At 63.9% G+C, this 57,671-nt stretch carries 50 protein-coding genes (2 of these 50 only partly in view); 30 read left to right on the forward strand and 20 right to left on the reverse strand.

Annotated features, from left to right (window positions below; genetic code table 11):
• The 4 genes from AACG97_RS19495 to AACG97_RS19510 all read right to left on the reverse strand — a co-directional run.
• On the reverse strand, positions 1-194 hold the 5' portion of the coding sequence (locus tag AACG97_RS19495; RefSeq protein ID WP_009683997.1) for a hypothetical protein. It extends 115 nt beyond the left edge of the window; only the first 194 of its 309 coding nucleotides appear in the window; its start codon is at positions 192-194; its stop codon lies off the left edge, out of view.
• Positions 195-259: 65 nt separating this feature from the next.
• The gene (locus AACG97_RS19500; RefSeq protein WP_009683998.1) at positions 260-691 is read right to left on the reverse strand and encodes a D-Ala-D-Ala carboxypeptidase family metallohydrolase; all 432 of its coding nucleotides are present in this window, start codon (positions 689-691) and stop codon (positions 260-262) included.
• A 108-nt stretch (positions 692-799) separates the two neighbouring features.
• Positions 800-1,039 carry a glutaredoxin family protein gene (locus tag AACG97_RS19505; protein ID WP_009683999.1) on the reverse strand — a complete coding sequence of 80 codons (240 nt, stop codon included), beginning with the start codon at positions 1,037-1,039 and terminating at the stop codon, positions 800-802.
• A gap of 65 nt (positions 1,040-1,104) precedes the next feature.
• On the reverse strand, positions 1,105-2,313 hold the full coding sequence (locus AACG97_RS19510) for an ammonium transporter (protein WP_009684000.1): 1,209 nt from the start codon (positions 2,311-2,313) through the stop codon (positions 1,105-1,107).
• 324 nt (positions 2,314-2,637) lie between these two features.
• Here AACG97_RS19510 and AACG97_RS19515 point away from each other — a divergent pair, with 324 nt between their 5' ends.
• From AACG97_RS19515 to dacB, 8 genes are all read left to right on the forward strand, one after another.
• The gene (locus AACG97_RS19515) at positions 2,638-2,952 is read left to right on the forward strand and encodes a DUF883 family protein (RefSeq protein WP_009684001.1); all 315 of its coding nucleotides are present in this window, start codon (positions 2,638-2,640) and stop codon (positions 2,950-2,952) included.
• Between the two features lie 9 nt (positions 2,953-2,961).
• Positions 2,962-3,336 (forward strand): phage holin family protein, encoded by a 375-nt coding sequence (locus tag AACG97_RS19520; protein ID WP_009684002.1) that lies wholly within the window; start codon positions 2,962-2,964, stop codon positions 3,334-3,336.
• On the forward strand, positions 3,333-3,662 hold the full coding sequence (locus AACG97_RS19525; RefSeq protein WP_197885340.1) for a hypothetical protein: 330 nt from the start codon (positions 3,333-3,335) through the stop codon (positions 3,660-3,662). The genes AACG97_RS19520 and AACG97_RS19525 overlap by 4 nt, the downstream gene beginning before the upstream one ends.
• Before the next feature lie 156 nt (positions 3,663-3,818).
• Positions 3,819-5,150: a deoxyguanosinetriphosphate triphosphohydrolase gene (locus AACG97_RS19530; protein ID WP_115294484.1), complete on the forward strand. Its 1,332-nt coding sequence runs from the start codon at positions 3,819-3,821 to the stop codon at positions 5,148-5,150.
• A 284-nt stretch (positions 5,151-5,434) separates the two neighbouring features.
• On the forward strand, positions 5,435-6,052 hold the full coding sequence (locus AACG97_RS19535) for a response regulator transcription factor (RefSeq protein WP_009684005.1): 618 nt from the start codon (positions 5,435-5,437) through the stop codon (positions 6,050-6,052).
• Positions 6,053-6,060: 8 nt separating this feature from the next.
• The gene (locus AACG97_RS19540) at positions 6,061-9,693 is read left to right on the forward strand and encodes an ATP-binding protein (protein WP_197885342.1); all 3,633 of its coding nucleotides are present in this window, start codon (positions 6,061-6,063) and stop codon (positions 9,691-9,693) included.
• 41 nt (positions 9,694-9,734) lie between these two features.
• Entirely contained in the window at positions 9,735-10,079 is a 345-nt protein-coding gene (locus AACG97_RS19545; protein ID WP_009684007.1) for a YggL family protein, read from the forward strand.
• Positions 10,080-10,265: 186 nt separating this feature from the next.
• Positions 10,266-11,723, forward strand: a complete 1,458-nt coding sequence (gene dacB, locus AACG97_RS19550; protein WP_029887788.1) for a D-alanyl-D-alanine carboxypeptidase/D-alanyl-D-alanine endopeptidase — start codon at positions 10,266-10,268, stop codon at positions 11,721-11,723.
• Positions 11,724-11,798: 75 nt separating this feature from the next.
• On the opposite strand, the gene AACG97_RS19555 is transcribed toward dacB, so the two are convergent.
• Together AACG97_RS19555 and rlmKL are read right to left on the reverse strand one after the other, a co-directional pair.
• Positions 11,799-14,189 (reverse strand): sensor domain-containing diguanylate cyclase, encoded by a 2,391-nt coding sequence (locus AACG97_RS19555; protein WP_232554986.1) that lies wholly within the window; start codon positions 14,187-14,189, stop codon positions 11,799-11,801.
• A 94-nt stretch (positions 14,190-14,283) separates the two neighbouring features.
• Positions 14,284-16,476, reverse strand: coding sequence for a bifunctional 23S rRNA (guanine(2069)-N(7))-methyltransferase RlmK/23S rRNA (guanine(2445)-N(2))-methyltransferase RlmL (rlmKL, locus tag AACG97_RS19560; protein ID WP_182389134.1), 2,193 nt, complete (start codon positions 16,474-16,476; stop codon positions 14,284-14,286).
• A gap of 558 nt (positions 16,477-17,034) precedes the next feature.
• Here rlmKL and rmf point away from each other — a divergent pair.
• Positions 17,035-17,250, forward strand: coding sequence for a ribosome modulation factor (gene rmf / locus AACG97_RS19565; RefSeq protein WP_003248687.1), 216 nt, complete (start codon positions 17,035-17,037; stop codon positions 17,248-17,250).
• Between the two features lie 106 nt (positions 17,251-17,356).
• On the opposite strand, the gene AACG97_RS19570 is transcribed toward rmf, so the two are convergent.
• Complete coding sequence (locus AACG97_RS19570; RefSeq protein WP_009684011.1) at positions 17,357-18,379, reverse strand: quinone-dependent dihydroorotate dehydrogenase; 1,023 nt, start codon at positions 18,377-18,379, stop codon at positions 17,357-17,359.
• A 158-nt stretch (positions 18,380-18,537) separates the two neighbouring features.
• On the opposite strand from AACG97_RS19570, the gene AACG97_RS19575 reads away from it, so the two are divergent.
• From AACG97_RS19575 to cobA, 5 genes are all read left to right on the forward strand, one after another.
• On the forward strand, positions 18,538-19,752 hold the full coding sequence (locus AACG97_RS19575; protein ID WP_009684012.1) for a CmpA/NrtA family ABC transporter substrate-binding protein: 1,215 nt from the start codon (positions 18,538-18,540) through the stop codon (positions 19,750-19,752).
• A gap of 11 nt (positions 19,753-19,763) precedes the next feature.
• A complete protein-coding gene (locus AACG97_RS19580) occupies positions 19,764-20,339 on the forward strand; it encodes an ANTAR domain-containing response regulator (protein ID WP_009684013.1) in 576 nt (191 codons plus the stop codon).
• A 190-nt stretch (positions 20,340-20,529) separates the two neighbouring features.
• Positions 20,530-21,741, forward strand: a complete 1,212-nt coding sequence (locus AACG97_RS19585; protein ID WP_115294487.1) for a nitrate/nitrite transporter — start codon at positions 20,530-20,532, stop codon at positions 21,739-21,741.
• Between the two features lie 9 nt (positions 21,742-21,750).
• Complete coding sequence (locus AACG97_RS19590) at positions 21,751-23,421, forward strand: bifunctional protein-serine/threonine kinase/phosphatase (protein WP_009684016.1); 1,671 nt, start codon at positions 21,751-21,753, stop codon at positions 23,419-23,421.
• A 27-nt stretch (positions 23,422-23,448) separates the two neighbouring features.
• Positions 23,449-24,189 carry a uroporphyrinogen-III C-methyltransferase gene (cobA, locus tag AACG97_RS19595; RefSeq protein ID WP_115294488.1) on the forward strand — a complete coding sequence of 247 codons (741 nt, stop codon included), beginning with the start codon at positions 23,449-23,451 and terminating at the stop codon, positions 24,187-24,189.
• An 81-nt stretch (positions 24,190-24,270) separates the two neighbouring features.
• Here cobA and AACG97_RS19600 read toward each other — a convergent pair whose 3' ends face one another.
• From AACG97_RS19600 to ppsA, 8 genes are all read right to left on the reverse strand, one after another.
• Entirely contained in the window at positions 24,271-25,308 is a 1,038-nt protein-coding gene (locus AACG97_RS19600; protein ID WP_009684019.1) for an OmpA family protein, read from the reverse strand.
• 111 nt (positions 25,309-25,419) lie between these two features.
• Positions 25,420-25,986, reverse strand: coding sequence for an RNA polymerase sigma factor SigX (gene sigX / locus AACG97_RS19605; protein ID WP_003248665.1), 567 nt, complete (start codon positions 25,984-25,986; stop codon positions 25,420-25,422).
• A gap of 113 nt (positions 25,987-26,099) precedes the next feature.
• A complete protein-coding gene (locus AACG97_RS19610) occupies positions 26,100-26,924 on the reverse strand; it encodes a mechanosensitive ion channel family protein (RefSeq protein ID WP_009684020.1) in 825 nt (274 codons plus the stop codon).
• Between the two features lie 2 nt (positions 26,925-26,926).
• A complete protein-coding gene (locus AACG97_RS19615) occupies positions 26,927-27,199 on the reverse strand; it encodes a hypothetical protein (protein ID WP_009684021.1) in 273 nt (90 codons plus the stop codon).
• 112 nt (positions 27,200-27,311) lie between these two features.
• A complete protein-coding gene (locus tag AACG97_RS19620) occupies positions 27,312-28,307 on the reverse strand; it encodes a zinc transporter ZntB (RefSeq protein WP_054905094.1) in 996 nt (331 codons plus the stop codon).
• 27 nt (positions 28,308-28,334) lie between these two features.
• Positions 28,335-28,826, reverse strand: coding sequence for a ribonuclease E activity regulator RraA (rraA, locus tag AACG97_RS19625; RefSeq protein ID WP_009684023.1), 492 nt, complete (start codon positions 28,824-28,826; stop codon positions 28,335-28,337).
• A 219-nt stretch (positions 28,827-29,045) separates the two neighbouring features.
• Positions 29,046-30,038 carry an alpha/beta fold hydrolase gene (locus AACG97_RS19630; protein WP_225786018.1) on the reverse strand — a complete coding sequence of 331 codons (993 nt, stop codon included), beginning with the start codon at positions 30,036-30,038 and terminating at the stop codon, positions 29,046-29,048.
• Positions 30,039-30,139: 101 nt separating this feature from the next.
• On the reverse strand, positions 30,140-32,515 hold the full coding sequence (gene ppsA / locus AACG97_RS19635; protein WP_029887870.1) for a phosphoenolpyruvate synthase: 2,376 nt from the start codon (positions 32,513-32,515) through the stop codon (positions 30,140-30,142).
• A 191-nt stretch (positions 32,516-32,706) separates the two neighbouring features.
• Between ppsA and ppsR the strand changes: the two genes are divergently transcribed.
• Positions 32,707-33,525, forward strand: coding sequence for a posphoenolpyruvate synthetase regulatory kinase/phosphorylase PpsR (gene ppsR, locus AACG97_RS19640; protein WP_009684026.1), 819 nt, complete (start codon positions 32,707-32,709; stop codon positions 33,523-33,525).
• Between the two features lie 128 nt (positions 33,526-33,653).
• Here the strand turns inward: ppsR and AACG97_RS19645 are convergent, their stop codons facing one another.
• Complete coding sequence (locus AACG97_RS19645; RefSeq protein ID WP_232555139.1) at positions 33,654-38,519, reverse strand: NAD-glutamate dehydrogenase; 4,866 nt, start codon at positions 38,517-38,519, stop codon at positions 33,654-33,656.
• A gap of 273 nt (positions 38,520-38,792) precedes the next feature.
• Here AACG97_RS19645 and AACG97_RS19650 point away from each other — a divergent pair, with 273 nt between their 5' ends.
• Positions 38,793-39,146 carry a hypothetical protein gene (locus tag AACG97_RS19650; protein WP_009684028.1) on the forward strand — a complete coding sequence of 118 codons (354 nt, stop codon included), beginning with the start codon at positions 38,793-38,795 and terminating at the stop codon, positions 39,144-39,146.
• Positions 39,147-39,174: 28 nt separating this feature from the next.
• On the opposite strand, the gene AACG97_RS19655 is transcribed toward AACG97_RS19650, so the two are convergent.
• The gene (locus AACG97_RS19655; RefSeq protein ID WP_125855035.1) at positions 39,175-40,080 is read right to left on the reverse strand and encodes a LysR family transcriptional regulator; all 906 of its coding nucleotides are present in this window, start codon (positions 40,078-40,080) and stop codon (positions 39,175-39,177) included.
• 132 nt (positions 40,081-40,212) lie between these two features.
• Here AACG97_RS19655 and lysA point away from each other — a divergent pair, with 132 nt between their 5' ends.
• Complete coding sequence (lysA, locus tag AACG97_RS19660; protein WP_125855034.1) at positions 40,213-41,445, forward strand: diaminopimelate decarboxylase; 1,233 nt, start codon at positions 40,213-40,215, stop codon at positions 41,443-41,445.
• Between the two features lie 15 nt (positions 41,446-41,460).
• On the opposite strand, the gene AACG97_RS19665 is transcribed toward lysA, so the two are convergent.
• A complete protein-coding gene (locus tag AACG97_RS19665) occupies positions 41,461-42,369 on the reverse strand; it encodes a LysR substrate-binding domain-containing protein (RefSeq protein ID WP_009684031.1) in 909 nt (302 codons plus the stop codon).
• 199 nt (positions 42,370-42,568) lie between these two features.
• Between AACG97_RS19665 and AACG97_RS19670 the strand changes: the two genes are divergently transcribed.
• The 9 genes from AACG97_RS19670 (at position 42,569) to AACG97_RS19710 (ending at position 51,149) form a co-directional block, all read left to right on the forward strand.
• Positions 42,569-43,390, forward strand: a complete 822-nt coding sequence (locus tag AACG97_RS19670) for an AraC family transcriptional regulator (protein ID WP_125855033.1) — start codon at positions 42,569-42,571, stop codon at positions 43,388-43,390.
• 71 nt (positions 43,391-43,461) lie between these two features.
• Complete coding sequence (locus AACG97_RS19675; RefSeq protein WP_232555138.1) at positions 43,462-43,842, forward strand: cupin domain-containing protein; 381 nt, start codon at positions 43,462-43,464, stop codon at positions 43,840-43,842.
• Between the two features lie 171 nt (positions 43,843-44,013).
• Positions 44,014-44,724, forward strand: coding sequence for an AraC family transcriptional regulator (locus AACG97_RS19680; RefSeq protein WP_125855032.1), 711 nt, complete (start codon positions 44,014-44,016; stop codon positions 44,722-44,724).
• A gap of 103 nt (positions 44,725-44,827) precedes the next feature.
• Positions 44,828-46,246, forward strand: a complete 1,419-nt coding sequence (locus AACG97_RS19685) for an efflux transporter outer membrane subunit (protein WP_225786016.1) — start codon at positions 44,828-44,830, stop codon at positions 46,244-46,246.
• A gap of 494 nt (positions 46,247-46,740) precedes the next feature.
• Entirely contained in the window at positions 46,741-47,886 is a 1,146-nt protein-coding gene (locus AACG97_RS19690; RefSeq protein ID WP_125854863.1) for an HlyD family secretion protein, read from the forward strand.
• A complete protein-coding gene (locus tag AACG97_RS19695; RefSeq protein ID WP_197886044.1) occupies positions 47,876-49,390 on the forward strand; it encodes a DHA2 family efflux MFS transporter permease subunit in 1,515 nt (504 codons plus the stop codon). The genes AACG97_RS19690 and AACG97_RS19695 overlap by 11 nt, the downstream gene beginning before the upstream one ends.
• A gap of 122 nt (positions 49,391-49,512) precedes the next feature.
• Positions 49,513-50,244: a GntR family transcriptional regulator gene (locus AACG97_RS19700; protein ID WP_110679937.1), complete on the forward strand. Its 732-nt coding sequence runs from the start codon at positions 49,513-49,515 to the stop codon at positions 50,242-50,244.
• A gap of 58 nt (positions 50,245-50,302) precedes the next feature.
• Complete coding sequence (gene soxR / locus AACG97_RS19705; RefSeq protein ID WP_029886682.1) at positions 50,303-50,758, forward strand: redox-sensitive transcriptional activator SoxR; 456 nt, start codon at positions 50,303-50,305, stop codon at positions 50,756-50,758.
• Positions 50,759-50,900: 142 nt separating this feature from the next.
• On the forward strand, positions 50,901-51,149 hold the full coding sequence (locus tag AACG97_RS19710; protein WP_009683472.1) for a CsbD family protein: 249 nt from the start codon (positions 50,901-50,903) through the stop codon (positions 51,147-51,149).
• Between the two features lie 246 nt (positions 51,150-51,395).
• Here the strand turns inward: AACG97_RS19710 and AACG97_RS19715 are convergent, their stop codons facing one another.
• Positions 51,396-51,692: a DUF3144 domain-containing protein gene (locus tag AACG97_RS19715; protein WP_009683473.1), complete on the reverse strand. Its 297-nt coding sequence runs from the start codon at positions 51,690-51,692 to the stop codon at positions 51,396-51,398.
• A gap of 396 nt (positions 51,693-52,088) precedes the next feature.
• Between AACG97_RS19715 and mtlD the strand changes: the two genes are divergently transcribed.
• The 4 genes from mtlD (at position 52,089) to AACG97_RS19735 (ending at position 57,590) form a co-directional block, all read left to right on the forward strand.
• Positions 52,089-54,233 carry a bifunctional mannitol-1-phosphate dehydrogenase/phosphatase gene (gene mtlD, locus AACG97_RS19720; RefSeq protein ID WP_197886043.1) on the forward strand — a complete coding sequence of 715 codons (2,145 nt, stop codon included), beginning with the start codon at positions 52,089-52,091 and terminating at the stop codon, positions 54,231-54,233.
• Between the two features lie 253 nt (positions 54,234-54,486).
• Entirely contained in the window at positions 54,487-55,269 is a 783-nt protein-coding gene (locus tag AACG97_RS19725) for an aldolase (RefSeq protein WP_009683476.1), read from the forward strand.
• A 45-nt stretch (positions 55,270-55,314) separates the two neighbouring features.
• The gene (locus tag AACG97_RS19730; protein ID WP_047149558.1) at positions 55,315-56,202 is read left to right on the forward strand and encodes a dihydrodipicolinate synthase family protein; all 888 of its coding nucleotides are present in this window, start codon (positions 55,315-55,317) and stop codon (positions 56,200-56,202) included.
• A gap of 179 nt (positions 56,203-56,381) precedes the next feature.
• Entirely contained in the window at positions 56,382-57,590 is a 1,209-nt protein-coding gene (locus AACG97_RS19735; RefSeq protein ID WP_182369291.1) for an MFS transporter, read from the forward strand.
• 38 nt (positions 57,591-57,628) lie between these two features.
• On the opposite strand, the gene AACG97_RS19740 is transcribed toward AACG97_RS19735, so the two are convergent.
• Positions 57,629-57,671: the end of a phospholipase effector Tle1 domain-containing protein gene (locus AACG97_RS19740; protein ID WP_115294499.1), read on the reverse strand. The gene runs 1,256 nt beyond the window's last position; only the last 43 of its 1,299 coding nucleotides appear in the window; its start codon lies off the right edge, out of view; the stop codon is at positions 57,629-57,631.

Below are 57,671 nucleotides of genomic sequence, written 5' to 3' on the forward strand. Positions count from 1 at the left end.
TCGAGCCCACGGTGGTAGCCGGCCCGCTGGAACAAGGCTTCGATCTCGGCAAAGCAGGTATTGAAATGCACCTTGCCGAAGGGGGTGCGGTCATCGGTCACCAGGCCTTCGAGGCGCAGTTCCAGAACGGCGTCGGCCACCCGCTCCACAGGCATGCGGTTGACGCTGTACTTGAGTTGCTCGACGTTGAGCATGGCTTTACCTCGATACTGTATTTATATACAGCATACGAACATCCTCGCGTCGCAGTCAATGCGCTTCATTGCAGCCCCGCCAGATAGCCGCCGCCCTTGCGGATGGTCAACACCTGGCGCCGCGGGGTGCCCCGCGCCACCGACAGGTGCACCCACTTGTCGAATTCCAGGATGAGTTGATCGAAGGGCACCGTACTTTCGCTGATCCGTTGCACGGTCTCGCGCGGGCTGACCTCGATGACCGTGAAGTCAGCCGCCAGCCCTTGTACATGCTGGCTGTTGGCGGCACCGCCAATCAAGCGGTTGACTTTCTCGCTACGGTAGCCACTGCTGACAATGATGGGCACGCCGAACAGCGCGCGCACCTGCTCCAGGGCACAACACAGCAGTTGCAGGTTGGCCCTGGCTTCAGGTGGCGGGGTGTTGTCGAACCCATCCCTGGCCGCGAGCTGGGAAACGGTCAGTTCAGCGAGGGTGAAATGTGGTGTGATCAACATGGCAAGCGGTTCCGATGATGGCTAGGGGCACCGGCACTGGTGCGCCGGCGCCTGATCATCAGCGCGCATCACCTGCCATGGAGCAGGGTTGTACCTCCCCTGTCGGTGTCATTGCCCCAGGAACGCCACCACCTGCTCGGCATCGAACGGCCAGTGCAACTCGGCACCGTTGTCACAGCGCCGGAGCACCGGAATGACCAGCCCATATCGCTCGAACAAAGGCTGGCTTTCGGCAACATCGACCAGCTCCACCAGCAGGCCATGATCGACGAAGGGCATCAGCACCGACTCGGCCACTTCACACAGGTGGCAGCCGAGGGTGCCGAACAGTTGGCATTCAGGCAGCATGGGGCGGGTCCCGATGTAGCATGCAGAGAAACCTATTCTAGGACCACCACGGCCATCGTGCACCTTCAATCCTGGCTGGTGGCGCCGATACGGTGCAGCGACAGGTCGGCGCCCTGGAACTCCTGTTCATGGCTCAGGCGCAGGCCATGCACGGCGCGCAGCGCACCATACACGGCAAAACCACCGGCGAGTGCCACCACCACCCCCATCAGGCTCCCCAGCAGCTGGCTGACCAGGCTCACGCCGCCCATGCCGCCCAGTGCCGTCTGGCCGAAGATGCCGCAGGCAACCCCACCCCACACGCCACACAGGCCATGCAACGGCCAAACACCCAGCACGTCGTCGATTTTCCAGCGGTTCTGGGCCGCGGTGAACGTCCACACGAACAGCCCGCCCGCCACCAGGCCGGTAGCCAGCGCACCGATCGGGTGCATCAGGTCTGAGCCGGCGCAAACCGCCACCAACCCGGCCAACGGCCCGTTATGCAGGAAGCCAGGGTCGTTGCGCCCTGCCAGCAACGCCGACAACGTGCCGCCAACCATGGCGAGCAACGAGTTGATCGCCACCAGGCCACTGAGCCCCTCCAAGGTCTGAGCGCTCATCACGTTGAAACCGAACCAGCCAATGATCAGGATCCACGAGCCCAGGGCGAGAAAGGGAATGCTCGAGGGCGCAAAAGCCACCAGCCGACCATCGCGATAGCGACCGCGGCGCGGGCCGAGCAGCAGCACCGCCGCCAGCGCCAGCCAGCCGCCCATGGCATGCACCACCACCGAGCCGGCAAAGTCATGGAACGGCGCGCCAAAGCGGTCCTGCAACCAGGCTTGCAGGCCCAGGTTGCCGTTCCATACCACGCCCTCGAAGAAGGGGTAGACGAATGCCACGATCAGTGCGGTGGCACACAGTTGCGGCACGAAACGCGCACGCTCGGCGATGCCCCCGGAAATGATCGCCGGAATGGCTGCAGCGAAGGTCAACAGGAAGAAGCACTTGACCAGCGCGTAGCCATGGTCGGCAGCCAGCGTTGCAGCAGGCTGGAAGAAGTTGACCCCATAGGCGATCCAGTAGCCTATAAAGAAATACACCAGCGCCGAAATGGCGAAGTCGCTGAGGATCTTCGACAAGGCATTGACCTGGTTCTTGTGGCGTACGGTGCCCACTTCGAGAAACGCGAAGCCGGCATGCATGGCCAGGACCAGAATGGCGCCCATGAGAAGGAACAGGGTGTTGGAACCGTGGACCAGGGAGTCCATCGCGCTGTGCATGTTATCCATGAAATAGGCAGACCTGCTGAAAAAGGCACCAGGACAGTTCAAGAACCTGCATCCCTGCACCGAATCGGTGCCAGCCATCACCCTGTTTCAGTTGCGTGGGCGCGACCTGCGTGGTTTTTTCTTGGGTTTGTCGAGGATTGCGTTAAGGTTTATCGATATTCGCCGCGTGGGCGCCCCGAATCGGCGCAAGAACAGCCTGAGGTGCCCCGCAACGTGGCAAACACATAGCAAGGCGCATACCAGCACACGCGGGTGTACGGTCACTTGAACCTTCCGCGCCTGCTATCACTCGAACTACCAACATTCATCGACAGGGAGAGACACATGGCCAGCAATTCGGCAAAGACTGCACAAGAGATATTGATGGCTGACTTCCAGGCTTTGGTGCGCGACACCGAAAAGCTGCTGGCCGACACCGCCAACCTGGCAGGCGACCAGGCCGAGGAGTTGCGCGGGCAGATTCACGAGCGCCTGGCCCAGGCCCGCGAAACCCTGCAGTTGACCCAGGAGTCGGTACGCGACCGCGGCCAGGCTGCGCTGGGCAGCGCCGAGCAGTACGTACAGGAAAACCCATGGCAGGCCATCGGCATCGCTGCCGGCGTCGGCCTGTTGATCGGCCTGCTGGCCAACCGGCGTTAAGGGGTTCCCATGGAGAACGAAGCCAACGGCGCCGGCGCATCGGGCAGGCGCCTGGGCGCAGCCGCGCTGGGGCTGCTGCACAGCCATATCGAGCTGTTCGGTATCGAGCTGCAGGAGCAGAAAGGCCGCACGCTGAGGTTGCTGTTGTTCGCCGGCCTGGCACTGGTGTTCGCCCTGCTGCTGCTCACTGCACTGTCGGGCTTGCTACTGGTGCTGCTGTGGGACAGCTATCGCCTTGCCGGCATCATCGGCCTGTGCGTGTTCTATAGCCTGGCTGCACTGTATTGCGGTGTACGGTTGAAGGCAGCGGTGTTCGACGAGTCATCTCCCTTCAACGCCACCCTCGAAGAACTCGCCAAGGACCGGGAGCGCTTGTTGCCATGAACCTGCCACAACTGCCGAACACACGAAACCCACGCGAGCTGCGCAAGGCGTTGCTGCGCCTGCGCATGGAAATGCACCGCCAGGAGATCCGCCACGAATCCGGGCAACTGCTGGCACCGTTGCAGCGCATGCGCGGCATGGGCAGCTCGCTGCACGACGGCTTGGGCATCAAACACGCGCCGCTGTGGGGCATTGGCGCTGTGGTAGCCCTGGGCTTCATGACCGGCAAGGGCGTGCGCAGCGGCAACCTGCGCAGGCTTGTGCGCCTGGGCACCAGCCTGCTGCCGCTGGTGCGCCTGTACCTGCAAGGTAGCCGTCGCCGCTGAAGGCGGTGCATGGGCGCAGGCTCGACCGCGAATGTGTCGGTGCCGCCACCGGCCATTCGCGGGTAATGCGTGCCAGCGGCCAGCGTTGCCCCTGCCACTTGCGCGCAGGCACAGCACACCAGAAGCTATAGCCTTTGACCCCCTGGAGACCGCGCCTTGGACTGGCACACCCTGCTCACCCGCGAACGTCTGGGCAAAGCCCTGTATAGCGCCGAAGAACTCGGGCGCAGCCCCTTCCACAAAGACCACGACCGCATCATTTTCTCGGGCGCCTTTCGCCGCCTGGGGCGCAAGACCCAAGTGCACCCCGTCACCAGTAACGATCACATTCACACGCGCCTGACCCATTCGCTGGAAGTCAGTTGCGTGGGGCGTTCGCTGGGCATGCGCGTGGGTGAAACCCTGCGCGAAAGCTTGCCAGACTGGTGCGCGCCCAGCGACCTGGGGATGATCGTGCAGTCGGCCTGCCTGGCCCACGACATCGGCAACCCGCCATTCGGCCATTCTGGCGAAGACGCCATACGTCACTGGTTCCAGCAGGCGGCCGGGCGCGGGTGGCTGGACGACATGGGTGATGACGAGCGTGCCGACTTCCTCAATTTCGAGGGCAATGCGCAGGGCTTCCGCGTGCTTACGCAACTGGAGTACCACCAGTTCGACGGTGGCACCCGGTTGACCTATGCCACCCTCGGCACCTACCTCAAATACCCCTGGAGCGCCCGCCATGCCGACGCCCTGGGCTACAAGAAGCACAAGTTCGGCAGTTATCAGAGCGAGCTGCCACTGCTGGAACAGATCGCCCGCAAGCTCGGCCTGCCACAGCTGGAGCACCAGCGCTGGGCGCGCCACCCGCTGGTGTACCTGATGGAAGCGGCCGATGACATCTGCTACGCGCTGATCGACCTGGAAGACGGCCTGGAGATGGACTTGCTGCAATACGGCGAAGTCGAAGCCTTGTTGCTCGACCTGGTCGGCGACGATCTGCCGGAAACCTATCGCCAACTGGGCCCCGGCGACTCCCGCCGGCGCAAGCTGGCCATCCTGCGTGGCAAGGCCATCGAGCACTTGACCAACGCTGCCGCCCAGGCTTTTGTCGAGCAGCAGCACGCGTTGCTGGCCGGGCAACTGCCAGGCGACCTGGTCGAACACATGCACGGCCCGGCCAAGCGCTGCGTGCTGCAGGCCAAAGACATGGCGCGCAACAAGATCTTCCAGGACAAGCGCAAGACCCTGCACGAAATCGGCGCCTACACCACACTGGAAATCCTGCTCAATACCTTCTGCGGCGCGGCGCTCGAACAACACGGCGGGCGCACACCCTCGTTCAAGAGCCGGCGCGTCATGGACCTGCTCGGCAACAGTGCACCAGACCCACACGGCTCGCTGTACAACGCGTTCCTGCGCATGATCGATTTCATCGCCGGCATGACCGACAGCTACGCCAGCGAAATGGCCAGGGAAATGACCGGGCGCTCGGGCCCGGGCTGAGCCATGGCGGTGCAGACCGGCCAGCGTGCCGGTGCTGCACCTGTGTTACAGGAAACTTCCTACATATACCGAGGGCAAATTAAACAACACGTTTAATTTGCCAACGAAAAGTTACCAAATGCACTTTGACATTGGGTCGCGCACGATTATCTCGTAGCCCGTTTTGCTTTATCTTGTAAGCCATTTCCCATATGGGGCAAACAGCCCTTCCTTGCATGCCCGTTGACTTCCAACTGCGATAAGGTGCCGCCTGTCACCCACAATTGACCGCAGGCAAGTTGAACATGCATTCCATATTTATTGTTGACGATCATCCGGTCATCCGCCTTGCCGTCCGCATGCTGCTGGAAAACCAGAATTACAAGATTGTCGGTGAGTCGGACAATGGCGTGGACGCGATGCAGATGATCCGCGAGAGCCACCCCGACCTGGTCATCCTCGACATCAGCATCCCCAAGCTAGACGGGCTGGAGGTGCTTGCGCGCTTCCAGGCCATGGCGCTGCCCATGAAAGTGCTGGTGCTGACTGCCCAGGCCCCGGCGTTGTTTGCCGTGCGCTGCATGCACTCGGGTGCTGCCGGTTATGTGTGCAAGCAGGAGGACCTCGGTGAACTGCTGAGTGCAATCAAGGCCGTGCTGGCCGGTTATAACTACTTCCCCAGCCAGGCAATAAAGCATGACCAGGTAACCACGAGCGACCTGCAACTTTTCCGCCAGGTAAATGATCGCGAACTGATGGTGCTGCAACTCTTCGCCCAAGGGCGCAGCAACAAGGAAATTGCCAAGGGCATGTTCCTCAGCAGCAAGACCGTGAGTACCTACAAGAAGCGCCTCATGCAAAAGCTGCAGGTCAGTACGTTGGTCGACCTGATCGAGATGGCCAAGCGCAACGCACTGGTCTGAGCATGGTCATGGCCCGCCCTTTCGCCCGCTTGCTGCTCGCGCTGCTGCTGTTCAGCAGCGCGGCAGTGGCCACCCACCACGAAACTGCATCGTACACGCTCCTCCCGCGTTCGTCGGCTATGCCAGCGCCACCGGAACTCAACGCCGAGCAACGGCAATGGCTTGCAGGGCGCCAGGAACTGGTGCTGGGAACATCGGCCCCTGACTACCCGCCGTTCGACATCACCAGTGGCGGCCGTGACTACCAGGGGCTTACCGCCGAATATGCAAACCTGATCGGCACGGCCCTGGAGTTGCCGGTCCGGGTGCTGCGTTTTCCCAGCCGGCAGGCCGCTTTGGAAGCACTCCGGCAAGGCGACATCGACCTGCTGGGCAGCGCCAATGGCTACGAAGCGGCCAGCGACGGCCTGGCCTTGTCGCACCCCTATGCCGTTGACCAGCCGGTGCTGGTCACACGCGAAGACGAAACGCGGGCACTGGACACGGGCCTGGCCGGCATGCGCCTGGGCATGCTCTATCACTACCTGCCCGAGGCAGAACTGCTCAACGCCTACCCCGATGCCGAGCTGCTGACGTTCGAGTCCTCCAGCCAGGCGTTGAATGCCGTAGCGTTCGGCCAGGCCGACGTGTTCATCGGCGACACCATTTCCACCCACTACCAGCTCAACCGCGGCCACCTGCCACGCCTGCGCATGGCCAACTTCGGCAAGCACGAAGCCATCGGCTTCGGCTTTGCCCTGCGCCAGCAGGACACCGTACTGAGGGAACTGGTCGATACCATCCTCGATAGCCAGCCCCCCGCCATGCGTGCCAGTATCTTCAAACGCTGGAGCGCCGGCAGCGACCTGCTGTTGACCGACCGCAACCTGCAATTGAGCGCAACAGAGCAACAATGGCTGCAACAGCACCCCGTGATGCGTGTGGCCATTGACGACACCGCTGCGCCCTTGTCCTACTTCGATGGCTCGGGGCATTTTCGCGGCATCACTGCTGACCTGCTGGAGCTCATTCGCCTGCGCACCGGCTTGCGCTTCGAGGTACAGCGGGCCAGTGGCATTGCCGACATGATCGCCCGCTTGAAGGATGGCCGCGCTGACGTGATCGCCGCCCTGGCCATCGCCGGGTTGGTCGACAAGGACCTGCAGATCAGCCGGCCGTACCTGGAAAGCGCCTATGTTCTGGTTAGCCGCAAGGACAAACCGGCCCCAGGGTCCCTGGAGCAGTTGCAGGGCCACCGCATCGCCTTTACCCGCCACAGCGCCATGCATGCCACGTTGCCGCAGCATTATCCGCACATTGGCTGGGTCGAGAGCGCCAGCGCGTTCTATTCCATGGCGTTGCTCAACAGCGGCGCCGTCGATGCGGTGATCACCACCCTGATCGATGCCAACCACGCCCTGGCCAGCAACCCCGACCTGGTCATCCGCACCTCGGTCGGCGGCGAGCCCGCCAACTACGCCATGGCCACCAACGCGTCTTCACCGGCTTTGGCCTCGATTCTCGACAAGGCCCTGCAGAGCATTTCGCCCGAGGAACTGGGTGTCATAAACAACCGCTGGCGCAGCTTTGGCCCGCACGAAGACAGCAAGAGCCAGAGCTACCGCCGGCTGGCGCTGCAGGTGGTACTGGCCACGGCGGTGCTGCTTCTGCTGGCGTTGCTCTGGAACGCCCGCCTGCGCTTGCAGATCCGTCAGCGCCAGCGCGCCGAAAGGGCGCTGAACGACCAACTGGCATTCATGCGCGCACTGCTCAACGGCACCCCTCACCCCATGTACGTGCGCGACCGCGATGGCCGCCTGCAAAGCTGCAACTACAGCTACCTGGAGGCGGTGCAGGCCCGCTCCGAGCAGGTTATCGGCAAACAGCTGAGCGCCAGCCTGTTCGCCGACGCCGAACAGACCCGGCAGATCCAGGCGGATTACCACAAAGTGATGGCTGCCGGCTCCCCCCTGATCATGGACCGCCCGTTGCGGATCAAGGGCCGGGAGATGACCATCTACCACTGGATCCTGCCCTACCGTGATTCGCTGGGTGAAGTGCAGGGCATCATCGGCGGCTGGATCGACATCAGCGACCGCCGCCAGCTGGTCACGGAACTGCGCCAGGCCAAGCAGCAGGCCGACAATGCCAACCGCGCCAAAAGCACCTTCCTGGCCACTATCAGCCACGAAATCCGCACCCCCATGAATGCCGTCATCGGCATGCTCGAACTGGCGGTCAAACGCGCCGATCAAGGGTGGGTGGACCGCAGCGCGCTGGCCTTGGCGCACCATTCGGCCAAAGACCTGCTGGGCCTGATCGGTGACATTCTCGATATCGTGCGCATCGAATCCGGGCATCTCTCTCTGGCCCCCGAGGTGGTCGACCTGGCAGCGTTGGTCGAGTCGGTGGGGCGCATGTTCGATGGCCAGGCACGGCAAAAAGGCCTGGCGCTGGAAGTGATCATCGAACCGGCCGCAAGTTGCCACGCGTTGCTCGACCCCCTGCGTTTCAAGCAAGTGCTGTCCAACCTGGTGAGCAACGCCATCAAGTTCACCGAGCATGGCCAGGTACGCATCTGCGTCAGCCTGCTGGACGAAGCCCCTGGCAGGCCTGCAATGCTGGACCTGGAGGTGCGCGACAGTGGTATCGGCATCCATCCCGACGACCTGGAACGCCTGTTCAACCCGTTCATCCAGGCCAACCCGCACAGCCAGGGTGCCCGCGCGGGCACCGGGCTCGGTCTGGCCATCTGCCGCAACCTGTGCGACATGATGGGGGGCAGCCTGACCATCAAGAGCCTGGAGGATGTCGGCACCCAGGTGCGCCTGAAGATGCCGTTGCAACGGGTCGATGCTGCAGCGCAACCCGCCCAGTTGCCGGAATGCCTGGACGTTCCCGACCCCGGTCTGCGCGTGCTGGTGATCGACGATCACCCGGCCAACCTGGAACTGATGGCGCAGCAGCTCGGTTATCTGGGCCTGCAGCATGCCAGCGCCCGGGATGGCCGGGAAGGCCTGGCCGCCTGGCGCGCCGGTGATTTCGACGTGCTGGTGCTGGACTGCAACATGCCGCACATGAACGGCTATCAGCTGGCAACCGCCGTGCGCACCGAAGAACGCCATGGCCAGCGGCCGCGCTGCACCATCCTGGGTTATACCGCCAACGCCCAGCCAGAGGTCCGTCGCAAGTGCCTGAGCGCCGGCATGGACGACTGCCTGCTCAAGCCCATCAGCCTGAGTACGCTCAGCCAGTGCCTGGCCGGCATTCACCCGCGCCGCCAGCAATGCCCCCCGGGCAGGTTGTACGAACTGGACGGCCTGGCGGCCGTGACCGGGCCAGCACCCGACGACCGCCAGCGTTTTCTGCAAGCGCTACTGCAGAGCCTGCAGGCCGACCTGCTCAGCTTGATGGCGCTGGACCCGCAGCACGACAGCACAGCCATCGCCGACCAGGCCCACAAGGTGCTGAGCGCCGCACGCATGCTCAAGGCACCCGCCCTGATGGCGGCATGCGAAGCGCTGGAAGCCGGCACCCTCCCCCCTGCCCAGCTACGCTTGAAGCGCCAGGCACTGGCACGCCACATGCGCCGGGTGGAGCGCGCCCTGGCCAGGGAGTTGGCGCCACCCGCCGACACTCAGGCAGGCAGCCACGTGTGTTAACTGGTAGACTGCGCGGCGTTATTACCTAAGAGGATTGTTTCATGGCCACAAACCGCTCCCGTCGTCTGCGCAAGAAGCTGTGTGTCGACGAGTTTCAGGAATTGGGCTTCGAGCTGAACCTGGAATTCAAGGAAGATCTGGATGACCAGGCAATCGATGCTTTCCTCGACGCGTTCCTGGCTGAAGCCATGGACGCCAACGGCCTGGATTATGTAGGCGGTGACGATTACGGCCTGGTGTGCTCGGTCAAACGCGGCTCGGTCAGCGAAGAACAACGCGCCGCCGTCGAAGCCTGGCTCAAAGGCCGCAGCGAACTGACCAAGATCGAAGTCAGCCCGTTGCTGGACGCCTGGTACCCGGAAAAGCCGATCAACAAGGCTGAGTAACCCTCAGCCCGGTTCGATCGAAGAAAGGCCACCTCTCGAGGTGGCCTTTTTATTGGCGATGGTTTTCCGTCGAACGTGGCGCATCGTCGCTACGCTTGGGGCATAATGCGGTTTCTTTAGCTCGTGGGGCCATCATCGCTTACAGCCCCAATGTCCTTTTCCCTCGCTGCAGGGTATTTGCTCACCATGATCAAAACGCTTCGTCCCCTCGTACTCGCCGGCCTGCTATTGCCCTTCGCCTTGCCCAGCCAAGCCGCAGCCGTCAACACCACCTTGCCTGCCAAAGTGCAGCAGGCGCTCAAAGCCAACAAACTGCAAGACACCGCACTGTCGCTGGTCATGCTGCCCCTGGATGGCCCCGGTGTTCCCACCGTGTTCAATGCCGACGTGTCGGTAAACCCGGCCTCGACCATGAAACTGGTTACCACCTACGCAGCCCTCGAGCTGCTTGGCCCGACCTTTCAGTGGAAGACCGAGTTCTACACCGACGGCACCCTGAGCAACGGGGTGCTCAACGGCAACCTGTACCTCAAAGGCGGCGGTGACCCCAAGCTGAACATGGAAAAGCTGTGGCTGCTGATGCGTGACCTGCGCGCCAATGGTGTGCGCACCGTCACCGGTGACCTGGTATTGGACCGTAGCCACTTCGTGCAACCCAACCTGCCCCAGTTCAACGACGACGGCGGTGACGAAAACAAGCCGTTCCTGGTCAAGCCCGACTCGCTGCTGGTCAACCTCAAGGCCCTGCGCTTTGTTGCCCGCAACGATGGCGGCAAGGTCACCATTGCGGTGGAGCCACCGATTGCCAGCATCCGCATCGACAACCAGGTCAAGCCTGTGGCCTCGAAACAATGCAGTGGCGATGTGCGCTACAACCCAGTGCCTCAGGCCAACGGCATCAGTGTGACGGTCAGCGGCCAACTGGGTGACGGTTGTAACTCGCAGACTTACCTGGCCCTGCTTGACCACCCGACTTACGCGGCCGGTGCCGTACGTGCCATCTGGAACGAGCTGGGCGGCACCATCCAGGGCGGCGACCGTGTCGAGAACGTGCCCAAGAGTGCCCGCCTGCTGGCACGTGCCTTCTCCCCAGACCTGGTCGAAGTGATCCGCGACATCAACAAGTACAGCAACAACACCATGGCCCAGCAGTTGTTCCTCAGCCTTGGCGCACAGTTCCGCACCGATGCCGATGGCGACGATGCGCGTGCCGCACAGCGCGTGGTACGCCAGTGGCTGGCGAAAAAAGGCATTACCGCGCCGCACCTGGTGATGGAAAACGGTTCTGGCCTGTCGCGAGCCGAGCGCGTCAGCACCCGGGAAATGGCCGAGATGCTGCAGGCAGCCTGGAAGAGCCCCTACGCTGCCGAATACATGAGTTCGATGCCGCTGGTGGGCATGGATGGCACCATGCGCAAGCGCCTCAAGCGCACCGCCATGGCCGGCGAAGGGCACATCAAGACCGGCACCCTGAACACGGTGCGCGCAATAGCCGGTTTCAGCCGCGACAGCAACGGCCACACCTGGGCGGTGGCGGCGATCCTCAACGACCCGAAACCTTGGGGTGCTTCGCAGGTGCTGGACCAGGTGCTGCTGGACCTGTACCGCCAGCCGAAGCTGGCCGGCAGCACCGCTGCCAATTGATGCATCGAGCGCCGCCCGCGCGGCGCTCGATCTCACAGGCGCTGAAGATGCAGTGGCCAGCACCTGGCAGCGCGGTCAGGCAGACTCCCCCTCTACCCGGTCCCGCCCGGCCTGCTTGGCCGCATAAACCCCGGCATCGGCGCGCAACAGCAACGCGTCGGCGCCCTCTCCCGGCCGCCACCCGGCCACGCCGAAACTCGCGGTGACTTGGCCCACGCCGTCTACCGGGTCGTTGCGCACGCCCTGCCAAAGCTCCAGCGCCAGCACACGCGCCTGCTCGGCATCAGTGCCCGGGCACAGCACCATGAACTCCTCCCCGCCCAGCCTGCAGAACACATCGGTCCGCCGCAAGCGCTGGCCGATGCGCTGGCACAGGCTACGCAGCACCCGGTCACCGACCGCATGGCCGAAACGGTCGTTGATGCGTTTGAAGTGATCAATGTCGAGCATGATCACCGCCAGCGCCTGGCCATCTCGCTGGGCACGCTCCAACTCGTTTTTCAGCCGTTCCTGGAAGTAACGGCGGTTATGGATGCCGGTCAGCGAATCGGTCACCGACAGCCTGCGCAACTCGTGTTCCACACCCTTGAGATCGGAAATATCGGTCAGGTAGCCATGCCACAAGGTACAGCCCTGCTCGCCCACTTCCGGCGTTGCCTCGCCACGCACCCAGCGTAAGCCCGCCCGGGGCAGGCACACGCGGTACTCCTCGCGCCATGGCGTCAGGTGCTCGGCCGAGTAGCGCACCGAACGGCTCACCCGCTCCAGGTCATCAGGGTGAATGCGCTCGTACACTGCGGCGGCATCTTCGCGCAGCTGCTGCAGGTCAAGCTCATAAATGTCGTACAGCCCCTTGCTGGCATAGGGGAAACACGAATGGCCGTTTGCATCCAGCCTGTACTGGTAGATGCCGCCCGGTACTTCGGCACTGAGTTTTTCCAGCAACCGGTCACGCGCAGCCAATGCCTCATGTACCCGACGCCGCTCAGTGACGTCGATGCAGATGGCCAGGTAACCCACCCATAAACCCTGGTCGTCCAGCATGGCGGTCACCAACATGTTGGCTACCAGTTGGCTGCCGTCGGCGCGTACCAAGGTCCACTCACCTGGCTCGGCGCCCTGTTCGTATACGGTTTCGGCAAACAGTGCATGGCCCCCCGCAATGGTGCGGCCAAAGCGCAAACTCAAGGCATGCGCACGCTGGCTCAGCTCCTCGGCCAGCACCAGTTGCTCAAGGCGCAGGCGGCCAATGGCTTCACTGGCCGGGTAACCGAGCATGCTTTCGGCACCGACATTGAAGGTGCTGACCACCCCTTTGAGGTTGGTGGCGATGATCGCAACCTGGGTCGCGGCATCCAGCACGCTGCGCAGCTGGTTGTGGGTGCCACGCAGCGACTGTTCGCTGACCTGCAGCGCTGCGGTGCGCTGTGCAACCAGGGCCAAGGCCCGTTGACGCTGGCTGAACAGGTTGAACAACAGCACGCTCAGCAGCAGGCTCAGCAAACCGCCCAGTGCACCGACTGCCAGCACCGCCGAAGAACGGTTGGCCTGCAGGAATGCCAGGCTGGGGCGGATACTCAGCAGCAGCTGGCGGTCCGCCAGGTGCAACACCTGATCGCTGACCAGCGACAGGGGCGCCACGGGGTTGTTGGAGTCGTACAGAACTTCTGGGCCCTGCCGCCCGGACGGGTCAACCAGGCGCGTTACCAGGTTATCGTCAGGCGCCACTGGCCGGCCATCGCCGATCAGCTCAGGCATGCTCAACAGGGCCAGCACATAACCCGCTGCCACGCCGTGGGGCGTGGCAACGGCGAATACCGGGGCCACCATCATCAGGCCGCGCACGCCCGGTTCGCTGGCATTCAACTTCAGCGGCTGCGACACCGCCATGCTCCCCGGCACCAGCGCCCGCGCAAGCACTGCCCGGGCCGCATCCTGCGCAGCCAGGTCGAGACCAGATGGCAGCCCCGGCAAGGTGCCTGACGCGCTATACAGCACGGGAAAATACAGGTCGCGCGCGGGGGCGCGGCGCCACTGCCCCTGCGGGTCCTGATCGCGAATCATAAAGCCCGGGCCAGCAAGGGTGCTGGCCTGGCGTTCGAATATGGCGCGCTGCGCAGCCTCTACACGCGGGGCCCAGGCATAGGCCTGGGTACGGTGCAGCAGCGGCCGGGCATAACCGGCAAATTCCCGGGGGGTTATTTCATCGGAATAGCTGAAAAACCAGCGCAGCCCATCCAGGCGCTGCTGCTGTTCGGCAAAACGCTCGGCGATGCGGCCAAAGCGCTCGCCCGCCAGCAACTCGAAGCGCTGGCGCAGCTGCTGGTTGTACAACGACTGCGTGGCCAGGGCCAGGGCGGCCGTCAGCAGGCCGCCGGCCAGCAGCGCAATCAAGGCCATCACCCAGGCGGACATCGCCTCTGCGCGCAGGCCAGGCACCCGCGCAAGCACGCCACACTTTGACATACACACGTCTCGTCACGTCAGCGTCCTGCGGATTATCCAGCCATGAACCAAGCTATAGCTATTGGCCACTACCCGCGCAATGTACCCCGTCGGCTCAGCGCAGCTGCAAGCGCCAGGCGCGGTGGATGCGATTGTTGCGGGCGAAATCCGGGTCCAGGGTCTGGGCCGTTATTTCCTCCACGGCGTAGCGCGCCATCAGGTGTTCGTCCAGCTGGAACTTACGGAAGTTGTTGGAGAAATACAGCACGCCACCGGGCGCCAGGCGGGCCATGGCCAAGTCCAGCAACTGCACGTGGTCACGCTGCACGTCGAACACACCTTCCATCCGCTTGGAGTTGGAGAAGGTTGGCGGGTCGATGAAGATCAGGTCGTAGCTGTCGCGGTTACCCTCCAGCCAGGCCATGACATCACTCTGCTCCAGCCGATTACGCTCGGAATAACCATTGAGCGCCAGGTTGCGTCGCGCCCAGTCCAGGTAGGTTTTCGACAGGTCGACGCTGGTGGTGCTGCGCGCCCCACCCTTGGCCGCGTGCACGGTGGCCGTGGCGGTGTAGCAGAACAGGTTGAGGAAGCGCTTGCCGGCTGCTTCGCGCTGAATACGCATGCGCATCGGACGATGGTCGAGGAACAGGCCGGTGTCGAGGTAATCGGTGAGGTTGACCAACAACTTCACGCCGCCTTCGTTGACTTCCTGGAAACGGCCCTCGGTAGCCTGACGCTCGTACTGGCGGGTACCGCTTTGCCGCTCGCGGCGCTTGAGCACCACGCGCTGCGGGGCAATGCCCAATGCCTGCGGAATGGCCGCCAGGGCATCGAGCAGGCGCGCCTGGGCCTTGTCCGGGTCCACCGAGCGTGGTGCGGCATATTCCTGCACGTGTACCCAGTCGTGGTACAGATCGACTGCCAGGGCATACTCAGGCATGTCGGCATCGTACAGGCGATAGCAGTCGACCTGCTCGCGTCGGGCCCATTTGCCCAGTTGCCTGAGGTTTTTCTGCAGGCGGTTGGCAAACATTTGTGCCCCTTCCGACAGGCGTGCCGGCTCGCTGGTGACGGGCACCTGCTGGCCGACCTCACGGGTGTCGGCCGGTGCCTCGCGGCGCTCACCGGTGACGAACTGGTCAGGCTGCACCTTGAACAACAGCAGCTTGCACGGCAACGCGCCGTTCCAGAACGCGTACTGCTTGTGGCTGCGAATGCCCATGCGCTTGCCCAATTGCGGCGCCCCGGTGAATACCGCAGCCTCCCAACCCATGCACGCCTGGCGCAGACGCTCACCCAGGTTCTGGTAGAGGTACAGCAGGCTGGCTTCGTCGCCCAGGCGCTCACCGTAGGGCGGGTTGCTGATGACCAGGCCTTTCTGGTTCTGGTCCGGGCGCGGCTCGAAGGTGCTGACCTCGCCCTGGTAGATTTTCACCCAGTCACCCAGGCCTGCGCGCTCCACGTTGTTACGGCCCGGCTGAATCAGCCGCGGGTCGGCCTCGTAGCCACGGATCCACAGCGGGGGTTTGGCCAGGCCAGCCTGGGCCCGTGCCTGCGCTTCTTCATGCACCTTGCGCCAGAGCGCCGGCACATGGCCGAGCCAGGCGCTGAAACCCCAGCGTTCACGCTTGAGGTTGGGCGCAATGTCGGCAGCAATCATGGCGGCTTCCACAAGGAACGTACCTACACCGCACATCGGGTCGGCCAGCGCGCCACCTTGCGCGGCAATACGCGGCCAGCCGGAGCGGATCAGCACAGCGGCCGCCAGGTTTTCCTTGAGCGGCGCGGCGCCCTGCTGCAGACGATAGCCACGCTGGTGCAGGCTGTGCCCGGACAGGTCGAGGGACAGGATCGCCTCGCCGCGCTCCAGGCGCAGGTGCACGCGAACGTCAGGATCGATTTTTTCCACCGACGGGCGCAGGCCTTCGCGGTTGCGCAGCTTGTCGACGATAGCATCCTTGACCTTCAACGCACCGAAATGGGTGTTGTCGATGCCCGAGCCATGGCCGCTGAACTCGACCGCCAGGGTGCCATCGGCCGCCAGGTGGTCCGCCCAGTCGACGGCGTGCACGCCGTCGTACAGGTCGTCGGCGTTCTTCATGGAAAAACGCTTGAGCACCAGCAGCACACGGTTGGCCAGACGCGACCAGATGCACAGGCGGTAGGCGGTTTCCATGTCGGCGGCGCCGCGGATGGCCGAGGTGTGCTCACGCACTTCGTCCAGGCCAAGGCCTTTAGCCTCTTCGGCAAGCAGGCCTTCAAGGCCTTTGGGGCAGGTGAGGTAGAGTTCGAAACGGTCCGACATGAATATTCCAGAGCCTTGGGCTATTGACTGACGAGGCGACGCATCGCCCCGCGATGTTTGCCCGCACGCCTTTCCAGCAGGCGTGCAGGTGGCCGGTTGGGCACAACGTGTGCCGCAGCGGGCCGGGCCACCTGACAGATCTGCACTTTGCCGGGTGGCAAAGACAGCTTAGATCATCAGGCAGTACGAAAAATTCTGGCGACGTAGAGCCCTATGTGACCCTTCGTCGCATTTCAAATTATTTCTCTGTTCCTTGAATGACGCTGGCAAAATGACGTCAATGATCGGCAAACCCCGATCGTAGCGGGCTCAACGCTAAACAAGGTTGAGTCGCATTTCTTTACTTATCCCCACACCCTCACAAACGTTACGTCGTTATGACAAATCGATCATTCACACCGTGACTCGCATTCGATAGAACTGGTCTCAGGCCGCTTCGCAACGAGGCGGCACATTCAGCTCGCGACGCCGGCAGCGAGCGCAAACCGGCAGAAAGACTCTGCCCGGCCTCGGAGAGGCCGACGGGACATTACAGTCAACAAGTGAGGGCAACACCCTATGAGAAGACTTAAGCGTGATCCGTTGGAAAGAGCATATTCACGTGGCTACCAATACGGGGTCACCGGCAAATCCCGCGAACTTTGCCCGTTCAATCTTCCTTCTGTTCGCCAAGCCTGGATCAACGGCTGGCGTGAAGGTCGCGGCGATAACTGGGACGGAATGACTGGCACCGCTGGCATCCATAGACTCAACGAAAATCACGCCGTAGGCTGATCGAGGACACTGAATTCGATTTACATGCACGCCCCAATCGGGCGGCGGGCGTAGGCCCAGGGGCCCCTTCAAGGGGCCCTTTTTAATGGGCTGGCAAAGCGCCAAACTAGCGCGGCATCGCCGCGATCGCATCCACCGCTTCGCGAATCAGTGCCGGCCCCTTGTAAATGAAGCCCGAATAGATCTGCACCAGGCTCGCCCCGGCAGCGATCTTCTCGGCAGCGTGGCGCCCTTCGGTGATGCCACCGGCGGCAATGATCGGCAACTTGCCACCCAGCTCACCCGCCAGCACCTTTACGATATGGGTGCTCTTCTCCAGCACCGGCGCGCCTGACAGGCCACCTGCCTCGCCCCCATACGGCAGCGCTTCGACACCCTCACGGCCCAGCGTGGTGTTGGTGGCAATCACCGCATCCATGCCCGACTCCATCAATGCAGCCGCCACCAGGGCGGTTTCTTCGTCGCTCATGTCCGGGGCGATCTTGATCGCCAGCGGCACGCGCTTGCCATGTTCAGCAGCCAGCTGCTCACGGCGCTCGGCCAGGGCATCGAGCAGTTGCTTGAGCGAATCGCCGAACTGCAGGCTGCGCAGGCCTGGGGTGTTCGGCGAACTGACGTTGACCGTGATATAGCTGGCAGCGGTGTACACCTTGTCCAGGCAGATCAGGTAGTCGTCGACCGCGCGCTCGACCGGGGTGTCGAAGTTCTTGCCGATGTTGATACCCAGCACACCGCTGTAGCGCGACGCACGAACACGACCCAGCAGGTGGTCGACACCCAGGTTGTTGAAGCCCATGCGGTTGATGATGGCGGTGGCTTGCGGCAGGCGGAACAGCCGAGGCTTGGGGTTCCCCGGCTGCGGGCGCGGCGTGACGGTGCCGATTTCGACGAAACCGAAGCCCAACTGGGCAAAGCCGTCGATGGCCGCGCCATTCTTGTCCAGGCCGGCGGCCAGGCCGACCGGGTTGGCGAAGTTCAAGCCCATGACCGAAACCGGCAACGCCGCCGGTTGCTTGCACAGCATGCCGTTGAGGCCAAGACGGCCACCGGCACCGATCAGGTCCAAGGACAGGTCGTGGGAAGTTTCCGGGGAAAGCTTGAACAGCAGCTGGCGGGCCAGGGTATACATGGGCGGGCAAGGCTCAGGGTGAGTGAGGGGGCGATTATAGCCAGCGCGGCGCCGGCATGACAGCACATCGTGGGGGCTGGGGGCGAGGTGATCGCGTAAATGGCACATCGGTTGCACCCCAACTGCCCACAGCCTTATCAGTATGGGCGAGGAACCTTGTGAACACTGCACCCCGAGCAACGCCCCTGGCCTGGGTCAACGGCAGCGACGCGCCGGAGAAACCCAGCCTCAATATCGGTTTCATGGGCCTCACCGACTGCGCCTCGGTCGTGGTCGCCGCCACCCAGGGCTTCGCCCAGCAGCACGGCCTGACCCTCAACCTCAAGCGCCAGGGCTCGTGGGCCGGCCTGCGGGACAAACTGGTCAGTGGCGAACTGGACGCCGCGCACTGCCTGTATGGGCTGGTCTACGCCGTGCACCTGGGCATCGGTGGTGTGCCGGGCAGCGACATGGCCGTGCTCATGGGGCTGAACCAGAACGCCCAGGCCATCAACCTGTCCCCGACCCTGCAACGCAAAGGCGTGACCAACCCTGAGGCACTGGCGCGGCTGGTGCACCAACATGGCCCGCGGCTGACCTTTGCACAGACCTTCCCCACGGGCACTCACGCCATGTGGCTGTATTACTGGCTGGCCAGCCAGGGCATCCACCCTTTGCGTGACGTCGACAGCGTAGTCGTACCGCCTGCGCAGATGGCCGCACACATCCAGGCCGGGCGCATCGACGGCTTCTGCGTCGGCGAGCCGTGGGCCGCTGACGCGGTAGCCAAAGGCCAGGGCTTTACCCTGGCCACCAGCCAGTCGATCTGGCCCGACCACCCGGAAAAGGTCCTGGCCTGTGCCCGGGCCTTCGCCGAACAATACCCCAACAGCGCGCGCGCATTGATCAAGGCAATCCTCGCTGCCAGCCGGTTCATCGAGCAAAACCCGGACAACCGCCGCAGCGCCGCGCAACTGCTCAGTGGCAGCGCGTACCTGGACACCGCGCTGGCCAGCATCGAGCCACGCCTGCTGGGCCACTATCAGGACGGCCTGGGCAACCACTGGCAAGACCCGCACGCCCTGCGCCTGTTCGACCAGGGCCGAGCCAACTTCCCATACCTGTCCGACGGAATGTGGTTCATGACCCAGTTTCGCCGCTGGGGCCTGCTGCGCGAAGACCCGGATTACCTCCAGGTCGCGGGCCAGGTCCAGCACCTGGCGCTGTACACCGAGGCCGCCCAGAGCCTGGGCGTGGCATGCCCGGCGCACCCCATGCGCAGCAGCCTGCTGATAGACGGTGGCCGCTGGGACGGCAGCGACCCCTACGGCTATGCCCGTAGCTTCAGCCTGCATGCGTTGGGCGAGCTGCCCGACGCCCAGGTTGGCAGGTAAGGGGAACGACCATGCTGCGCATCCTGCTGATCGACGACACCCAGAGCAAACTAGGCCGCCTCAAGGCCGCTTTGACCGAGGCCGGCTTCGACGTCACCGAAGCCCCAGGCCTGACCATCGACCTGCCCGCCTGCGTCGAAACGGTGCGCCCGGACGTGGTGCTGATCGATACCGATTCACCGGACCGCGATGTGATGGAGCATGTGGTGCTGGTCAGCCGTGACCAACCCCGACCGATCGTGCTGTTCACTGACGAACACGACCCCGGGGTGATGCGCCAGGCGATCCAGGCAGGGGTCAGTGCCTATATCGTGGAAGGTATCCATGCGGCGCGGTTGCAGCCGATTCTGGACGTGGCCATGGCTCGCTTCGAAAGCGACCAGGCCCTGCGCGCCCAGTTGCTGGCACGCGACCAGCAACTGGCTGAACGCAAGCGTATCGAGCAAGCCAAGGGCCTGCTGATGAAAATGAAAGACTGCAACGAAGAACAGGCCTACACCCTGATGCGCCGCCAGGCCATGAGCCGCCAACAGAAGCTGATCCAGGTGGCCGAGCAGATCATCGCCATGCACGAGATGCTCGGCTGAGGGGGCAGGTGCACTGCCTGGCCACCCTGCCCAGGCACAGTTGGCCCATCTCTTGCTGAACAAAACGCACCGGTAACCAACGGCGGTTGCCCCACTTAAATTCCGACAAAGACGTCGCTCACCCCTCCACAGCCGTGGAGCGGGTGGCGGCGTCTTTTTCGTTCCGTTGCATGACCGAGTGAGGTGTTCGATGAGTACCAGCTTCTGGAAATCCGGGCATGTGCCCACGCTGTTCGCCGCGTTCCTGTACTTCGACCTCAGCTTCATGGTCTGGTACCTGCTGGGCCCGCTGGCGGTGCAGATTGCCGCCGACCTGCAATTGAGCGCACAACAGCGGGGCTTGATGGTGGCGGTGCCGATCCTGGCCGGGGCCATCCTGCGCTTTGCCATGGGCGTGCTGGTGGACCGCCTGTCGCCCAAGACCGCCGGCCTGATCGGCCAAGTAGTGGTCATCGTCGCGCTGGCCGCTGCCTGGCGCCTGGGCGTGCACAGCTATGAACAGGCACTGCTGCTGGGCGTGTTCCTCGGTTTTGCCGGCGCCTCGTTCGCCGTGTCGCTGCCACTGGCTTCGCAGTGGTACCCGCCACAGCATCAAGGCAAGGCCATGGGCATCGCCGGGGCTGGCAACTCGGGCACGGTGTTCGCGGCCCTGCTCGCCCCGGCACTGGCAGCCGGCTTTGGCTGGAACAATGTCTTCGGCTTTGCACTGCTGCCACTGTCGCTGGCGCTGGTGGTCTTCGCCTTGCTGGCACGTAACGCCCCACAACGGCCCAAGCCCAAAGCCATGGCCGACTACCTCAAGGCACTGGGCGACCGCGACAGCTGGTGGTTCATGTTCTTCTACAGCGTCACGTTCGGTGGTTTCATCGGCCTGGCCAGCGCCCTGCCCGGCTACTTCAGCGATCAGTACGGCCTGAGCCCGGTCACCGCCGGCTACTACACGGCGGCCTGCGTGTTCGCCGGCAGCCTGATGCGCCCGCTTGGTGGCGCCCTGGCCGACCGCTTTGGCGGCATCCGCACGCTGCTGGGCATGTACAGCGTAGCGGCCGTCTGCATTGCTGCCGTCGGCTTCAACCTGCCCTCCGCGGCAGCCGCCCTGGCCCTGTTCGTCAGCGCCATGCTCGGCCTGGGTGCCGGCAATGGCGCAGTGTTCCAACTGGTGCCGCAACGCTTCCGCCAGGAAATCGGCGTGATGACCGGGCTGATCGGCATGGCCGGTGGTATGGGTGGCTTCCTGCTGGCGGCGGGGCTGGGCACCATCAAGCAGAACACTGGCGATTACCAACTGGGGTTGTGGCTGTTCGCCAGCCTGGGCCTGCTGGCCTGGTTCGGCCTGCACGGCGTGAAACAACGCTGGCGCACCACCTGGGGCTCGGCGGCCGTGACCGCAGCGCGGGTCTGAGGCACACCCATGAGCCTGCAACTGAGCTTTGCCCAGGCCAGCGCCACCGGGCCGCGCGCGGAAAACCAGGATGCCTTGCGCCTGGTCACCCCGGCGCCCGAACTGGCCGCCAGCAAGGGCTACCTGTTCGCCCTGGCCGACGGGGTCAGCCAATGTGCCGACGGCGGCCTTGCCGCGCGGGCCAGCCTGCAGGCGCTGGCCCTGGACTACTACGCCACGCCGGCCACCTGGGGCGTGGCCCAGGCCCTCGACCGCCTGCTGCTGGCACAGAACCGCTGGCTGCGCGCCCAAGGGAATGGCCAGCCGTTGCTGACCACCCTCAGCGCACTGGTGCTGCGCGGGCGGCGCTTCACCCTGGCCCACGTAGGCGACTGCCGGGTGTATCGCTGGCACGCCGGCCAGCTGCAGTGCCTGAGCGAAGACCATGTCTGGGACCAGCCCGGCATGCAGCATGTACTCAAACGCGCGCTGGGCCTGGACCAGCATCTGCTGGTGGATTACCTGGAAGGCGAATTGCAGCCGGGTGAATGTTATCTGCTGGTCAGCGACGGTGTGTGGGCCAGCCTGGGCGACCAGCACATCCAGGCGGTGCTGCGCGAGCAACCCGACCTGCAGCTGGCCGTGGACACGTTGGTTGCCAGCGCCCACCTCAACGGTAGCCAGGATAACGCCAGCGCCATGCTGGTGCAGGTCGAACAACCGGGCACGGCGAACCTTGGTGACACCTTGGCCCAACTGCAGCACTGGCCCGTGCCCGAGCCGTTACGGGCAGGCCAGTCGATCGATGGCTGGCAGGTCGAACAACTGCGCGCACACAGCCGTCAGTCCCTGTTGTACCGGGTGCGCGATGGCCAGGGCCAGGCGTGGCTGCTCAAGACCTTGCCGCCCGAGCGGCGGCAGGAGCCTGGTGCGGCGCAGGGCCTGCTGCTCGAAGAATGGTTCATGCGCAGGGTCGCCGGCCGGCACTTTCCCGAGCTGCACGCCTGCAGCCAGCGCCAGCAGTTGTACTACGTGATGCGCGAATACCCGGGCCAGAGCCTGGCCGCACTACTGGCCGAAAATGGCCCACTGCCGTTGGCCCAGTGGCTGGAGCTCGCCCGGCAGTTGCTACAGGCGGTAGGGGTGCTGCACCGGCGCAACCTGCTGCACCGCGACATCAAGCCCGACAACCTGCACCTGGGCGGCGATGGCCAGTTGCGCCTGCTGGACTTCGGCCTGGCGTACTGCCCCGGGCTCTGCGAAGACCCGCAACATGCCTTGCCCGGCACCCCGTCCTACATCGCCCCGGAAGCCTTCGACGGCCAGCCGCCCAGCCCACGCCAGGACCTGTATGCCGCAGGCGTGACGCTGTATCACCTGCTGACCGGGCACTACCCGTATGGGGAAGTGGAAGTTTTTCAGCGGCCGCGCTTCGGCCAACCGGTCAACCCGGCGCGCTACCGGCCCGACCTGCCGGAGTGGCTGCAGCACAACCTGCAGCAGGCCGTGGCCGCCGACCCGGCGCAGCGCTTCGAAACCGCCGAACACTGGTTGCTACTGCTCGAACGGGGTGACCGCCAGGAACTACCCGGCCGCCCGCGGCCATTGCTTGAGCGCGAGCCACTGAAAGTCTGGCGCACCCTGGCCGTGCTGTCGTTACTGATCAACCTGATATTGCTGCTCACCCTGCTCAAGGGCTGAATGCACCTTGCCAATGAGGAAACGCGAATGAATGCAAAAGTGTGGCTGGTCGGTGCCGGCCCGGGTGACCCGGAACTGCTCACCCTCAAGGCTGTACGCGCCTTGCAGGAAGCGGCAGTGGTGATGATCGACGACCTGGTCAATCCGGCAGTGCTGGAACATTGCCCGCAGGCGCGGGTTATTGCAGTGGGCAAGCGTGGCGGCTGCCGCTCGACGCCGCAGGCGTTCATCCAGCGCCTGATGTTGCGCCACGCCCGCCAAGGGCGCTGTGTGGTGCGGCTCAAGGGTGGCGACCCGTGCATTTTCGGCCGCGGCGGCGAGGAGGCCGTGTGGCTGCAGGGGCATGGTATCGAGGTGGAAATTGTCAACGGCATCACCGCAGGCCTGGCAGGCGCCACGCAGTGCGGTATTTCCCTGACCTCGCGGGGCGTCAGCCGCGGGGTAACGCTGGTGACCGCGCATACCCAGGATGACAGCGCACTGAACTGGGCAGCATTGGCCCAGGCTGGGACCACGTTGGTGGTGTACATGGGCGTGGCCCGGCTGGAGCAGGTCCGCCAAGGGTTGCTGGACGGGGGGATGGCACCCGGCATGCCGGTGGCCATGATCGAGAATGCCTCGCTGCCCGAGCAACGCGAGTGCAGGAGCGATGTGCAGGGGATGGTCGAGGATGCGCGTGGGTTCGCCTTGCGTAGCCCGGCGATCCTGGTGATTGGCGAGGTGGTTGGGACGCAGGTGGCTCAGCAGTGGGTGGCCGCTACCGGCTGACAGCCACGGCCCGCCGGCCGGTAAAACCCAGCCAAAGAAAAACCCGGCCGAGGCCGGGTTTTTCGTGAAGCTTCAAACCAATTACTTGGCCTGGGCTTCTACCTGAGCTTCAACGCGACGGTTGATAGCACGGCCTTCTTCGGTGGCGTTGTCAGCAACCGGACGGGTTTCGCCGTAGCCAACCGAGTCAACACGGCTGGATTCTACGCCGTACTGCTGGGTCAGGACTTGCTTGACAGCGTTGGCACGACGCTCGGACAGCTTCTGGTTGTAAGCGTCTGGACCCACGGAGTCAGTGTGACCTTCAACCACGGTGGTGGTTTGTGGGTACTGCTTCATGAAGTCAGCCAGGTTCTTGATGTCGCCGTAGCTGTTTGGCTTGACGACCGACTTGTCGAAGTCGAACTTCACGTCCAGCTCAACACGAACGACTTCGGCAACAGCCGGGCAGCCGTCGGCGTCAACGGTAACGTTGGCCGGGGTGTCTGGGCACTTGTCGACGTTGTCGCACACGCCGTCGTTGTCGGAGTCGGAGCAAACTTCAGCAACAGGTGCTGGAGCAGGGGCTGCGGTTTGCTTCGGGCTACCGCCGAAGTTCAGACCAACACCAACGCTTGGGGCCCACTCGGTGTCGCCCTGGTCGATGTTGTACTGGGCTTCAACGCCAGCACGGGCGTAGAACATGTCGGTGATGTACCACTTGGCACCGGCGCCAACGTTGGCGAAGGTGGAGTGGTCACGACCGCCACGGCCGGTCTGGCCCAGCGACTGGTGCGAGAAACCAGCGGAAACGTACGGACGGATAGCGTCGTACGGGTTGTTGAAGTGGTAAACGGCGTCCAGGGCGGTGTTCGAGCCCTTGATGTTCTTGCCGTCATCGCCACGAGCGTTGTGCACTTCGTCGTAGCCCAGACGCAGTTCAACGTCGTCGGTCAGGAAGTAACCGATCGAACCGCCGAACAGGTTGCCGTCGTTCTTGAAGTCGCGCTGGCTGTCGAAGAATTCTTTCTTGTAGAAGATTTCAGTCTCGACGGCGCCTTGACCTTGTGCCATAGCGCCAATCGAGGTGGCGGCTACGAGCGAACCAATGGCCAAGCCCAAGGTGTTTTTCAATTTCATCCGTTAAATCCCCATCTGGTGATAGTTAAGCAGTCCCACCATAAACAAGGGGGACAACTCGACGGCAAGTCTAGCAGAACTCGCCGATTCGTTAGAGATATTTGCAGACGACTAAGTTTCATCGAGGCCCGCAAATTTCTCACGAAGCTTGTCTAGCGCACGCTTGTATCGCATCTTCGTCGCGCTCAGGCCCATGTGCATGATGTCGGCGATCTCCTGGAACTCCAGCTCTGCGACAAAACGCAGCACCAGGATCTCGCGGTCGATCGGGTTCACATGCACCAGCCACTTGTCCAGCCCGCCTTTTTCTTCCGGCTTCGGTGCCTTGTCCTCGGACGCCTCTTCAACAGGGTCCAGGCTCAGGGCATCCATCAACCGGCGTTTGCGGCGCTCCTTGCGGTACTGGGTAATGCACTCGTTGTAGGTGATGCTGTAGAGCCAGGTCTTGAACTTGGATTTACCCTCGAAGTTCTTCAGGCCGTACAGCACCTTCAGCATCACTTCCTGACAGACATCGTCCGCGTCACGGTCGTTCCCTAAATAACGTGCACAAACGTTGAACAGGGTCCGCTGGTAGCGCCGCATGAGCTCCTCATAGGCGCGGGTGACGTGGTACAGCTCCTCATGCGAACGCGCCACCAACTCTTCGTCGGTGAGCTCGCGAGGGTCATAACGCATGGGCGGCGTAGGAACTTTATTCAAAACGGATCTGGCCGACAGTCAGGTCAATGTCGCCGCGCGACCCCGTGGGTCGAATTTCGCGGCGGCATACATTAACAGCTTTCACGCGGTTAGCGGCTATTGACTCGCTGTTCCAGCAGCTCGCGGTTGGACAACGACACCAGCTCCCCCCCATCGGTCAGCAGGGTGGTTTTCACCGTGCCGATTTCCTCGATGAGCCCTTCGACCTCTCCAATCCGCACCTGCTGGCCTACCTGGTACAACTCGCGAACATAAATGCCGGCCAGAATCTGCCCGGCAATTTCGCGGCTGCCCAGGCCCATGGCCAGGGCAACCGCCAGACCAACGGTAATCAGGCCGATGACGATCACATGGTTGAGCAGGTCGGTTTTCACCTCCAGCTGGCTGATGGCCACCGAAATGCTGATGATGATGACCAGCCCTTGCGCGATGCGCCCCAGGCCAGCCGAATACTCCAGGCCAATGCCTTCTGCAGCACCGCGCACCAGGCCATTGGCCACCTGTGCCAGCAGCACGCCGGCCAGCAACACCAGGGCCCCGCCGAACACCTTCGGCAAGTACAGGGCAAGCATGTCGAGGGTCGCCGAAACCCGCTCCAGGCCCAGCGATTCAGCGGCGGAAACCAGGAAGATGAGCAGAACGAACCAGTAGACGATCTTGCCGATGAGGGTGGAAATGGGCACTTGTATGCCGACCCGGCCCAGCATTTTGGTAAGGCCGGTACCGGCCATGAGGCGGTCCAGGCCGAATTTGGCCAGCAGTTTGGAGAGCAGTGTATCGAGCAGCTTGGCTACCACGAAACCGAGCAGCACCACGACCAGTGCGCCGAACAGGTTAGGGATGAAGTTCGCCACTTTGGTCCAAAGGGCGGTCATCGCGGTGACCAGGCTCTGGGTCCAGAGATCGAGTTCCATATTCAATCGGCCTTATCTGCTTTGCTGCCAGTGGCAGCGTTGCGGGAAGTGTGTCGACGCACCGGCGCGACATGCGCCGAGCCATTGTTCACGGCGATCAGCAGCGCCTGGCTCCAGCGGCCAAGCAAGCTGAACAGATCACCCGCACCGACCTGGCGGTTGGCGGTTTTCAGCACGCGGCCCAAGCAGGCAGCGTCATCCCGGTCGTCCCGGTCGTTGCCGGAGGGTGACGCCTTGAGCAGGTCGCGCAGGGATTCTTCAAACGGATCGTGCATGTGCACCTCGCGCAGTGTCACCTAGAGACGAGATGGCCCGGCGATGGGTCACACATCCGATTGGCACGAATGTTTCGAATGGTGTGATGTTCGCCTGCAGCCCACCCACGCGTCATACCCACCGCAACCGGCGGAACAACCACCACTGCCCCACCGCCAGCCCCAGCACCACAATGCAGGCGAACAGGAAGCCGTAGGGGTTTTGCGCCCCCGGAATGCCACCGACGTTGATGCCCAGCAACCCGGTGATGAAGCTCATCGGCAGAAAGATGCAGGTGATGATGCCAAAGCGGTACATGGTGCGGTTCATCCGCTCGCTACGGCGACGGTCTTCGCTCTCCAGCACCAGCGCGGCGCGCTCGCGGGTCAGCTCCAGCTCCTCCAGGTAGCGGATCAGGCTGTTGTTCAGCTCGTTCCAGTAATCGGCATCGGCATAGGCGAACCAGCTCCACTTGCTGCGTGATAACTGGGCATAGATTTCCCGTTGCGGGGCCAGGAATCGGCGCAACCCGGCGGCCCGCCGACGGATCTGCTGCAGGCTGCCTTGTTCGGGGGTATACCGTTCGTCGGATTCAACCTTTTCTTCTTCCAGGTCGACCAGTTCGGCGAGGTCACTGACCAGGCCCTGCACCTTTTCGGTCAGCAGTTCCCCCATCAGCAGCAGCAGCTCGGATGCGGATGTGGGCCCCCTGCCCTGTTCCAGTAGCTGGAGCACCTCGTCGCTGGCGCGCAGGGGCCGCAAGCGCAGCGAGATGACCCGCTGCGCCTCGGCGAAAATGCGCACCGAGACCATGTCTTCCGGCTCGGCACCCGGGTTCAGGTTGACCCCACGCAAGAACAGCAGCAGCTGTTCATCGGCCATGGGCAGCAAGCGCGGGCGGGTGTTTTCCTCCAGCAGCAGCTCGCAGGCGAACTCGCTGAGGCCGCTTTCATTCAGCAGCCAGGTACGGGTTTGCGGATGGCTGCGGTCCCAGTGCAGCCACAGGCTCTGCTGGGGCTGCAATTGCAGGTCAGCCAGTTCGGTACGGGCAATCGAGCGCGCGCCGCCTTTGCCATCGAGCACCAGGGCATGCACCAGCCCCCACTGCGCGTTGTCTTCCTCGAACATCAAAGCTCCATCAGCGCGTGCGGCGCATCACTCCGGCATTTTCAGCGGGCTTGGCGACACCAGCACGCCATTGTTGTCGGCGTACACATACTCGCCCGGGCGGAACGTCACGCCGGCGAAGGTCACTGCCACGTTGAGGTCACCGATGCCGCGCTTGTCGGTCTTCATAGGGTGGCTGGCCAGCGCCTGCACGCCGACGTCGGTCTGGATCAATACATCGACGTCGCGTACGCAGCCGTAGATCAACAAGCCTTCCCAGCCGTTTCTGGCAGCCTTCTCGGCAAGCATATCCCCCAGCAATGCCCGACGCAGCGACCCACCGCCATCGACTACCAGCACCTTGCCTTTGCCATCGAGTTCGACCTGCTCCTTGACCAGCGAGTTGTCCTCGAAGCACTTGATGGTGACGATCTGGCCGCCAAACGAATCGCGGCCACCGAAGTTGCTGAACATCGGTTCCAGCACCTGAACCAGGTCCGGGTAGGCGTCACACAGGTCGGGCGTTACGTAATGCTGCATGGGAAGCTCCTGTCAGTCACAACGAAAGCGGGTATCGGCCAAGGCTACACCGTAGAGCCCATTGCAGTCATCCGGGACTAGGTAGTCATGTGTGTTTTGCCTGTGCCGGCCCTATCGCCGGCAAGCCGGCTCCCACAGGATTGTCACAGGTTCGCAGGCTTGTGCAGTACCTGTAGGAGCGGGCGCGCCCGCGAAGAGGCCAGCACAGGCGACGCAAACTCAGCTGACCGGCACAGGCTCTGCAACCACTGTAGACGCATGCACCGGCAACAGCGGGTTACGCAGCCAGCGCTCCACCAGCGGCCACACCTGCACCTGCGCAGCCTTGCTCACCAGCATGTCGACATGCCCGAAGGCTTCAAAACCTTCTTCACGCCCCAGCCGCAGGAACTGCTTGCGCTCGCCCCCCACCTGCTCGAACAGCTTGCGGCAGGCCCACACCGGGTCCTGGAAGTCGCCGGCGCCGGCCACTGCCAACAGCGGCACATCCACCTCGGCCAGCCCTGCCCACCAATCCTGCTTCTTGTCGCCAAAACGCCCGAACAAGCCATGCCAGCGCAGGCTTTCCAGGGCCAGCCCCAGGGGTTCGTCCTCTGGCCCACGCTTGAAGCGCGGCCCGGAAATCTGCCCCCAGCGCTTGAGCAGCCACTTCGCGCCCCAGGCCACTGGCGGGACTTTCAACGGCCAGTACACACGGCTGACCTGTGTGCCGAACAGGGCCACGCTCGCGACCTGGTCGGCGGTCAGAAAACCGCCACCCAAGGCTGCCACCAAGGTTGTTCCACCCAGTGAGTGGCCCACCCAGTGCGGCGCCTGGCCGGCTTTTTCGCGCACGAAGTCGTTGATGGTTGGCAGGTCGTCCCGGGCATAGCCGGCTACGCTATTGTGGCGCCAGGCTGTATTGCGTGGCGACAGGCCGTGGCCACGCATTTCCGGGATCCATACGTCGAAACCGGCCCGAGCCAGATAGGCCCCCAGGCCGATGCCCTTGGGCGAATACCAGAAACGCCGGTTGGAAAAACTGCCATGCAGCAGAATCACCGGCACGCCCTGGGCGTGCTCCTGGTCGGCCAGCCCCAGGCGGGTAACGGCCAATTCCACACTGGGATCAGGGCTGTTGCCGGCCTTGATCCGGTACACGTCTTCACTGAGGTCGCCGCGGCGCTCGGCACTGAGCAAGGCCACGGGAAATAAACGGCTACTGCTTTGCATAAGGTTGCTTGGTGCACAAAAAAGGGCGGGATCCATTGCTGGAACTCGCCCTGGAAAAAACCAGGCGGGGGCACGCCAGACGCCCCCCGCGTTTTATTGCGTCAGGCTGCGCCCTGGCCTTCGGCGAGGAAGAACCAGGTTTCGAGTACCGAGTCGGGGTTCAGCGACACGCTTTCGATGCCCTGCTCCATCAGCCACTTGGCCAGGTCCGGGTGGTCCGAAGGGCCCTGACCGCAGATGCCGATGTACTTGCCAGCCTTGTTGCACGCGGCAATGGCGTTGGCCAACAGCTTCTTCACGGCCGGGTTACGCTCGTCGAACAGGTGGGCAATGATGCCCGAGTCACGGTCCAGGCCCAGGGTAAGCTGGGTCAGGTCGTTGGAGCCGATCGAGAAGCCGTCGAAGTACTCCAGGAATTCCTCGGCGAGAATGGCGTTGGACGGCAGCTCGCACATCATGATCACGCGCAGGCCGTTGTCGCCACGGGCCAGGCCGTTTTCGGCCAGCAGGTCGACGACCTGGCTGGCCTCGCCCAGGGTACGCACGAAGGGCACCATGATTTCAACGTTGGTCAGGCCCATCTCGTTGCGCACGCGCTTGAGCGCGCGGCACTCGAGTTCGAAGCAGTCACGGAACGACTCGCTGATGTAGCGCGAGGCACCGCGGAAGCCCAGCATCGGGTTCTCTTCTTCCGGCTCGTACAGCTTGCCGCCGATCAGGTTGGCGTACTCGTTGGACTTGAAGTCCGACAGGCGCACGATGACCTTTTTCGGGTAGAAGGCCGCGGCCAGGGTGCTGATGCCCTCGACCAGTTTCTCGACGTAGAAGCCGACCGGGTCGTTGTAGCCGGCAATGCGCTTGTCGACACTGTCCTTGAGGTCGGCAGGCAGGCCTGCGTAGTTCAGCAGTGCCTTGGGGTGCACGCCGATCATGCGGTTGATGATGAATTCCAGGCGCGCCAGGCCCACGCCTGCGTTGGGCAACTGGGCAAAATCGAAGGCCCGGTCCGGGTTGCCGACGTTCATCATGATCTTGAACGGCAGCTCGGGCATGGCATCGACCGAGTTCTGCTTGACGTCAAAGCCCAGTTCACCCTCGAAGATGAAGCCGGTGTCGCCTTCGGCGCAGGAAACCGTGACGCCCTGGCCGTCTTTGAGCACCTGGGTGGCGTTGCCGCAACCGACCACGGCCGGAATACCCAGCTCACGGGCAATGATCGCCGCGTGGCAGGTACGGCCGCCGCGGTTGGTGACAATGGCGCTGGCGCGCTTCATTACCGGTTCCCAGTCCGGGTCGGTCATGTCGGAAACCAGCACGTCGCCTGGCTGCACCTTGTCCATTTCCGATACATCGTGGATCACGCGGACCTTGCCGGCGCCGATGCGCTGGCCGATGGCACGGCCTTCGACCAGTACCGTGCCCTTTTCTTTCAGCAGGTAGCGCTCCATGACATTGGCGCTGGAGCGGCTTTTCACGGTTTCAGGGCGGGCCTGGACAATGTACAGCTTGCCGTCGTCACCGTCCTTGGCCCATTCGATATCCATCGGGCGCTGGTAGTGCTGCTCGATGATCATCGCCTGCTTGGCCAGTTCGCTGACCTCGGCGTCGCTCAGGCAGAACCGCGCACGTTCGGCGCGGTCGACTTCCACGGTTTTCACCGAACGGCCGGCCTTGGCTTCGTCGCCATAGACCATCTTGATCGCCTTGCTGCCCAGGTTGCGGCGCAGGATAGCCGGGCGGCCAGCCTGCAGGGTGTTCTTGTGCACATAGAATTCGTCAGGGTTGACCGCACCCTGTACCACGGTTTCACCCAGGCCATAGGCGCCGGTGATGAACACCACGTCGCGGAAGCCCGATTCGGTATCGAGGGTGAACATGACACCGGCGGTGCCGGTTTCGGAACGAACCATGCGCTGCACACCGGCAGACAGGGCGACCAGTTTGTGATCGAAGCCCTGGTGCACGCGGTAGGCAATGGCACGGTCGTTGAACAGCGAAGCGAACACTTCCTTGGCCGCGCGGATCACGTTGTCCACGCCGCGGATGTTGAGGAACGTTTCCTGCTGGCCGGCGAACGAGGCGTCCGGCAAGTCTTCAGCAGTGGCAGAGGAGCGCACGGCAACGGCCATGTTGTCGTTGCCAGCGGCCATTTCGGCAAACGCCGTACGGATTTCCGAATCCAGACGCGCCGGGAAGTCGGCTTCCATGACCCACTGGCGGATCTGCGCGCCGGTCTTGGTCAGGGCGTTGATGTCATCCACGTCGAGGGCGTCGAGCGCCGCATGGATTCGGTCGTTGAGGCCACTCTGCTCGAGAAAATCGCGGTACGCCTGCGCCGTAGTGGCAAAGCCGCCCGGCACCGATACACCAGCACCGGCAAGGTTGCTGATCATCTCGCCCAGGGATGCGTTCTTGCCCCCCACATGCTCCACATCATGGACGCCGAGCTTATCGAGGGAAACTACGTACTCTACCAAGGTGATCTCTCCACTAACTGTGTTGGAAAAGCTCAAAGGGCGCCCGCCTGTCCGCTATGACTTGGCCGGGCGTTTGTGGCCTGTACCTGGAAAATAGGCTTTGCAAATGTGGCAGAATGTCGACAGCCGCATTCGGCAAACCGAACTTATCATATCCAAGAATCTTCATCAGCTTAAGGCCCAGGTCGCAAATGAAACGAACCGCGTTCTTCATCTCCGATGGCACCGGTATCACAGCCGAAACCTTGGGCCAGAGTCTGCTCGCGCAATTCGAGAGCATCCCGTTCAACAAATTCACCCGGCCGTACATCGATTCGCCCGAGAAGGCGCGGACCATGGTCCAGCAGATCAATGCCGCGGCCGAGCGTGACGGGGTGCGCCCGATCATCTTCGACACCATCGTCAACCAGGACATACGTGAGATCCTGGCCACGTCGAATGGCTTCATGATCGACATCTTTTCGTCGTTTTTATCCCCACTGGAGCAGGAATTGACCGCCCATTCGTCGTATTCAGTGGGTAAGTCCCATTCGATCGGCGGCAATTCGAACTACATGGAACGCATCGAGGCGGTGAACTTCGCCCTGGACAACGACGACGGCGCGCGCACGCACTACTACGACAAGGCCGACCTGATCCTGGTGGGTGTGTCGCGCTGCGGCAAGACCCCAACCTGCCTGTACATGGCCATGCAGTTTGGCATCCGCGCCGCCAACTACCCCCTGACCGAAGACGACATGGAACGCCTGCAGTTGCCGGCAGTGCTGAAAAAGCACCACAACAAGCTGTTCGGCCTGACCATCGACCCTGACCGCCTCACGGCCATCCGCCACGAGCGCAAGCCCAACAGTCGTTACTCAAGCTTTGCCCAGTGCGAGTTCGAGGTGCGCGAGGTGGAGAGTTTGTTCCGCCGGGAGAACATTCCCAACATCAATTCCACGCATTTTTCGGTGGAAGAGATCTCGGCGAAGATCCTGGTGGAGAAAGGCGTGGAGCGGCGGTTCAAGTAGGAAAGCTTCAAGCTTCAAGCTTCAAGCTTCAAGAAAAAGCGGGGGCTGTGTACGCGATCTAAACGGTGCTAAAGCCAGAAGCTGCAAGCGAAACCAGTGAGCTCCGCTTGCAGCTTGTAGCTTGCAGCTTAAGAAGGCACCACCGCTGCCTGCCCGCTCATGGCCAGGTCGACCAGCTCGCGGTTGGCCACCGCATACATCGCATAGTCGTTGCCGCTGGCATTGCGCAGGTCATCGAGCATCGCGCGCCAGCGCTCTACCATCACCCGGTGCTGCTCGGCCCACAGCGCCACGCGGGCGTCCATGTCTTGCGGCCCGTCGGCCATTTGCAGGACCGAAATGGTGATCGCCCGCTGCTGCAAGTCGATGTCGTCACGGAAGGCCTCGCGGGCCAGCGCCTGCCAGTTGTTTTCCACCGGCAGGTTGCTGATTTCCTGCAGGTACCAGGTCAGGTCCAGCGCGCTGCCCACGGCGAAGAACGCCTTGGCCACCTGCGCCGGCTCATGCCCGGTAACGTCAGCCGCTTCGATGATCGGCAGCAACGTGTACAGGTGGCTGGTACCGGCCACCATGCGCGCCAGCAGTTCCGGCACGCCAGCCTCGACGAAGCCCTGGTAGCGCACCATCCAGCGTTCGCGGGTCGGGCCTTCGAGCAACTCATCGAGCTTGAGCCCGAGCTGCGCGATTTTCGGCCCGAAGTGCGCGGTGTCGCGCCCGGCGTCCTGCTCGTTGCGGCGGCTGCGCAGGAACCAGCGGGTTGCACGGCGGCCCAGGCGCATCAGCTCGTCCATCAAGGTCAGCTGGACCTCCGCCGGCACCTGGTAGTCAAGCGTCTCGATCTGGCGGAACCAGTGCGGCAGGTGGAAGATGTCGCGCACGATCACGTAGGCCCCGGCCACGTTGGCTGGGCTCATGCCAGTCGACTCCTTCAGGCGCTGGACGAAGGTGATGCCCATATTGTTGACCAGGTCGTTGGCGATCTGGGTGCTGACGATTTCACGCTTCAGGCGGTGGCGGCGCATGGATTCGGCGAACTTGCTGACCAGCGACGGCGGGAAGGCGGTTTCCATGTCGCGCGTCAGGTAGTCGTCGTCGGGCACCTGCGACTTCAGCAACTGCTCCTTGAGGTCGATCTTGCTGTACGAGATCAGCACCGACAGCTCGGCACGGGTCAGGCCATGGCCGGCGGCCAGGCGTTCGGCCAGTTGCTCCTCGGACGGCAGGAACTCGATGGCACGGTCCAGTTTGCCCCGCGCCTCCAGGTCAGCCATCAGGCGCTTGTACTCGGCAATGCGTTCACGGGCGCGGCGGGCGGCCAGCGACAGCGCCTGGGTCTGCTTGTAGTTGTTGCCCAGCACCAGGCTGGCGACTTCATCGGTCATGCTGCCGAGCAGCTGGTTACGCTGCTTCTCGGTCATGTCGCCACCCTGCACCACTTCATTGAGCAGGATCTTGATATTGACCTCGTGGTCAGAGCAGTCCACGCCGCCGGCGTTGTCGATGAAGTCGGTGTTGGTCGCCCCGCCGTGCAGGCCGAACTCCACCCGGCCAAGCTGGGTCATGCCCAGGTTGCCACCCTCGCCCACCACCTTGCAGCGCAGCTCGTTGCCGTTGACCCGCAGCGCGTCGTTGGCCTTGTCGCCGACGTCGGCGTGGCTTTCGCTGCTGGCCTTGACGTAGGTGCCGATCCCACCATTCCACAGCAGATCGACCGGGGCCTTGAGCAACGCGTTCAGCAACTCGGTCGGGGTCAGGCGGTCGGCTTCGATGGCGAAGCGTTCCTTCATCTGCGGGCTGATGGCAATGCTCTTGGCGCTGCGCGGGAAGATGCCACCGCCTTCGGACATGATGCTGGTGTCGTAGTCGGTCCAGGCCGAGCGCGGCAGGTCGAACAGGCGCTTGCGCTCGGCGAAGCTGGAAGCCGGCTCGGGGTTGGGATCGATGAAGATGTGCAGGTGGTTGAACGCGGCCACCAATTGCAGCTTGTCGGACATCAGCAGGCCGTTGCCGAATACGTCGCCGGCCATGTCCCCCACACCGATGACGGTGATCGGGTCTTCCTGCACGTTGATGCCGCGCTCACGGAAGTGCCGCTGCACGCCGACCCAGGCGCCGCGCGCGGTAATGCCCATTTTCTTGTGGTCGTAGCCGGCCGAACCGCCCGAGGCGAAGGCGTCGCCCAGCCAGAAGCCGTAGTCGATGGCAATGCCGTTGGCGATGTCGGAGAAGGTCGCGGTGCCCTTGTCGGCCGCCACCACCAGGTACGGGTCGTCATCGTCGTGGCGCACCACGTTGGCCGGCGGCACCACGCCGCCATCCTTGAGGTTATCGGTGATGTCGAGCAGGCCGGAAATGAAGATGCGGTAGCACGCCACGCCTTCGGCCGCGATCTCGTCACGGCTGCCGCCCAGCGGCAGGCGCCGCGGCAGGAAGCCGCCCTTGGCACCCACCGGCACGATCACCGAGTTCTTCACCTGCTGGGCCTTGACCAGGCCGAGCACTTCGGTACGGAAGTCTTCTTCGCGGTCGGACCAGCGCAGGCCGCCACGGGCTACGTTGCCAAAGCGCAGGTGCACGCCCTCGACCCGCGGCGAATAGACGAATATCTCGAACTTGGGCACCGGCTTGGGCAGCTCGGGAATCAGCCGCGGGTTGAACTTGAAGCTGAAATACGACTTGTTCTGGCCGTTGGCGTCCGGTTGGTAGAAGTTGGTGCGCAGGGTGGCCTTGATCAGGTCCAGGTAGCGGCGCAGGATGCGGTCTTCGTTGAGTACCTGCACCTCGTCCAGCGCGGTCAGAATGGCCTGTTCCAGGCGCTGCTGCTTGTCGTCCAGGTCGTCCTGGGTCAGCTTGCGCGCCAGGTAGAAGCGGGTCTTGAACAGCCGGGTCAACTCACGGGCGATGTCAGTGTGGTTGTTCAGGGTGCTGGCGATGTAGCCAAGGTCGAAGCCCAGGCGGATCTGCTTGAGGTAACGGGCGTAGGCACGCAGCAGTGCCACGTCGCGCCAAGGCAGGCCGGCGGTCAGTACCAGGCGGTTGAAGGCATCGTTCTCGGCATCGCCGCGCACGATATGGATGAACGCGTCCTGCAGGGTGTCATTGAGCTGCTGGATATCCAGGCTAAGGCCTTCGCTGTAGGTGAAGGCGAAGTCGTGGATCCAGTACTCACGGCCACTGGCATGGCGCAGCCGGTACGGGAACTCGCCGAGTACGCGCAGGCCGAGGTTTTCCAGAATCGGCAACACATCGGACAGCGCCAGCGGCGTGTCCACGTGGTACAGCTTGCAGTGCAGGATGCGCTCGCCGACCTGGGTCAACGGCTGGTAGAAGCTCATCGCCAAGGGCTTGCTTTCCGACAGGTTGAGCACGTGCTGCAGGTCTACCACCGCCGAGTGGGCGGCGAAACGCTCGCGGTAGCCCGCCGGGAAGCCGGTGGGGAAGTCGGCCAGGATGTTGGTGCCCTGGGCTTCGCCGAAGTTCTCCACGACCAGCGCAGAATAGTCGTCGCGCCACGAGCGGCAGGCCTGCACCACTTCGCGCTCCAGCTGCTGCGGGTCGATGTCGATGCGGTTTTTCGGGTCGACCCGCAGAATCAACTGCACGCGGGCCAGCACCGACTCGGAGAAGAACGTCCAGAACTCGCAGTCGCTGGCCTTCAGGCGCTCCATCAATACCTGCTGGATCTTCTGCCGCACTTCGGTGGAGTAGATTTCCCGCGGCACGTAGGCCAGGCAGTAGCAGAAGCGGCCGTACGGGTCCTTGCGCAGGAACACGCGGATCTTGTTGCGCTCCTGGATCTGCACGATCGCCATGACCGTGGTGAACAGCTCGTCGATCGGCGTCTGGAACAGGTCGTCGCGCGGCAGCACCTCCAGCACCTGGGCCAGCTCCTTGCCCAGGTGAGCCTTGGGATCGAAGCCCGAACGGCGCTCCACTTCCGCGACCTTGCCGCGGATGTACGGTATGGCATGCACGCTTTCGCCGTACACCGACGAGGTGTACAGGCCCATGAAGCGGTGCTCCTTGATGACCTTGCCGTCGGCGTCCAGCTGGCGGATCGAGACGTAGTCCGGGTAGGCCGGGCGGTGCACGCGGCTGGGCAGCGCGGCCTTGGCGAACGACAGCAGCAGCGGCTCGTTGAGGTAAGCCACGGCGTAGTCTTCGATGCGCAGCTCGTCGGCCGTCAGGCCCACACGCAGGCGGCGCGGCAGGCCGAGGAACGACTGTTCGTCGTAGACCATCTGGCCGCCATCGGCGGTGCTGGCAACGGTGAATTCCTCATAGCCGAGGAAGGTGAAGTGGTTGTCCAGCAGCCACTCGAGGAAGGCCTTGACCTCGCCCTTCTCGTTTTGCGCCGGGCCGAACGCGGTTTGCTCCACCTTGGCGAGCACTTCCTGCAGCTTGGCTTTCATCGGCTCGAAGTCGGCAACCGCCACCCGAACCTCAGCCAGCACCTGTTCGATCTCGCGGGTCAACACGGCCAGTTCGGCGGCGTTGGCGCAGCGGTCGATCTCCAGGTACATCAGCGACTCGTGCTGCACCCCCTCGCCCCGGCTGCCCTTGGGCAGCAGCTCCAGCAGCTCGCCGTTGGCGCCCCGGCGCACGCTGAGCACGGTGGTTTGCAGGGTGTGGATGCTATAGCCGCGGCGGTTGAGCTCGGTACGTACCGAGTCGACGAGGAACGGCAGGTCGTGGTGCAGCACCTCGACCACGGTGTGGGTCGACTGCCAGCCGTTGCGTTCGTAATCGGGGTTGTACACGCGTACTTGCGGGGACTCGGGGTCGAAACGCTCGATGATGCGCCAGGCCGACAGGGTGCAGCCGGCCAGGTCGGAAAGCCTGCGCTGGGTGAGTTCGTCCAGAGAGATGATGCCGAAGAACTGATCGGCGAACAGCGCCACTTGTGGCAGGGACTGTTCGCTGATGTGCTGCGCCAGGGCCGCTTGCAGTTGGTGCTGGAAGTCGGCTTTGCTGGCTGCGGTGAAGAACGCCATCTGTGGTACTCCGCTTGGGCTTTGTAATAGTTGAAGCGTCGCTGCGTGCGCCATTTACGGATCAACGATAGCCAACCCGTGGCAAGGCGGACGGTAAAAACCAGAGGTGGAACGTGCGCAGGCACGCCCGGGCTTGGCGAAGCTTAACGACTGATCGGTCATCAAGGCTTGCAGCGCTGCGACAATTTCGGTCAAGGGGCGGTAACTTTACGTTTATGCATGTAGCCAAGACTGTCAGAATTCCCTTCCGTTTCCTTTGATCCGAGCCTGCTCATGCAAATCAACACCGCCCTGCTGTTCGCCACCCCTTGCGATGACGAGGAAGACAACATGGCGACCCTGTGCTGCCACAGCGACAAGGGCCAGATGTTCCTGCTTACCCGCTACCCGGACGAAGACACCGTCGACCTGACCCTGGATGACGAGCCGTCGACGCTGGACGGGCTGAAAGTGACCTTGAGTGCCAAGCGCCTGCTGATCGAAGTGGCCGCCGGTGACCGCGATGCGCTGAAGGGGGATGAGGTGCTGGAAATCAACCTGACCAGCGACCTCAGTGACCTGGATGAGGTGAAGGAAACCCTGGAGAACATCCTGGCCGGCACTGGCACCTTCGTCTGCGAGCTTTAGGGCTTCATACGCCGCGCGTCGCCCCTGCTCATGCCAGCGCTTGTTGCATTGCTTTAGCCTGCGCCCGCAATGCCTCACAAAACGGCTCCACCGCAGCCGAAGCCGGCCGATGATCCGGGCGGATCAGCATCACCTGGTATGGCACCGATACCCGCAACGGCCGGATCGGCAGCCCGCCCTGCGCGGCCTCCAGGCCGCTCAGCGGGTTGATGATGGCAACCCCCAGGCCCTGGCGCACCATGGCGCAGACCGAAGCCGCACTGGTCGTCTCGATCACCGTGCGGCGGTTCACACCCGCCGCGCGAAAGTGCTGGTCCAGTTGCTGGCGGTAGGTGTCCAGGCTGGCCAGGTTGATGAAATCGACTTCGTGAAAATCGCTCAACGCCAGCTCGGCCTTGGCCTGCAACGGGTGGTGTTCGGGCAGCACGCACACCATGTTGGCGCTGAACAGCCGCTCCCCATACGCCCCGCGCGGTATCTGCTCGACCTCGGTCAGGCCCAGGTCGTGCTGCTGGGCCACCAGTGACTCCTCCAGCAACGGCGATTCCTGGGCCAGAATGCTCACACTCACCCCCCGGTGCTGCTGGTGAAAGCGCTGGCAGGCCTTGGGCAGCAGGGTTTGCGAGAACAGCGGCAGGCAGGTGATGGCCAACCGGCCTTGCTCGAAATTGCGAATGGCCTGGGCAAAGCGGTCGATCCGTTCCAGCCCGACATAGGCGCGCTCCACCTCCTCGATCAACAGCAGTGCCTGGGCTGTCGGCACCAGCCGCCCACCTTCGCGCTGGAACAGGTTCAGCCCGCTGACCTGCTCCAGCCGGGCCAGCTCGCGGCTGACGGTGGGCTGCGAAGTGAACAGCAGGCGAGCTGCGGCGGTGACGCTGCCCGCCGCCATGATGGCGCGGAACACTTCGATATGGCGAACGGACAATTTCACGGCAACGCCCTGCGTAATGACAGTGGCTATATCAGATATGAATGGCCGACAGAAAAAAAGCTATTTTTCTGAATTCCTGCTTTATCGCATCCTGCTTTCCTTCCTGGTATCACCTGAGCGAGTAGCGCCAACATGACAACACCCTTCACCCTCCTGGCCGAGGCAGTGCGCCAACATGGCTCGCCGTTGTGGGCCTACGACACCGGCACCATCGCCGAGCGTGTCGAACAGCTGAAGGTGTTCGACACCGTACGCTTCGCCCAGAAAGCCAACCCCAACCTGCACGTGCTGCGCCTGATGCGCGGCCACGGCTTGGTGCTGGACGCCGTGTCGCTGGGCGAGATGGAGCGGGCCTTCGCTGCCGGCGCCAGCGTTCAGGGCGACCCGGCCGGCGTGGTGCTGACCTGCGATGCACTGGACCGGCCTACCCTGGAGCGGGTGGTGGCAGAAAAGATCGAAGTGAACGCCGGCTCCATCGACATGCTGCGCCAACTGGGCGAGCGCTCCCCTGGCCACCGCGTGTGGGTCCGCATCAACCCCGGCTTTGGCCACGGCCATAGCCGCAAGACCAACACCGGCGGTGAAAACAGCAAGCACGGCATCTGGCATGAGCAGCTGGACGAAGCGCTGGGCGTGATCAAGGCACACGGCCTGCACCTGGTCGGCGTGCACATGCACATTGGCTCGGGCGTGGATTACCAGCACCTGGAACAGGTAGCCCGCTCGATGATCGAGCTGGTCGGCCGCCTGAGGGTGGACATCGAGGCGTTTTCCATCGGGGGCGGGCTTTCCACCCCCTACCGCAGCAGCGACAAGCCGGTCGACCTGCAGCGCTACGCCCAGACCTGGGCAGTGGCACGCAAGGAAATCGAAGCGATGCTCGGCCACCCGGTGCGTATGGAGATCGAACCCGGCCGCTTCCTGGTGGCCGAGTGCGGCTACCTGGTGGCCGAGGTGCGGGCGGTGAAACAGGTGGGGCGCAATACCTTCGTGATGATCGACGCCGGCTTCAATGACCTGATGCGCCCGGCCATGTACGGCGCCTACCACGGCATGACCCTGCTCGATGCCAACGGCCAGCCGGTGGAGCGCCCACGCCAGCCAACCGTGGTGGCCGGGCCGCTGTGCGAGTCGGGTGACGTATTCACCCAGGACGACCAGGAACTCACCCCGCAAGACCTGCCGCAAGCACAGGTGGGCGACCTGCTGGTGATCCACGATGCCGGGGCCTATGGCGCATCGATGTCGTCCAACTACAACAGCCGGCCACTGCTGCCAGAGTTCCTGATCGAGAACGGTGCACTGCGGATGATCCGCCGGCGGCAGACCGTGCAGGACCTGCTGGACTTGGAAGCGGGCCTTTAAGCACTCTTCTGCCGGCTAGGCCATACCGCCCATGTAGTGCTCCAGGCGGCCGCGCAGCCAGCGCTCGGCCGGGTCATTGTCGGTAGTGCTCAGCCAGACCATGGCCAGCTCCAGCGCCGTGGCGGCGAACGGCAGTTGCTCGGCCTGCAGGTTGCCCCAGCGCTCCATCCCCTGGGCCGCGTAATCGGGGCAGCAGGCCAGCAGTTCGGTACCGGCCAGGATCGCCGGCAGCGTACTGAATTGCGGCACCGACAACACCACCTGGCGTTCGCGCCCCAACTCCTTGAGCCAGTCATCGACTACACCGTGGGTATTGGCCGTAGGCGAGACCTGAACGTGCGGGCGGGCGCAGAACTCATCCAACGTCAACGCCCTGGTGGATTTGTCGGCGCGCACCACCCTGGCCTGCATGCTGCGCAATACCTTGCGCTTGGCATTGGCCGGCAGGCCCCGGGTCTGGCTGATGCCGACCGTGACGTCACCCGCCGCCAGCAAGTCGGGAATGCGCCAGTAATCCACGTGCTGCACGACCACCACCACGTTCGGCGCCTCGACCCGCAGCGCCCGCAACAACGGCGGCAACAGCCCGGACTCGACGTCATCGGACAAACCGATGCGAAAGGTCATCTTGCTGGAAAGTGGGTCGAAGTCGTGGGTCAGGCTAAGGGCCACAGACATCGCATCCAGGGCCGGGGTGAGGTGCTTGATCACTTCCTGGGCGCGGGCCGATGGCTCCATGCGGTTGCCCACACGGATCAGCAACGGGTCATTGAACATCGCCCGCAACCTCGCCAGCGCAGCGCTGACCGTAGGTTGGGCGACGAACAGCTTTTCTGCGGCGCGGGTAAGGTTGCGCTCCTGCATCAGCGCTTCGAACACCACCATCAGGTTGATATCGGCTTTGCGCAGTTCGTTGCGGTTCATTGGCGCTCCCGGCCCATTGTGGTTGTGCTTGCTCGATTTCAGCACTGACAAGCACCCTGGTCGAGTCAACGTTGGTAGATAACCTGGCAGGGCGGCCCTTGGCGGCGACCCGATTGCCCGACAGCGGACAGTCCGGTTACCCTTCCTTCTCCTCCCCTCACGGCCGCCCCAGCCGTGCTCCGCCCAGGCTCCCACCGCGATGAACCGTAAAGCTGACCCGCCACCGTCCGACTGGGTAATCCGCAGCGACCAGCCGGGCGGCATCGAGCGTATCGAAGCCTGGTTCGGCAGCCACGGTTACGACCCGCATCGCCACGATACCTACTCGGTCGGGCGAACCCTGGCCGGCGTGCAAAGCTTCCATTACAAGGGCTCGCTGCGCCACGGCATACCCGGCAACACCCTGGTGCTGCACCCGGACGAGCTGCATGACGGCATGGCCGGCACCAACGCAGGCTTTCGCTACCGCATGGCTTACGTAGACCCGGCCCTGATCCAGAACATGCTGGGTGGCCAGCCGCTGCCCTTCATCGCTGGCGGGCTGTCCAGCGACCCACGGCTGTACCAGGCCAGCGAGGCACTGGTACAGGCCGTGGACCACCCGTTGGAGCCGCTGGAGCAGCAGGACGCCCTGTACGACCTGGCCATGGCCTTGTTGGCGGTCGGCGGCAAACCACGCGGGCGCAAGCGCCTGGATTACCAAGCCGCCGAGCGGGCCCGGGCTTTCATCATGGCGCACCTGCACCAGAGCATTACCCTGGACATGCTCGAACAGGCCAGCGGCCGCGAGCGCTGGAGCCTGTCGCGTGATTTTCGCACGCTGTACGGCACCAGCCCCTACCGCTTCGTCACCTTGCGCCGCCTCGACTGTTTGCGGCGCATGGTGGTCGACGGCTTCAGCCTGGTCGATGCGGCCCTTGCTGCCGGCTTTCATGACCAGAGCCACATGACCCGGCATTTCACCCGTTGCTATGGGGTGCCGCCCTTGCGTTGGCTGGAGCGCCTGCGCCCCACCCGCTGACTTGCAGGATCGTACAAGATGCGCCTGTTGCAGACCGTTAGGCTGGCCACTCCACTCAACGAGGAATTGTCATGTCTGAAGCCCGTATCCCCTCCCAGCCTGCCAACCTGCTGCACAAAGCCTCGCTGATCGAGCAGCAGTGGAGCCCCAGGGTCGTTGCCGAAATGAACGACTACCAATTCAAGGCGGTGCGCATTGAAGGCGAATTCATCTGGCACGCACACCCGGAAACCGACGAAGCATTTCTGGTGCTGGAGGGTGTTTTGCGCATCGATCTGCCCGATGGCTGTGTGTACGTCAACCCCGGTGAGCTGTACGTCGTGCCGCGCGGTATCGAACACAGGACAGCCGCAGAGGGCGAAGCAAAACTGATGATGATCGAGCCCCGCGGCATTCTGAACACCGGGCATGAGGGCGGCGAGCGCACCGCCGTCAATGATGTCTGGATCTAACAACAGAAGCCGCTTTACTTGTTGTGCGTAGCACTCGCTTGGCAATAATTCACCACGTTCAACTGCCAAACAGCCATTTTGCGTCTTGGTCACCCCTTTTCCATGCCTACCATCGCAACCCGATGAAAATCCACCGCCGTATAATTGGATCCAATATCGAGGATGCCTTGAATGCGAACACTGGAAATGGACTATGGCCACGGCGACCAAGTCGCCAGCCATTGCCACGCTGAAGACCAGCTGATCTATGCCGCCAGCGGGGTAATGCGCGTCAGCAGCGCGGGAGGCGACTGGGTGATCCCCGGCGGGCATGCACTGTGGGTGCCTGCCGGGGTCAGCCACGCCATCCGCATGCAGGGCATGGTGAGCATGCGCACGTTGCTGCTCGACGCCGGCATCGCGTGCTGCCAGGTCATCGTGGTATCCAGCTTGCTGCGGGAACTGATCCTGGCCGCGTCACGCATGCTCGACCGGCGTGACGGCGAGCATGCACGGGCATTGATCCTGAACGAGTTGTCCGCCGCTCGGCGCATCCATGCCTTCGTGCCCACGCCCTCGCACCCGCGCTTGCGTGCTTGGTGCGAGGGCTTTCTCCAGGACCCGGCCCAGGACCTGACGCTGGCGCAGTGTGGCGCGCAGTTGAACCTGAGTGCGCGCAGCGTGGCGCGGCTGTTTCAACGCGAACTGGGCATGTCGTATGGCGAGTGGCGCGCCCGCGCACGGGTAATGCTCAGCCAGCAATGCCTGGCGCAGGGGCAGCCGATTCTCAACGTGGCGCTGGAGCACGGTTACCAAAGTGCAAGCGCGTTCACCGCCATGTTCAAGCGCATCCTCGGCTACGCGCCGAGTGACTGGCAGCACAACCTCACACGCGGTCACTGAACAGCAGGTTGTCCCGCTTGCGCGCAGGCTTGTCCTGCTTGCGACAGCGCCGCTTCCCCATCCCTGGTTAACCTCGCATCACCCTCTTCAAGTGGCCTGTGTGATGCCTTTACTGCACTTTTCTCCCTTCACTGCCCGGCTGGGCGCCACGCTCGCCGTGCTGGGTGCCCTCACGGCGTGCACGCGGCAGCCGGCCCCCGCCGCGCCGCCACCCGTGCTGCAGGCAAACCCGTTGGCAGACCTGCCGGCGGGAGTCAGCCAGCAGCCGTTACCCGCGCGATGGTGGGCGCTGTTCCAGGACCCGCAACTCAACCACTGGGTACAGCTGGCCCTGGCGCATAACCAGGACCTGGCCCAGGCAGACGCCACTGTCCAGGCCATGCTGGCGGGTATCGGTGAATTCGACGCGCGCCGCTGGCCCGCCACTGCAGTGGAGGTTGGCGCAACCTATGGCAAGAGCGCCGATGACCAGACCCTGGCCGAGGCCACTGACAGCCATGCGCCGTCACAATGGCAATTCAGCCCCGGCATCGAGCTGGCCTACCAGGTGGATGTCTGGGGTCAGGTACGTGCGGCCATCGAGCGTGCCCGCGCTCAAGCCGATGCCAGCGCTGCAGCACGGGACTTGGTACGCCTGCAGGTGGTCACCCAGACCAGCCGCGCCTACCTGGCTCAATGCGTGTATGGCGCACGCCTGGCCCAGGCCAGGCAGTCGTTGCAAAGCCTCGAGCGCAGCGTGCAATTGAGTGAACGCCAGCAACAGGCCGGCGTGGCAACGGCGCTCGACAGCGAGCGCCTGCTGGGCTTGCGTGAGCAGGTGCGGGCGCAACTGCCGATGCTCGTTGCCAGGCGGCAAATGGCGCTCTACGAACTGGCCATGCTCAGTGGCCAGGCGGCTGCAGCACCGGTAGGCGACTGCAGCGCCATCCCCACGGTGTCGGTGCCGCTACCGCTTGGAGATGGGTGGCGCCTGCTCGAGCGAAGGCCGGATCTGCGCCAGGCAGAACGGGAACTGCGCGCTGCTGCGCTGGAGACCGAAATCGCCCGGGCGGACCTGTACCCGAAGGTCAGCTTCGGCGCCTCGTTGACCTCCTCCGCCGCTCACCTGGCCGACCTCGGCGACAGCCGCGCGGTGATGTTCGGGATCGGCCCGCTGATTCACTGGCAGTTCCCCAACCTGAAGGCCAATCGCGCGCGCGTTGGCAAGGCCCGAGCATTGCAGCAGGCGCAGGTCGCCCGCTACCAGGGCGTTGCATTGAATGCGCTGAAGGACGTGCGCCAGGCGCTGGCGCGTTACGCCGGTGAGCGGCAGCGCCTGCAGGCACTGGAGGCAGCGCTTGGCCATAGCCAGCGGGGCTTTGCCCTGGCCCAGAACAACTACCGCGCCGGCACGGCTGACGGCCTGGCATTGCTCGACAGCGAACGCGAACTGATCCGCCTGCGCGCCAGCCAGGTCGAGGCCCAAGGGCGCCTGGCGCAGGCACAGGTCAACCTGTTCCGCGCGCTGGGTGGTCGGTGGTAGCGCGCAGCAACAACCCACAGGGACCGCGCTGGGCCGAGAGCCTTTTCAATGATCAGGGAGTCGCTGCCCTGTAACAAACGCCAAGGCCAGCGCGGTCCCTGTGGGAGATTCTATGGTTCCTGGCAAGGGTAGCCGGAGCATCTTCAGCGCCTGTGAGATCGAGCGCCGCCCGCGCGGCGCAATCGCGAGCTGCGCTCGCTCCTACGTTTGTTTCGGGCCAGTAACGCCTGTGACAGGCGCGCGCGGCCGCCTTGTTTGTACGGCGCGATATTGAGGCATGCACCAAGGCGTTCGCGCGTGAATCCCACAGGAATAATTGGCCCGAAACAAACGTAGGAGCGAGCGCAGCTCGCGATCGCGCCGCGCGGGCGGCGCTCGCTCTAACAGGCGCTGCCATAACTTGTGGCAAACACCTGTCAGCCCTAAGGCGATCCCTGTGGGCTTGCCGGCGATGGGCTGCGCAGCAGCCCCAACATCAGAAATGGAAACCGAAAATGAATGCCGCCGTAGAACAGAACGCCCCCGCCGAAGCAGCACAGCAAGCCAGCACCAGACCCCGCCGCCGCCAGGCCTGGATCGCCGGCGGCAGCCTGGCGGCCGTCACGGTGCTGGCCTTCGCCAGCTACTGGCTCACCACCGGCCGCTACCTGCAAACCACCGACGATGCTTATGTCCGTGCCGATTGGGTGGCACTGAGCCCGCGCGTTGCCGGCTATGTTGCCAAGGTGGAAGTGGCGGACGACCAGCCAGTCCAGGCCGGCGATGTACTGGTACGGCTGCAAGACCAGGACTACCGCGCGCGTGTCGAGCAGGCCCAGGCCAGCGTGGCCGAAGCCCAGGCCGCACTGGCCGCCGCACAGGCTGGCCAACAGCTGGCGGCCGAGCGCATCAACCAGCGCCAGCACGCCATCCAGCAGGCTGAAGCGACCGTGCGCAGCGCCACCGCCGAGCGCCAACGCACTGCCCTGGACGTGCAGCGCTACCGCGGCCTGGTACGCGATCAAGCGGCCACCGCGCAGCGCCTGGAAAGCGCCAACGCCCAGGCGGCCCAGGCACAAGCGGCGCTGCAAGGGGCCCAGGCCGCGCTGCGCGAACAACGCGCTCAACTGGCCATGGCCAAGGCCCGCTCTACCCAGGCCGACGCCGAGCTGCAACAGCGCGCAGCCGCCTTGGCCCACGCCCAGGCTCGCCGGCAACTGGCCAGCCAGGACCAGCACGACACCGTGATTCGCGCCCCGCTCGCTGGCATCGTGGGCCAACGCCGCGTGCGTGCTGGCCAGTACGTGGTGCCCGGCCAGCCGCTGCTGGCAGTGGTGCCGGTACAGCAGGCCTACGTGGTCGCCAACTACAAGGAAACCCAACTGGCCCGCATGCGCCCCGGGCAACCCGTGGAAATCCGCGTCGACAGCTTTGCCGGCCAGCCACTGCACGGCCGTGTGGCCAGTTTCTCCCCTGCCTCGGGCAATGTCTTCGCCCTGCTGCCGTCGGACAACGCCACTGGCAACTTCACCAAGATCGTCCAGCGCTTCCCGGTGCGCATCCTGCTCGACCCAGCGCCCGCAGGCCCGCAGCTGCTGCCGGGCATGTCGGTGGTGAGCATCGTCGACACCCGTCCTGCCGAGGTTGCCGATGGCCACTGAGCAACCCGTCACGTTGCGCGCCTGGGTCGCCGTGCTCGGCGGCCTGTTCGGCTGCTTCATGGCCGGCATGAACGTGCATGTCACCAGCGCCGCGCTGCCGGAAATCCGGGGTTCGCTGGGCGCCAGCTTCGAGGAAGGCTCATGGATCTCAACCGCCTACCTGGTGGCGGAAATCGTCATGATCCCGCTGACCGCGTGGCTGGTCGAAGTGTTTTCGCTGCGCCGGGTGATGTGGACCGGCTCGCTGATCTTCCTGCTGGCCTCGGTGGCCTGCTCGTGGGCCCCCAACCTGGAAACGATGATCACCCTGCGCGTAGTGCAGGGCGCGGCCGGCGCGGTGCTGATCCCGCTGTCGTTCCAGTTGATCATTACCGAGCTGCCAGCCAGCAAGATGGCCATGGGCATGGCGCTGTTCAGCCTGGCCAACAGCGTGGCACAGGCGGCCGGGCCGTCGATTGGCGGCTGGCTGACCGACGCCTATTCATGGCGCTGGATCTTCTACCTGCAACTGTTCCCGGGTATCGCCCTGCTGTTCGCCATCGCCTGGTCGATCGACGCCAGGCCGATGCAACTCGCGCTGCTGCGCAAAGGCGACTGGCTGGGCATCGCGGCCATGGTGATCGGCCTGGGTGGCTTGCAGATCGTGCTGGAAGAAGGCGGCAGGCTGGACTGGTTCGGCTCATCGTTCATCGTTGGCATGAGCGCGATCGCCGGAATTGCCCTGGTGGTGTTCGTGATTACCCAACTGCGCGGCCAGCGCGCCTTCATCAATTTGCGCTTGCTGGGGCGTTACAACTTCGGCATCGCCAGTGTGGCCATGTTCATCTTCGGCGCGGCAACCTTCGGCCTGGTGTTCCTGGTGCCCAACTACCTGTCGCAACTGCAGGGCTTCAGCGCCCACGACGTGGGTGTAGCACTGATCGCCTATGGCGTGGTGCAGTTGCTGCTGGCGCCCATGATGCCGCGGCTGATGGGCTGGACCAGCGCCAAGTTCATGGTCGCCAGCGGTTTCCTGATCATGGCCCTCGGTTGCTGGCTGGGGGCAAGCCTGAGCGCCGACAGTGCCGACAACGTGATCATCCCGTCCACTGTGGTACGTGGCATCGGCCAGCCGTTCATCATGGTAGCGTTGTCGGTGCTGGCGGTGGCCGGGCTGGACAAGCGTGAAGCCGGGTCGGCGTCGGCCGTGTTCTCGATGCTGCGCAACCTGGGGGGCGCGGTAGGGACGGCCGGGTTGACCCAGCTGGTGGCCACCCGCGAGCGTTTCCACAGCGAACGCATCCACGAGCAGGTCAGCGTGTTCGAGCCGGGCATGCAGGAACGCATCAACCACACGGTGCAGAGCTGGTTGCCGCAGCAGCAACAGGCGCTGGAGGGGTTGGCGGCAACCATTCGCCGCGAAGCGTACCTGATGGCCTACAGCGACGCATTCTACCTGGCGTGCCTGGCCTTGCTCGGGTGCGCCCTGGCAGCGATGATGTTGCGGGCCAGGCAGAACACCTGAAAAGCGTCAGCGGGAACCGTGGGTGCTGGGCTGCACCGCAAGGTGCAGCCTGCTCGCCGACCACCCGGCACACGTCGCTGGTACACTCTCGGCCGACGACAGGTGCGAGACAGAACACAGGTATGAACCCGACGCGCTATGCCACTGTGGCCAAGGACTTGATGGCAGGCATTGCCAATGGCCGGTATCCGGTGGGCAGCCTGCTGCCAACCGAGCACGAGCTGTGCGACCTTTACGGTGTGAGCCGGCACACGGTACGTGCCGCGATCGACCAGTTGCTCGGCCAGGGGCTGGTATCGCGACGCAAGCGCGTCGGCACCCGGGTCGAGGCCAGCAGCCCCCGCGGGGGCTACACGCAGTCGCTGGCCAGCGTCGCCGACCTGGCACAGCTGGCGCCAGATCAGCGCTGGCAGATCCGCGATGTGCAGCACTTCGTTGCCGACCTGGGCCAGGCGGCACGGCTGGGGCTGGTGCCGGGTGAGCACTACTTTTGCCTGTCGAGCATCGCCGTGGCGCAGGCTGCGCCGCCGCTATGCTGCACCCAGGTCTATGCACAGCGGGACTACGGCGAAGTCATCGAACGCGCCCGCGAGCAGCCCGAACAGCCGATTGCCAGGCTGATCGAGCAGCATTACGGCCGCGCGATCGCGGTGATCGACCAGCAAGTACGGGCGGTAGCGCTGACGGCAGAGCTGGCCCACGCGCTGAAGGCGCAGGTGGGTTCGGCGGGGTTGCAGATCATTCGCCACTACCGCGAAGAGAACGGCGACCTGATGGCCGTGGCCGAGACGATCCACCCGCATGACCGTTTTACCCTGGTTACCCAGTTGCGCCGGGATCGCGCAGCGGGGTAAGCCGTTTCACAACTCAAGGCGCCCTTACAGCGCTCAACCCAAGGCAAGGTCGACAGGCATGGCAGCAGACAACACGCGGATGCTTACAGTGGGCGAAGTCGCCAAGCGCAGCGGTGTGGCAGTGTCAGCGCTGCACTTTTATGAAGCCAAGGGGCTGATCGCCAGCGTTCGTACGGCGGGCAACCAGCGCCGCTACCCTTCGCTGGTACTGCGCACCCTGGCGATCATCAAGGTGGCACAGCGCACCGGTATCGCACTGGAGGAAATCCGCCAGGCATTGAGCCGCTATGCGCCCAACAGCAAGCTGACCGCGGCGCAGTGGGGCGAAATGTCGAGCGCCTGGCGCGAAGACCTGAATGCACGCATCCGTACTCTGGAGGCGCTGCGCGACAGCCTCGACAACTGTATTGGCTGCGGCTGCCTGTCACTGCAGGACTGCCCCCTGCGCAACCCCGGGGATGTGCTGGCCAAGGAAGGGAGCGGCGCGCGGATTCTGGAAAAGAAGGCGCGCTAGCCTCGTCCACTCACGCCACGTGCGATTCCTTGCAGGGGCGTGTGGCTTGAAGGTGATGAGTAGTTGGAACCATTGCCGCCCTTCACCTCCCTAACCCTGTGCTATCAACCCAAAGCCGCTTACAGGAAGGAATATAGCCATCATGAAACGCGAACAGATCGAAGGTGTTGCCGAGAACCTTGCAGGCAAGGCGCAGAGCGCTGTAGGCCGGCTGGTCGAAGACCCGGCGCTGGAAGCCGAAGGCGATGCGCGTCAGGCGGCAGGCCAGGTGACCAAGACCTATGGTGATGCCGTGGACACGGTGACTTCGTTCGTCAAGGAAAAGCCTATCGCCGCACTGGCCATCACCGCCGCCGTCACACTGGTGATTTCTCGCCTGCTGCGCCGTTGACCCAAGGCGCAACAGGCGGTTCAGGGCCGGACATGGCGTCCGGCCCACGCCATTACCGGCTGGCGATATTGTAGGCAAGACAAAGGTGCAATACCTGTGTGAGCGGGCCCGCGAACACCGGCTCAGCCTGTGCCATGCAGCGCGCTGGCTTCTTCGCGGGCTTGCCCGCTCCCACAGGGATCGCATCAGGGCTGGCAGTTGTTGGCCAGAGAGCGCTGAAGAGGCTGGGGCGAGCGACCTGCGGTGTTAGTCATTCTTGCCCAACATGTACTGGTCAAAATGCTTGATATGCTCGTCCAGGTTATCTTCGAGCATCATCCGGTACTGCTCGCAGAAGTATTTCAGGATCTCGTCCCGCGCAGCGCCCAGTTCGGCGCCGCTCTTGAAACTGCGGGCGCTCATCCAGGCGCTGAAGCGCGCGGCACCGAAGGTCAGCGAGGCGCTAACCTTGCCCAGGTCCTCGACCCTGTCGATCTGCTGGTTGGCCAGTTCTATGTGCGCATCGGCACGGTCGTAGAAGGCCTGGTCGGTAGCTTGGGTCATGGCGGTTCACCTGGTTGTGCAAGACGAGCGAAAGGCCAAGCCTTGCATGTCGCGGCGCATACGTGCAAGGCTGAAAAAGGATTACCAAAGTCGAAAAAGGACTCACAGTACCTCATGCTCGGAATCACACGTATCCATCGCTATTCGCGCCCACTGCCTGCAAAACCGACTGCAGCCAGTGGGCGTGACCTCAAGGCCAAACGTGCCGCCCGCCTCGCTTCCAGGTTCGCCAACCTGCTGTGTACCCCCCGCTCCATCCCCCCTACATCTGCGTTACCCCCCAGCGCCCTCCTGTCGACCGCGTGCCCCCTACCTGACTGCCATTGCTGCAGCTCGCACGCCATGCTCGCCTGTTGCAGGCGGGATGTCCGACCCACCGACAAGGGGCAACAACCCATGCTTTTCTTTCACGGCAAACGCATCTTCAGCGCTATCTTCGATATGGATGGCACCCTCTTCGACACCGAACGCCTGCGCTTCAAGACCCTCAAGCAAGCGTCGCTGGAAATCTTCGGCAAACCGCTGGGCGAGCACACACTGCTCGGCTCTCTGGGCTTGAGCGCGAAAAAAGCCGAAGCCTTGGCCAAGGCGCATAACGGCGCAGACTTCCCCTATGCCGCCATCCGCCAGCGCGCCGATGAACTGGAGCTGGAGTACGTTCGCAATCACGGCGTGCCGATCAAGCCCGGCCTGCTGGAGGTGCTGGAGCGCCTGCGCAAGGCCGGCTTGACCATGGCCGTGGCCACCTCCAGCCGCCGCGCCATCGCCGAGGAATACCTGATCAACGCCAATGTGCTGAAGTACTTCGACATCACGGTGTGTGGCGATGAAGTCAGCCAGGGCAAACCCCACCCGGAGATTTTCCTGAAGGCCGCCCGCGCACTCAACTGCACGCCAGCGCAGTGCTTCATGGTCGAGGATTCGGAAAACGGCATGCTGTCGGCCATGCGTGCCGAGGGCCAGGCGATTCTGATCGAAGACATCAAGCCACCTGCCGCCGACATCAAGGCCGGCGCACTCAAGGCTTACCACAGCATGCCGGAGTTCCTTGCCGACCTGAATGCATGCGTGCCCGAGCTGGGCATGCCCGCGCTCAGCGAACCCTTCCCGGCGTCGTTGAACCAATTCCGTGTCGGTATTCATGGCTTTGGCGCCATCGGCGGCGGCTACCTGACCCAGGTGTTTTCCCATTGGGACGGCTACACCCGGCCCTGCGAAATCATCGCCGCTACCCGCTCACGCATGCTGCGCGAGAGCGTGAGTGCCTTCGGCAGCTACAGCGTGCGCTATGGCAGCACCTCGTTCGACCAGACCATCGACAATGTGCGCATGATCGACCTGGACGACGAACAGGCGGTGATCGCCATGTACAACGACGCCGAGATCATCGGCCTGAGCCTGCCTGAACAGGCCATTCGCAACCAGGCCAGGGTAATTGCCCAAGGCCTGCTGCAGCGCTTCGAGCGCCGCGGCCGCGAGCTGACGTTGCTGATCGTGCTGAACAAGGTGGGTGGCGGCGCGTTCGTGCGCCGGCATGTGCAAGCCGAGCTGGCGACATTGTGCCCGCCGGCAATCTGCGAGCAGGTAATGCTCAAGACCCATTTCGCGGAAACGGTAGTCAGCCGCATCGTTTCCAAGCTGAGCAACGATGCGCTGGTGCGGCAATTGCGGATCAAGTCGCAGATGTTTCGCAACAGCCTGGAAGAAGAGCCTGCCGCACCCCGCAGTACCTCGGCGCCGCCGGCTGAATACGAGCGATTGCTCGGGCATTTCAGGCCCTTTGCCCAGCCCAGCAGCGCCATGAGCCAACTGCACCTGGTGCTGTTCAACAGCGAAGCCGACATGCCGTTGTATGTCGAGCGCGGCAGCGACCTGCTCGAACGCCTGCGCCAAGTGCACACGGTGCCGGACATTGCCCAGATCCAGGTCATCAAGAACCGCCTGTGGAACGGCCCGCACGCGATCATTGCCTGGTACGCCAGCCTGCTGGGCCATGCCTGGGTGGGCCAGGGCATGGGCGACGCCCGCGTCAATGCCCTGGCCGAGCGGCTGATACGCCAGGAAGTGGCGCCCGCCCTGGAAGCGGAGTACCCGCAAATGACCGAGGTGATCAGCCGGTTCGCCGACGCCTTCCTGGCGCGCTGCAAAACCTCGTTCAAGGACCCGTGCGCCCGCGTCGGCCGCGATCCGCTGCGCAAACTGCAGCGCAATGAACGTATCCTCAGCAGCATCGAGCTGGCCGGCAAGCACGGCATCGACACCCCGGCCCTGGCCTTTGGCGCGGCATTGGCCATTCACCACGCCCTGCGCTGCGACGATGCGAAGAACCTGGACGCCCAGGCGATCAGGCAGGTGTACCTGGACCATGATCACCGCGTCGAGGCTGTGCTGACCTACCAGGGCATCTGCAACGGCAAGCGCTTCCCGGCCTTGAACCCGCTCAGCGACGCGCCGCTGATCAATGCCATTGCCGAGGCCTTCCGGCAATACCAGCACGCGCACCCGGCCCCGCTGCCCGCTTCGCGCTGCATAGGCGCGTAACGCGCGCCTTTTTGCCGCGGCGCCAGCTGCGAACACCGGCCCGGCCGGTGTAAGCGCCTGCGCCGCGCGCTTTGCCAACGCCCCCTCGCGCACCTCCTTGCCGCCCGGCCCGCCACCTCTGGAGCCCCACTGCAGGCTAATTGTGTCATTCCCTGCTTGATAATGACACAAGGTGTCATTATGATCGCCGTGTGTCCTGGCGACCTCCCTGTGTCGCTCAGCAATTCACCGCCCTTTCCTGCAGGTACCGCCTATGACGACCACCATGCACGCCCCCAAGGACCAACTGGTCAAGCACGCCCAGCAGCAGATGCTGACGGCCCTGGCCGACAACACCTACAGTACCCGGCAAAAGCTGGCCCTCACCTGCCGCATCCTGTTCGACGGCGGCCACGACTCGGGGCTGGCCGGGCAGATCACCGCCCGCGCCCAGGAGCCTGGCACCTATTACACCCAGCAACTGGGCCTGGGCTTCGACGAAATCGCCGCCTCCAACCTGCTGGTGGTGGACGAAGACCTGACCGTGCTGCAAGGCCGTGGCATGGCCAACCCGGCCAACCGTTTCCACAGCTGGCTCTACCGCGCCCGGCCTGACGTCAACTGCATCATCCACACCCACCCGCTGCACAGCGCCGCCCTGTCGATGCTGGAGGTACCGCTGGCCATCTCGCACATGGACCTGTGCCCGCTGTTCGACGATTGCGCGTTCCTCAAGGACTGGCCTGGTGTGCCGGTAGGCAATGAAGAAGGCGAAATCATCGCGGCGGCCATCGGCGACAAGCGCGCGATCCTGCTTTCCCACCATGGCCTGCTGATCGCTGGCGGCTCGATCGAAGAAGCCTGCGTGCTTGCCCTGCTGTTCGAGCGGGCCGCCAGGATGCAGCTGCTGGCCATGGGGGCCGGTGACATCCGCCCCATCCCCGAAGCCCTGGGCAAGGAAGCCCACGACTGGATCTCCACCCCTAAGCGTCATGGCGCCGCGTTCAGCTATTACGCGCGACGTGCCTTGCGGGCCCACGGCGACTGCCTGGCCTGACTCGAAGCTGTACTCTTCCCTCAACAACGGCAAAGGTGCCTGGTCATGTCTACACCTGTAATTCGCGGCGTCATCGGCTACACCATCACTCCCTTCTCGGCAGACGGCACACTCGACCTGGAGGCTTTGGGCACGTCCATCGACCAATTGATCAAGCACGGCGTGCACGCCATCGCGCCGCTGGGCAGCACCGGCGAAGGCGCCTACCTGAGCGACAGCGAATGGGAAAGCGTGGTGCGCTTCAGCCAGGCGCGCATCGCCGGGCGCGTACCCAGCGTGGTCAGCGTCTCCGACCTGACCACCGCACGCACCGTGGAGCGTGCGCGCCTGGCGCAGGCATGCGGGGCCACGGCGGTCATGGTGCTGCCCGTTTCGTACTGGAAACTCACCGAAGCCGAAGTGGTGGCCCACTACAAGGCCGTCGGCGCCGCCATCGACATCCCGATCATGCTTTACAACAACCCGGGCACCAGCGGCACCGACCTGTCGGTGGAACTGATCCTGCGCATCCTCGCCGAGGTGCCGAATGTGACCATGGTCAAGGAAAGCACCGGTGACATTCAGCGCATGCACCGCCTGTTCCAGGCCAGCAAGGGTCAGGTAGCGTTCTACAACGGTTGCAACCCACTGACCCTGGAGGCCCTGGTGGCAGGCGCGAGCGGCTGGTGCACCGCCGCGCCCAACCTGATCCCGGCATTGAACCTGGCATTGTGGGACGCCGTGCAGCAAGGCCAACTGGCCGAAGCCCGCACGCTGTTCTACCGCCAGTACGAACTGCTGGAATACATCACCCGCCGCGGCCTGCCCACCACCATCAAGGCCGGCCTGAAGCTGCTGGGCCAGGATGTCGGCGCGCCCCGCCTGCCGTTGCAGGCGCTGGATGCGCAAGGCAGCGACTATCTGAAAAACCTGCTGACCGAACTGGCTGCCTGACCCTCGACAGCGCAGCCCTGTAAGCGCGGGTTACCCGCGCAACAGGCAACGCGCTGGGTGGCGGGATCGCTGCCAGCGTTTGCATGGCCGCCTTCGGGCGCTGCGCAGCGACGCCCGCCACGCGGGCATTCCATCCCCTTGCCGTGCGCCAGGCGCGCACGCTGTCTACAGGTCCCGACATGCGCTACGTTGCTGCCCCCAAGCTGCTGACCCAGGTTGCCGCCGTACATTTCGTCAGCCATGTGCACATCATGCTGATCCCGGCACTGCTGCCAGTGCTGCCCTCCCTGCTGGGGGTCGGTTTCGTCGAACTCGGCGTGGCCTTGGCGGTGTTCAATATCGTCTCTGCCCTGGTGCAGGCCCCGCTGGGTCATGCCGTCGACCACTTTGGCGCGCGCAAGGTGCTCAAGGCCGGGCTGCTGTTGGGCAGCCTCAGTTTCCTGCTGCTGGCCGCCAGCCCCGGCCATGCGGTGTTGCTGGTGAGCATGGCGCTGGCCGGCCTGGCCAATGGGGTGTACCACCCGGCCGACTATGCGCTGCTGGCCAAGGGTATCGAGCCAGACCGGCTGGGGCGGTCATTCTCCATTCATACCTTCGCCGGCTTTCTCGGCTCGGCGGTAACCCCGGCAATATTCCTCGGTATCGCTGCCGTGTTGGGCACACGGGCAGCCCTGGCGACGGGCGCAGTGTTCGGCGCTGCTGCGCTGCTATTGATATCGCTGCCAGGCAGCGGGGTGTACCGGGTAACGGAGATGGGCAACCCGGGCAATGCCGGCGCGCCGCCGGCAAACGTACGAGTGCGCTTGTTCACCCCCATGATCGGCGTGCTGACAGTGCTGTTCATATTGCTCAACCTGAGCACCAGTGCCATCGAGAAATTCTCCGTTGCCGCACTGGTGCAAGGCCAAGGCCTGACCTTGGCCTGGGCCAATACCGCGCTTACCGCCTTCTTGCTCTGCAGCGCCGCAGGGGTGCTGTGTGGCGGTGCCCTGGCCGACCGTACCCGCCGGCATGGCCTGGTGGCGGCGCTGGCTTTCGCCCTGGCCGCTGTGCTGACCGCCGTGGTGGCCTTGGGTGTGCTGCGCGAATGGGCATTGGTGGTGGTACTGGGCAGCATCGGCCTGCTGACCGGAATGATCGCCCCGTCGCGGGATATGCTGGTAAAAGCGGCCGCGCCCAAGGGTGCCGAAGGCAAGACCTTCGGGCTGGTCTCGACCGGGTTCAACATCGGCGGCGCCGTCGGGCCAGTGGCGTTCGGCTGGATGCTCGACCGAGGGCTGCCAAACGGCATTTTCGTTGCTTCGGTAGCGTTCATGGTGCTGACGGTGATGCTGACCGTGGCGCAGGAGGGGTATATGGCTCGAAAACGCAGGAACGCGCAGCGATGAATGAATGGGGTGGCGAACCCCTGCCACCCCAGACACATTCACCCCACCGGGTTCCCATGCACCACCCGCCCCGCCACCCCT

This window comes from Pseudomonas sp. Nvir (assembly GCF_963778085.1).
In the GTDB taxonomy this organism is placed as follows: Bacteria; Pseudomonadota; Gammaproteobacteria; order Pseudomonadales; family Pseudomonadaceae; genus Aquipseudomonas; species Aquipseudomonas juntendi.

Coding starts and splice junctions, on each gene's coding strand:
- AACG97_RS19500 (WP_009683998.1), bottom strand. CDS start 691: ATGTTGATCACACCACATTTCACCCTCGCTGAACTGACCGTTTCCCAG.
- AACG97_RS19505 (WP_009683999.1), bottom strand. CDS start 1,039: ATGCTGCCTGAATGCCAACTGTTCGGCACCCTCGGCTGCCACCTGTGT.
- AACG97_RS19510 (WP_009684000.1), bottom strand. CDS start 2,313: ATGGATAACATGCACAGCGCGATGGACTCCCTGGTCCACGGTTCCAAC.
- AACG97_RS19515 (WP_009684001.1), top strand. CDS start 2,638: ATGGCCAGCAATTCGGCAAAGACTGCACAAGAGATATTGATGGCTGAC.
- AACG97_RS19520 (WP_009684002.1), top strand. CDS start 2,962: ATGGAGAACGAAGCCAACGGCGCCGGCGCATCGGGCAGGCGCCTGGGC.
- AACG97_RS19525 (WP_197885340.1), top strand. CDS start 3,333: ATGAACCTGCCACAACTGCCGAACACACGAAACCCACGCGAGCTGCGC.
- AACG97_RS19535 (WP_009684005.1), top strand. CDS start 5,435: ATGCATTCCATATTTATTGTTGACGATCATCCGGTCATCCGCCTTGCC.
- AACG97_RS19540 (WP_197885342.1), top strand. CDS start 6,061: ATGGCCCGCCCTTTCGCCCGCTTGCTGCTCGCGCTGCTGCTGTTCAGC.
- AACG97_RS19545 (WP_009684007.1), top strand. CDS start 9,735: ATGGCCACAAACCGCTCCCGTCGTCTGCGCAAGAAGCTGTGTGTCGAC.
- dacB (WP_029887788.1), top strand. CDS start 10,266: ATGATCAAAACGCTTCGTCCCCTCGTACTCGCCGGCCTGCTATTGCCC.
- AACG97_RS19555 (WP_232554986.1), bottom strand. CDS start 14,189: ATGTCAAAGTGTGGCGTGCTTGCGCGGGTGCCTGGCCTGCGCGCAGAG.
- rlmKL (WP_182389134.1), bottom strand. CDS start 16,476: ATGTCGGACCGTTTCGAACTCTACCTCACCTGCCCCAAAGGCCTTGAA.
- rmf (WP_003248687.1), top strand. CDS start 17,035: ATGAGAAGACTTAAGCGTGATCCGTTGGAAAGAGCATATTCACGTGGC.
- AACG97_RS19570 (WP_009684011.1), bottom strand. CDS start 18,379: ATGTATACCCTGGCCCGCCAGCTGCTGTTCAAGCTTTCCCCGGAAACT.
- AACG97_RS19580 (WP_009684013.1), top strand. CDS start 19,764: ATGCTGCGCATCCTGCTGATCGACGACACCCAGAGCAAACTAGGCCGC.
- AACG97_RS19585 (WP_115294487.1), top strand. CDS start 20,530: ATGAGTACCAGCTTCTGGAAATCCGGGCATGTGCCCACGCTGTTCGCC.
- AACG97_RS19590 (WP_009684016.1), top strand. CDS start 21,751: ATGAGCCTGCAACTGAGCTTTGCCCAGGCCAGCGCCACCGGGCCGCGC.
- cobA (WP_115294488.1), top strand. CDS start 23,449: ATGAATGCAAAAGTGTGGCTGGTCGGTGCCGGCCCGGGTGACCCGGAA.
- AACG97_RS19600 (WP_009684019.1), bottom strand. CDS start 25,308: ATGAAATTGAAAAACACCTTGGGCTTGGCCATTGGTTCGCTCGTAGCC.
- sigX (WP_003248665.1), bottom strand. CDS start 25,986: ATGCGTTATGACCCTCGCGAGCTCACCGACGAAGAGTTGGTGGCGCGT.
- AACG97_RS19610 (WP_009684020.1), bottom strand. CDS start 26,924: ATGGAACTCGATCTCTGGACCCAGAGCCTGGTCACCGCGATGACCGCC.
- AACG97_RS19615 (WP_009684021.1), bottom strand. CDS start 27,199: ATGCACGATCCGTTTGAAGAATCCCTGCGCGACCTGCTCAAGGCGTCA.
- AACG97_RS19620 (WP_054905094.1), bottom strand. CDS start 28,307: ATGTTCGAGGAAGACAACGCGCAGTGGGGGCTGGTGCATGCCCTGGTG.
- rraA (WP_009684023.1), bottom strand. CDS start 28,826: ATGCAGCATTACGTAACGCCCGACCTGTGTGACGCCTACCCGGACCTG.
- AACG97_RS19630 (WP_225786018.1), bottom strand. CDS start 30,038: ATGCAAAGCAGTAGCCGTTTATTTCCCGTGGCCTTGCTCAGTGCCGAG.
- ppsR (WP_009684026.1), top strand. CDS start 32,707: ATGAAACGAACCGCGTTCTTCATCTCCGATGGCACCGGTATCACAGCC.
- AACG97_RS19645 (WP_232555139.1), bottom strand. CDS start 38,519: ATGGCGTTCTTCACCGCAGCCAGCAAAGCCGACTTCCAGCACCAACTG.
- AACG97_RS19650 (WP_009684028.1), top strand. CDS start 38,793: ATGCAAATCAACACCGCCCTGCTGTTCGCCACCCCTTGCGATGACGAG.
- lysA (WP_125855034.1), top strand. CDS start 40,213: ATGACAACACCCTTCACCCTCCTGGCCGAGGCAGTGCGCCAACATGGC.
- AACG97_RS19665 (WP_009684031.1), bottom strand. CDS start 42,369: ATGAACCGCAACGAACTGCGCAAAGCCGATATCAACCTGATGGTGGTG.
- AACG97_RS19670 (WP_125855033.1), top strand. CDS start 42,569: ATGAACCGTAAAGCTGACCCGCCACCGTCCGACTGGGTAATCCGCAGC.
- AACG97_RS19675 (WP_232555138.1), top strand. CDS start 43,462: ATGTCTGAAGCCCGTATCCCCTCCCAGCCTGCCAACCTGCTGCACAAA.
- AACG97_RS19680 (WP_125855032.1), top strand. CDS start 44,014: ATGCGAACACTGGAAATGGACTATGGCCACGGCGACCAAGTCGCCAGC.
- AACG97_RS19685 (WP_225786016.1), top strand. CDS start 44,828: ATGCCTTTACTGCACTTTTCTCCCTTCACTGCCCGGCTGGGCGCCACG.
- AACG97_RS19690 (WP_125854863.1), top strand. CDS start 46,741: ATGAATGCCGCCGTAGAACAGAACGCCCCCGCCGAAGCAGCACAGCAA.
- AACG97_RS19695 (WP_197886044.1), top strand. CDS start 47,876: ATGGCCACTGAGCAACCCGTCACGTTGCGCGCCTGGGTCGCCGTGCTC.
- AACG97_RS19700 (WP_110679937.1), top strand. CDS start 49,513: ATGAACCCGACGCGCTATGCCACTGTGGCCAAGGACTTGATGGCAGGC.
- soxR (WP_029886682.1), top strand. CDS start 50,303: ATGGCAGCAGACAACACGCGGATGCTTACAGTGGGCGAAGTCGCCAAG.
- AACG97_RS19710 (WP_009683472.1), top strand. CDS start 50,901: ATGAAACGCGAACAGATCGAAGGTGTTGCCGAGAACCTTGCAGGCAAG.
- AACG97_RS19715 (WP_009683473.1), bottom strand. CDS start 51,692: ATGACCCAAGCTACCGACCAGGCCTTCTACGACCGTGCCGATGCGCAC.
- mtlD (WP_197886043.1), top strand. CDS start 52,089: ATGCTTTTCTTTCACGGCAAACGCATCTTCAGCGCTATCTTCGATATG.
- AACG97_RS19725 (WP_009683476.1), top strand. CDS start 54,487: ATGACGACCACCATGCACGCCCCCAAGGACCAACTGGTCAAGCACGCC.
- AACG97_RS19730 (WP_047149558.1), top strand. CDS start 55,315: ATGTCTACACCTGTAATTCGCGGCGTCATCGGCTACACCATCACTCCC.
- AACG97_RS19735 (WP_182369291.1), top strand. CDS start 56,382: ATGCGCTACGTTGCTGCCCCCAAGCTGCTGACCCAGGTTGCCGCCGTA.